This is a genomic window from Agrobacterium sp. GW821-FHT02D03 (assembly GCF_059421725.1).
Window position 1 is genome coordinate 2,159,110 of the sequence record NZ_JBWKVN010000001.1, and the last position, 57,671, is coordinate 2,216,780.

Below are 57,671 nucleotides of genomic sequence, written 5' to 3' on the forward strand. Positions count from 1 at the left end.
GCTGGTTGTTGATTTTGCAAGCGACGGCTACGGCATCGGGCCGAAAATGGGTATCCCCTTTCGGGTAAGCGCGATACGTATATTCAAAGAGTTACAGCGCGCTTTTGCGTGCTAAAGGACGGTCTAGAGCCCGGATCAGACGTTGGCAAAGTCCTTGGCGACGATGACCTTCAGTTCACCGGCGTGAATTTTGAGCTCGACATCGCGCTTCATCGGCAAGAGTTCGCCGTCGATGACGCAGCGCACGTCATGCCGCCTCTTGGGAAAATGCAGCTCGGCACGTTCGACCGCCATGGCCGTGACCGCCGCGTTTTCCTTCAGCCTGCCGCGCATGATATCGATCGCAAGACGCGCGACGCCAGAGGGGCTCAAGGCATCAGCGACATAGAACCCGAGGCGGCCACGGGTAATGTCATCCGCTACCAGCAGAGGGTTGGGGCCGAATTCATTATTGGAGGCCGAGATGGCGCAAACCTTCCGGTGCTGGGTTTCACCGGCAACAGTGAATTCCACGTCGAAGGCCGGCGGATTTAATACGACGCTCACGGCTGCGCGGATATTGGCCCGGATTTTTCCAAGCCTTGAGGCATATTGCATGCGGTCGCGGTAGCGCACCATGCGCGCGTGCAGTCCCGCGGAGAACTGATGGACGAAGGGATGGCCATTGGCGCTTGCGATATCGACGTTCTGCACATGGCCTTGGGCCAGGGTATCCACCGCTTGCCATATATCGAGCGGTAATTTCAGTGATCTCGCAAAAAGGTTCATGGTCCCCGCCGGCACCACACCGAGGGCAATGCCGTGTTTCCAGGCGATACCTGCCGCAGCAGATATGGTGCCATCGCCGCCACCGGCAATCAGGCCGTCGAGCCCTGCATCATCAGCAGTCCGCTCCATCTCCTGAACGATGTCCTTGCCGGAAACCAGACGGCATTCGATCTGGTGACCCGCCTCTGAAAATACCTTCCGCGCATGGTCGCAATAAGCGTCCAGATCGGTGGTCTTGAACGTTCCGCCATCGCGGTTGAAGATCGCAACCAGCCTCATCTATCCATCCAGTTCTTGTGCACGAAGCGCGACCTAAATCGCCGAGCGTCAAAAGGGTTCCATCGGCAGTCGGTCAATCCGGAATTCGTAGAATCAAACACTACCGCGACGCACAAAAACATGATAGAAGCAACATAAGGTCATTTTGGTGACCAGCATCTCCAGTCAGGGCAGATCGGCAATGTCGATCTTGCCCTTTTTTCTTCGTGAACGTCTCTTTGTATGGGCAGCGTTCCGTCGCAGCCAGGAAACCCATGAGCCAAAGCAGTCCACGCGAAAACCGTTCCGAAGCGGCAGACGATGCTGTTGCGCTGTCGGCGCAGACCAGTCTCTCACCCCTTTCCATCGCGCTCATCGAACTGGCGCTTGCCGCCGGCGGCTTTGGCATCGGTACGGGTGAATTTGCGATCATGGGCCTCTTGCCGGAGGTGGCAACGACCTACGGGGTCAGCGTCCCCGTCGCCGGCCACGTCATTACGGCCTATGCGCTCGGCGTCGTCATCGGCGCGCCGATCATCGCGGTTCTTGCCGCGCGCCTGACACGCCGCGTGCTTCTGCTTTCGCTGATGGGCCTCTTTGCTGCCGGCAATATCCTAAGCGCCCTTGCGCCGGACTTCTGGACATTCACTGCTCTGCGCTTCGTCTCCGGATTGCCGCACGGCGCCTATTTTGGCGTTGCTGCGCTTGTGGCCGCATCGATGGCGCCGATTCACAAGCGTGCTCGTGCCGTCGGTCGGGTCATGCTGGGGCTCACCATCGCCACGCTTCTCGGCACGCCGCTTGCGACCTTCTTCGGTCAGCTGTTTTCCTGGCGGGCAGCCTTCTTGATGGTGGGCGGCATTGCGCTGTTGACGGTAGCGCTTCTCTTCCTGTTCCAGCCCCGCGACAAGGTGCAGGACGGTGCCAGTGTGTGGCGCGAACTCGGCGCCTTCCGCCGTGTCCAGGTGTGGTTGTCGCTGGCCATCGCCGCCGTCGGTTTCGGCGGCATGTTCGCCGTGTTCAGCTACATTGCCAAGACCACCACGGATGTCGCCATGATGCCGGTTTCCGCTGTGCCCATCGTGCTGGCACTCTTCGGCATCGGCATGAATGTCGGCAATGTCGTCGGCTCGCGTCTTGCAGACCTCTCCTTGAACGGCACGATCGGCGGCATGCTGGCCTTCAACGTCGTCCTGATGACAATCTTCGGGCTGACGGCGCATAATCCCTATATGCTGTGCCTCTGCGTCTTCCTGATCGGCTGCGGTTTTGCCGCCTGCCCCGCCGTCCAGACCCGATTGATGGATGTGGCAGCCGATGCGCAGACGCTTGCCGCCGCCTCCAACCACTCGGCCTTCAACATCGCCAACGCCCTGGGTGCCTGGCTCGGCGGCTTGGTCATCGCGCTTGGATATGGCTACGCGTCTACCGGCTATGTCGGCGCTATTCTGTCCTTTGCCGGACTGCTGGTTTTCATCGTTGCTGTTGCTCTGGAGCGGCAGGAAAAACTCCGCAGCGTCTGAAGCGTGTCGCGACCCTTCAGATTCGCTCCTTACGCTTTCGCTCTGTGTTTTGTCGGATGTCGTGATTGCAGAACCGGGGACCACTTTTGCGCGAGATGCTGTGGGAATCGAATTTGCTAGAAATTGACCGTGAGGTTGGCAAGGGCAGCGTTCGAGCTGTATCCTTTGGCAAAGTCGCCGCTGTAGCTCAACATCAAACGCGCCGATTTTGACAGATGGACGGTAACACCGGCCTTTACCACCATCGTATCCTCCGGCACACCGATCCCTTCCAGCATGAAGGGACTGCCACCATCGAAGCGCGCCACCGCGAAGGATGCCGCCTGGCCGAAATTGTGGCGCCAGCCGACCATGCCTGACAGGAGAACCGGCACCTCGCCCATCTCCAGATCGGTTGAGAAGCGCAGACCCAAGGTGGAGGTGGTCGTATCGAAAGACCTGTCCTCGATGGCGAGTGCTGCCGCTCCTCCGTCCTCGCGGATCTCTCCTCCGTCGATTGCCGTGTAAGCAAGACCCGCGAAGGGCTGCAAAAGAAGTTTATCTGCCTCGAAGGTCCAGCCCACGTCAGCAAATAGCTGCGACGTAGTGCGGGAGTAATAGGCCCTCAGCACATCGGAAAACGTACCGAAGGCGACGTTCCTGCGTGTCGCGATCTCGTTTCGCGTATAGATGGCGCCGCCGGTAAAACTGAACGGCTCCATCTCGACATGGGTGTAGAGTCCAAGGTGGTAGGACTGGGCCTCTGCTCCGGCGGCGGCGTCAAGCGTGCTGTAGCCCAGGACACCGCCGAGGCGCCAATCGTCTGAAATCGGAGCGTCGCCGCCGATCACCATTCCGGCTCTGTTGATATCGAGAGCGCCCGCTGTGTCATTGCCCGCGAAAGCCTCTCTTGAGGCAAGGCCTGTCGCCCATATGCTGGCGTCCGCAACGTCGCCTTCGCTCGTAAGGCGGTTGGTCTTGTCAAGGATCGCTTCGCGCAGCAACAGGTTGTCCGAGATGAGAGCGGATTTGAGCGAGGCGTGGATCTCGCCGTTGAGTTGGGCAAAGGCATTCTGCGCAGTCTGGATATCCAGGGGCAGGATCGCCTGAAACAGTGTGTTCGAAATCCCCGCCTCTTCAATGGCGCCGGCTGCCGCGCGGTCGTTGGAGGTGCGCGCAACATCCGCAAAGCGAACCGCGTTGCGGTCAAGATGCAGATCAACAGATGTTAACCCGTAGGTGAGCGTCGGCGACAGAAAGGCAAAGTCGCTGGTCACTTGATCGAAAGCGCCGACGACCAGGCCAGCCGTAAGGATCTGATAGTTTGTCGAAAGGCCATAAGTGCCGCTTGCTGCACGCAATTCGACCACACCGCCCTGCAGACGCGCCGTGCCGGAGACATTGAGACGATCGGAGCGACCGGTGGAATCGATATCGACATCATAGATGGCCCCCGCCTGAAAGGTTGCATCGCCGCTGACAGTCATCGTCGCGATGCCGGGTCCCGGCGCGAGCACCCCGCCAGCGCGAACCAGCAGACCGCCCGACACACCGGTACCGCTCAACAGACCGCCATCGAAGATGTCCACGGTGCCGGAAATCGTGCCGTCGTTTGTGATTTCGCCTCCTGTGATGGCGGCCTGACCGGCGATGGTCCCTGTGTTGGTGAAGCGCCCGGCGGCGTTGGTGAGAGATGCGACCGTGCCGTCATTCGTCGCCGCTCCTGCATTCACGACGGCATCCACTGTCGCACCGAGGTTGTTGATGAAGCTGCCACCTGCTCGGTTCTGAACATTCCCGAGCCTGTCGTTATTGACCACGGTACCGCCACTGATCGTCGTCGCCCCAGTCACCGTTCCACCCGTATTGTTGGTGAAGAGCCCGGCCTGATTGTCGAGTGAGGCGACCGTCCCGGCGTTGGTGGTCGCGCCCCGGTTGGAAACGGCCCCGGCGGAGGCTCCGGTATTGTTGACGAAGGCGGCGGCGGCCGCAACATCGACATCCGTGACGACGAAATTGTTGGTAACCGTGCCTCCCGCAACCGTGGTCGTGCCGGTGATCCTGCCGCCTGCATTGTTGGTGGTCGTCCCAGCGTCGTTCCGTAGCGAGGAGATCGTTCCGGCATTGGTGACGGAACCGGAATTGCGAACATTACCAGCCGTCGCGCCGGCATTGTTGGCAAAGGCCGCCGCCGCTGCAACATCGACATCCGTCACCACGAAGTTGTTGGTGACCGTCCCGCCAGCAATCGTCGTCTGGCCGTTGATCCTGCCGTCCACATTGTTGGTAAAGCTTCCGCCATCATTTTGAAGCGAGGCCACAGTGCCGGCGTTGGCGACAGTGCCTGAGTTGCGGACATTGCCAGCCGTTGCGCCAACATTGTTGGTAAAGGCCGCGGCGGCTGCGACATCCACATCCGTCACCACGAAATTGTTGGTAACGCTGCCGCCCGATACCGTCGTCTTGCCAAGGACTTCGCCGCCGGCATTGTTGGTGAAATTGCCGTCGGTGTTTTGCAGCGTTCCGACACGACCCGCATTCGATGCCGTACCGGCGTTGTTCAGGGTAGAGAGTGTCGCGCCGCCATTGTTGGTGAAGGTGCCGCCTGAGGCGACGGAAGCGCCTGTCATCGTGCCGTTGTTGGAAAGCGAGGTTCCGTTTCCGACGACGGCATCCCGGAGCGTACCATTCACAGTCACGCTGCCATTTTGTAGCGAGAGCTTGCCGTCCAGAGTACCATCGACAGCAAGGCTGCCGCCGACAAGGTCGACGTCCGATGTCAAAAGGCCACCAGAGTTAATGGTGACGCTGCCCGACGTCATCGTGGTACCGCTGGTAACGGATAGTGCGCCGGTGTTGGTGACGGTGACGTTGCCACCGCCAACGTTCAGCCGATCGATTGTCTCACCTGTCGATACTTGCGGCGAGCCGGTGCTGACCGTGGCGCTATCGCTTGCGGCGGGCGCGCCCGGCGTCCAGTTCGCGTCATTCTCGAAGGCATTGTCCGCCGTGCCCGTCCATACCGATTGTGCAGCCGCATAGGTTGCCATAAGGGCGACGGGCGCAGTTGCGGCAAGCAAGGCTAAAAATCTGGGTGCTACGAAGAGCTGGTGGCGAACCATAAGCATACCGACAGTCGTCACGTCGCATCATGCCGACGTTGTCGCCCACCCTATCGAGGTTATGGTTAATCAACGATTAAACCCGATCGGAGAGAGGCACATATCCCCTATCAAAACCATGTATATTAGCCGCTTCTCAGGGTGATGCAGGCGGGGCGAAACAGGAAAAGCTTTCGATCGCCAAGCAGATTCTACATTTGGGAAAGGCATGGCCGGACGTCGTCCGGTCGCAACGCAGGCTCCTGATTTCAGAGGGAAATCCGCTCTGCTTGCCGGAGAGATCAACCTTGCCAAAATTTCATCTTTGGACCGCTTGACTATGACGCGGTTCAGGCGCACCACACACATCACGTGCAGGGGTTCGACAACCTTCTGGCACGGATATCCACGGAGCATCGTTTGATGTCTAGCGACAGTAGTAGTCGATTGCCTTTGCCGAGACCGGCGAGACGTGCTCTGATCTGACTCCTGTCGGCTCACCACGGCCCGCCGAGATCGGCGGATCGACTCGAAGGTGAGCAATCATGAACTTTCACACCCTCTCCCAGAGAGCCAGCAAGGCCGCACGTCTTTTTCGCAGCGGTGATGCAGGTCTTTCCACCATTGCAGAACGTGTCGAGCAACTGAACGCACTCGACGTCAACGACGCCGTCGACGCCCTGCTGAAAATGCCGCAGCCCAAAGCCGTTGCCATTCTGGACCGTCCGGAACTGCACCACGCTGCCGATATCATTGCCGCCATTCCACTGGAACAGGCCACCCGCTTCGTCAACCTTATGTCGGACGACCGCGTGGCGGACGTGATGGCCGAGATGGATGAGGCGCACCGCACCAAGCTCTTCTCGCGTCTGGACCGGGCAACGGCTGCTGCCATTCAGCATCTGATGACCTATCCGCCACGCACGGCCGGCTCCATCATGACGACGGAGTTCGTCAGCGTACCGGACAGCTGGACGGTGGAACAGACCCTTTCGCACATTCGCGTCGTCGAGCGTTCGCGTGAAACGGTCTATGCCATCTATGTGCTGGCCGAAGACGGCACCTTGAGCAAGGTGGTGACGCTGCGCCGCCTCGTGACCGCCGATCCCCAGGCATCGATCCTGTCCGCCGCATCGCGCGAAAGCGTCGTCTATGCCGATCCTCAGATGTCGCAGGAGGATGTCGCCCGCCTCATCCGCAAGCACGATCTTCTCGCCATCCCGGTGGTGGATGAGCATGCCCGCATTCTCGGCATCGTCACCGTCGATGACGTGATCGACACTATGATTGCCGACACGACGGAAGATGCCCACAAGTTCGGCGGCATGGAAGCGCTCGGCAAGCCTTACATGGCCATGGGCTTCATGGACATGATCCGCAAACGTGCCGGCTGGCTATCTGCCCTCTTCCTGGGTGAAATGCTGACGGCAAGCGCCATGCAGCATTTCGAAGGGGAACTGGAAAAGGCCGTTGTGCTGACGCTCTTCATTCCGCTGATCATGTCGTCTGGCGGTAACTCGGGCTCTCAGGCTACGTCGCTCATCATCCGTGCTCTGGCGCTCGGGGAGCTGAAGCTTTCCGACTGGTGGCGCGTGCTCCTCCGCGAGCTCCCAAGCGGTCTCGCTCTCGGCGCGATCCTCGGCGCCATCGGCTTCCTGCGGCTCACCATCTGGCAGCAGGCAGGCTTTTATGACTACGGCGAACACTGGCTGCTGGTTGGCTTCACCGTCTTTGCAGCGTTGATCGGTATCGTCACCTTCGGCTCGGTCTGTGGCTCGATGCTGCCCTTCATTCTCCAGCGCCTGCGTCTGGACCCGGCAAGCGCATCGGCCCCGTTCGTCGCGACGCTGGTGGATGTGAGTGGTCTCGTCATCTATTTCTCGGTGGCGCTGGTCATCCTCAGCGGCACGTTGCTCTAAACTTGACACCAGTCCGGCCGCCTCCGGCGGCTGGACTCCACCATCGCGCGACATCATTGCGCAGGCTTTTCAATTGCTTGTAGACTTGCCCTCGTTTTCTGATTCAGGATGATGAGGCTTCACATGCAGATATCCAACCTTCGCCACCAGCCATCCTTCGCCGGTACGATCGCACATCGCGGCTGGAATGCCTGGTGGACGGAAAGCGGCGTACCGCTTGAAGATTATCGAGCCCATCTCGATCCGATGCTGGGAACGGATGCCATCCCATTCGCGCTCGTAGCGCATGACGGTGAGACCTATGTCGGCTCTGTACTCGTCATCGACAACGATCTTGACGCGCGACCAGACTATGCGCCCTGGATTGCCGCGCTCTGGGTCGATCCCGATTATCGAAAGCGGGGTGTTGCCGCTGCTTTGATGATAGAGGCCCGCCAGCATATTGCGAGGCTTGGCCATGGCACATGCTATCTCTGTGCCACAGCCGAAAAGCGACCTTACTATCTGAAGCAGGGGTTCACCCTGCTGGAAGAGAACGTTACCGGTGTCGATGTATTTTCAATCGAGACGCGGTAGGTGTAACGAGGCTGTAGATCAAAGAAGATAGAGCTTCTTCTGTGCGTCCGATAGGACGCATGGCGGTCTAAAGCGCGTCGCGATCTTCCAGATTCGCTCCATACGCTTTAAGTCCTTGTTTTGTCGCATGTCGTTATCGCAAAACCGGTGACCACTTTTGCGCGACATGCTTTAAAGAGCGCGTAACGCTCCGGCGACCTTGTGGATGTGGGCAGCACCGATGCCGCAGCATCCGCCAATCATCGTCGCACCGGCGTCAGCCCATGTGCAGGCAAATCGGGAATAGATATCGTCGGTCAGATCGGCGCGGGTGCTGTGGAGCCCCTCGTTGGCGGCGGTCTCTCCCTGTTCTCCTTCAAAGGCATTGGCATAGACGCCAATCTCGAGCGAGGCGTCCTTTTCCTTGAAGGTGGTGGCGGCGGTCTCGACGGCAGCCTTCATCACCTCGGGCTTGCTGCAGTTGAACAGCAGAGCGGCAGCGCCTGAACCGGCGGCCCATTCGGCAGCAGCACGCACGGTCTCACCGGAGCGCAGCTTCGGCTCGGCGCCGTTTACCTGCGCGGTGTCGTCATCCAAGGTAAAGGAAATCCAGAACGGCTTGCCGCTCTTTGCCACCGCCTGGCGCACTGCTTCGCCTTCGGCGATCAGGCTCAGCGTTTCACCAAGCCAGACGTCGACGAAGGGATCGAGATTTTCGACGAGAACGCCAAGATAATCCTGAACACGGGACGCGTCGAAATTCTGCGGCTCATAAGAGCCGAAAATCGGCGGCAGCGATCCGGCCACCGTGACCTCGCGGCCGGACGCATCTGCTGCTTCACGCGCCAGGCGTCCGGAAAGTGCGATGAGCGACGCGCCGTCTTTGCTGAACCGCTCTTCGCCGATATGGAAGGGCACCAGCGCGTAAGAGTTGGTGGTGACGACATCGGCACCGGCCTTGATGAATTCGGCGTGAACCTGACGGACAATCTCCGGCGCGTTGATCAGCGCAAGGGCGGACCATTCCGGCTGCTTCAATTCCGCGCCCAACCGCTGCAATTCGCGGCTCATGCCGCCGTCGAGAATGCGAATATCGCCCATGAAGAAACTCCTTGAATTGGCGAAGCTGAACGAGCGTCTCCCGTTTAGCGTCGTACTGGCACCTGCGCTTCGATGATGCCGAAGCAGCGGGCAATGATGGCTGTGAGAATGAGATAGAAGACGGTGACGACCAGAAGCGGCTCGTAGACCAGAAGCGTGTCCTGACGGACCTTGTAAGCGACGGCATAGAGATCCATGACCGTGACGGTGAAGGCCAGCGGCGTGGCTTTCAGCTGCATGACCACCTCACCTGCGATGGTGGGAAGCGCATTGCGAATGGCGCGCGGCAACCAGATGCGGCGGGCAAGCTTGAACGGGCTCATGCCGAAGGCTCGCGCGGCCTCCAACTCACCCTTCGGGACGCCGAGCAGCGCGCCACGCAGCACTTCCGCCTCATAGGCCGCGTAGTTCAACGTGAAGCTGACCGCAGCGAAGAAAAAGCCTTCCCTGAGGATTGGCCAGAGAAAACTCTGCCGCAGACCGGGGATCATCGGCAGAAACGAACCGACGCCGTAATAGAGAAGCCAAAGCTGGATCAGCAGCGGCGTACCGCGAAAGAAAGTGCAATAGCCCCGCGCCAAAAGCCGCGTCACTCTGCCGCCACTGACCTGAGCAAAGGCAAGGCCGATTGCCAGAATGAAGCCGAGACTGACGGAGATGACGAGCAAGGCAACGGTCTGCCATGCTCCAGTGAGGAGAAGCGGCCAGTATTTTTCAATCCAGGAAAACGTCATCGCCCCTCACGCAAGTGCCGGCTGGCCGCGGCGCACGCGCCGTTCGAGCAACCGGAACAGAAAGTTGGAGACAAGGGTGATCGCCAGATAGATCAGCGCGGCGGCCATGAAGAACAGGAAATAATGCTTGGTGCTGGCGCCAGCGAGACGCGTGGCAAGCGCCAGTTCCTGATAGCCAACGACCGCCACCAGGGCGCTATCCTTGGTGACGGACAGCCAGAGATTCGAGAGCCCCGGCAGCGCATTCGGCAGGAGAGCGGGAAGGACGACGCGGCGAAAGCGCAAGAATGGCGACATGCCGAAGGCCTTGGCGGCCTCGATCTGGCCATTTGGGATCGCAAGGATCGCGCCACGCAGTACTTCCGTCATATAGGCGCCCTGCACGAAACCAAGCACGGCGACTGCGGCAACGAAGCCGTTGACTTCGAGCGGCGGCAGGCCCGCCATCTGTAACAGACGGTTGAGGCCGTCCGTTCCGGCATAATAGAGGCCGACGATCAGGATGAGTTCAGGAACCGAGCGGATCAGCGTCGTGTAAAGATTAAGGACGACGCCGAGGGCCCGATTGTCGGAAAGCTTGCCGAGGGCACCGGCCATGCCAATGACGATACCAATCAGATAGGCACCGGCAGAAATGGCAAGCGTTGCGGCAGCACCGGACAGCAGCGTGCCGCCCCATCCCGGAGGATAGGGAGACAAAAGCTCCAGGATGCTGTCAGGCGTTGCCATCTGCGATAAGAGCCCGGCTTACTTCGCGCCGTAGATATCGAAGGTGAAGTATTTCTTGGTGATCTCGTCATACTTGCCGTTGGCGCGAACGGCAGCGATCGCAGCATTCAACTTCTGCTTCAGTTCCTGATCGTCCTTGCGCACGCCACCAGAAACACCAAGGCCCATGATCTCAGGGTCGTCGGCAACATTGCCGGCATCGGCGCAGCAATCTTTGCCGGTGTCGGTCTTCAGGAAATCGTCGAGCACCAGCGAGTCGCCGAAGACATAATCGATGCGGCCGGCGGCCAGATCCTGAAAGGCTTCGTCAAGCGTCTGGTAGGTCTTCTCGTCGGCCACATCCTTGAAGTACTTGGCGTAGTAGTTCGACTGGATGGTAGCAACCTGGATACCGATCGTCTTGCCCTTCACGTCTTCCGGTGTCGCACCCGGCTTACCGTCTTTCGCGCCGATCAGCTTGCTTGGCGTGTTGTAATATTTGTTGGTGAAGTCGATGACCTTCTGGCGTTCTGCCGTATTGGACATGGACGACCAGATCACGTCGAATTTCTTACTCTCAAGTGCCGGAATCAGGCCATCCCAGGAGAGTGCGACGATGGAGCATTTCTCCTTCATTTCCGCGCAAACGGCATCCATGAGATCAATTTCCCAGCCGTGCCATTTGCCGCTGGCATCCTGTGCGAAAAAGGGCGGGTAGCTTTCATTCATCACACCGAAGCGAACTTCGGCGCTGGCGGTGAAGGCCGACAATGCGAAAGCCGTACCGGCGAGCAGAGATGCAACAAATTTCATATCGAACTCCTGTGAGATTATCAGTTGGCGAGCGCGCCGGTAAATTCTCGGGTCCGCGCGCTCACGGGATTGTTGAAGACCTGCAGTGGAGACCCCTCCTCCTCCACCCGGCCCTGATGCAGAAACATGACGTGGCTCGAGACGTCGCGGGCAAAGCGCATTTCGTGGGTCACGAGGAGCATGGTGCGGCCCTCTTCGGCCAGATCGCGGATCACCTTCAGCACCTCGCCGACCAGCTCCGGGTCGAGCGCCGATGTCGGCTCGTCGAACAACATCACGGCAGGTTCGACGCAAAGCGCGCGAGCAATGGCGGCACGCTGCTGCTGTCCACCCGACAGGAACGCCGGATAGGCATCCTTCTTCTCATAGAGGCCGACTTTGTGCAGCAATGCCTCTGCCTTTTCGACCGCTTCCGCGCGCTTGACGCCCATGACATGCACGGGCGCTTCGATGACATTTTCCAGAACCGTAAGGTGAGCCCAGAGATTGAAACTCTGAAAGACCATGCCGAGGCCGGTGCGCAGGCGTTCCACCTGACGCCAGCTTTGCGGGACGGACTTGCCATCGCGCCTGCGTGTCACCGCCACCTCTTCGCCATTGACAGTGACGCGGCCGCTGTCTGGCGTTTCCAGGAAGTTGATGCATCTGAGAAAGGTGCTCTTTCCGGAACCGGAAGAACCGATGATGGAGATGACGTCGCCCTTCCTTGCCGTCAGCGAAATGCCCTTCAGAACCTCGTGATTGCCGAAGCTCTTGTGGATGTCCTCCACAGCAAGGGCGCAAGGAACGTCGGCGGTCATTCATTCTTCCTGACAGGATCGAGGGGTCACAACAGCCGGAGCGGAGGTGATGTTGCAGCGGAAATAACCGCTCTGTCACATTATCGAAAGGAAAATCATTCTACGCGGGACGAAAGACATAAAAATAATCCGGCACGGAGGACCGTGCCGGATAAAACCGCTCGCCGATCTCACGCTAGACGCGTCAGATCGGATTGATGACACCGGTAAAGAGCAGGCCCAGCAACGCGAGGCCAATGACGATTCGATACCAGACGAAGGGCATGTAGCTCTTCGTCGAAACCAGCTTGAGGAAGACGACGATGACGGCATATCCGACGACAAAGGATATCAGCGTCGCCAAGGCCGTCTGGCCCCAACCGACCGGGTTTTGCTGCCCGATGCTCTTGAAGAGCTGGTAGAAGCCCGAGCCGAAAACGGCTGGAACCGCCAGGAGGAAGGAGTAACGGGCAGCGGCTTCGCGGGTGTAGCCAAGCAGCAAGCCTGCGGTGATCGTTCCGCCGGATCGCGACACGCCGGGGATCAGCGCCATCGCCTGGGCGAAACCGAAGATGATGGCATCACGCCAGATCAGCTTCTTGATCGGATACTTCTTTTTGCCGATGCGATCGGCAAAGCCCAGAATGATACCGAAGACGATGAGCATGACGGCGGTGATGTAGAGATTGCGCAGCGAATGTTCGATGGCGTCCTTGAAAAGGAGCCCGAGCAGCACGATCGGTACCGAACCGACGATGATCATCCAGCCGAGGCGGACGTCCGCTGGATCATATTGTCCGCCGAGCCGCAAATGATGACGAAGCCAGGCAAGGGCGATCCGCATGATGTCGGACCAGAAATAGACCAGGACGGCCAATTCCGTGCCGATCTGAATAATTGCAGTGAAGGCGGCGCCGGGATCTTCCCCTGTCCCTAAAAACTCGCCGGCGATTCTCAAATGTGCGCTGGAGGAAATTGGCAAAAATTCCGTAAGCCCTTGAATAAAGCCGAGGATCGCGGCTTCTATCCAACCAATACCCATGCTGGTCCGTCCCTGAACTGACAATCACTGCGCGCGAAATTATGAACCAATCCGGGCAGTTCGATGTTGCGGTGCAAAAAAATGTGAATGATGAAGAGCCGGCGAATGCCGCGGCAAAATCCTTCCTCCTAAATTGTGCGGAAATCAAGGGTGCATCCGCAAATGGAACGGGCATAAGATTAAGCAGAAAATTCAGCTTAGCGGTTAATCTGCAATTCCTAAAGTAAGACCTTAATAATATTGACACCTTTGCTATAAGCATCTTCAAAGTAGTGCGGATTAATCAAGCATTTTATGCATTAGACATTTAAAGGTAGGATGCCTATATCTTCCAGATATCGCCGTTGTCGCAGACACATGGCCTTCTTTTTCGGGATGGACTGGGCCGTTGATAAACACGCTGTCGGTAACGTCGGATCTTCTCACGGCAGAGCGGGATATTCTGTCACGCGTCGCACTTGGCGGCCCGCTGAAAGATGTGTTGCGTGATATCGTGCTTCTCGTGGAAAAGCCTGCGGGCGGCGAGTTGCTGGCGTCCGTCCTGCTCACGACGGAGGATGGCAAGCATCTGACCCAAGGGGCGGCACCGAGCCTGCCCTGCGATTACAACGACGCGATCGAGGGCATCGCGGTCGGTCTCGGTATCGGATCCTGCGGCACCTCGGCCCATACGGGCAGCCCCGTCATCGTCAGCGATATTTCAACGGACCCACTTTGGGCAGATTTTCGCAAACTCGCCCTCTCCCACAATCTCCATTCTTGTTGGTCGATGCCGATCCGGGCAGCGGATGGCCGTGTTCTTGGGACCTTCGCCAATTATTACCGGGAGCCGCGCAAGCCCTCCGAACGCGATCTCGAGGTCATCGGCATGGTCTCACGGACAGCGGCCATCGCGATCGAGCGTTCGCAGAACGAGAAGGCGCGCGATCGGGCCGAAGAGCAGCGTATGCTTCTTTTGCGAGAATTGAACCACCGGGTGAAAAACGTCTTCGCGCTGGCCGATTCGATGCTGGCCATGACCGCGCGAACCGCAACGAGCGCCGAACAGCTTTCCTCCACCGTCCGAGGCCGTCTGCGCGCCCTCGGGCGTGCGCATGATCTCGTTCAGCCGACGTTTTCGGCCGAACATGTGGCCTATGCGCCTGACGTTCCCTTGCGCCAGATCATCGGCGACATTCTGGCACCCTATACGGATGCGGCGACCGACCGGGTCGCCTTCGTCGGCACCGATGACGTGCGCATCCGGGCCGATCACATTACCAGCGTCGCCCTCGTCTTGCATGAGCTTGCCACCAACGCAGCCAAGTACGGATCGCTCAGCAGCGAAGAAGGCCGGCTTGTGGTCGCCTGCACGACGGGTGAAACGATGCAGATCATGTGGAGCGAGCGCGGCGGACCCGTTGTCCGCGCTCCGACCAGCAAAGGCTTCGGCTCGACCCTCATCCAGCGCACGATCACCGGCATGCGCGGAGAGATTTGCTACACTTGGTCGCCGGATGGGCTGGACATCACCATCTGCCTGCCCATCAACACGATCTCCGCCTCGCCTGATCGCACCTCCTTATCGTAGCAGGTGATCAAGCCCGGCTTTGACCATCCGCCCGAAAGGCGGGCGTAGAAGGCTTGGCACGCTGAAACGTCCTCGCGAAAACACGCCCTTGGCATGGCTCATGCGGCGAAAGCCTTCTATGCCGTGATAGGCACCCGTCCCGCTCGGCCCCACCCCGCCGAAAGGCAGGTCATCCTGCGCAACATGCAACACCGTGTTGTTGATGCCGACATTGCCCGACGTCGTGCGGGACAGGATCGCTTTGCAGTCGTCGCCATCCGCCTCTCCGAAGACATAGAGCGCCAGTGGCCTTGGTCTTTCGTTGATATAGCCAATCACCTGCGAAACATCGCGGTAGCTCAACACCGGCAGGATCGGCCCAAAAATCTCCTCCCGCATCACGGCCATGTCTTCGGTTGGGTTGATGACGAGCGTCGGCGGAAAAACGCGGGTTCTCGTTGCCGCGTCCGCCTCTATTCCCACCCGCCGCAACGTCGCTCCTTTGCTGACCGCATCATCGAGCAGCCCATTGAGGCGAGAGAAATGCTTGTCGCTGATGATCGAAGCGTAATCGCGGCTTGCTACCCCATCTGGATAGAATTGCGCGACTGCCTTGTCGAAGGCATCGACAAAGGCATCGACCTCCGTTTCGTGGACAAAGACGTAGTCCGGGGCAACGCAGGTTTGGCCGGCATTGGCGAGCTTGCCGAACACGATGGAGGTCACGTTCCTGGGAATGACGTGACCGGGCAAGATAATCGTCGGGCTCTTGCCGCCAAGTTCCAACGTGACAGGAACGAGGTTTTCACTCGCAGCCTTCATGACCTTGCGCCCCACGTCAGTGCTGCCGGTGAAAAACAGATGATCGAAGGGTGAGCCGCTGAACTCGGTGCCAATGCTGGCATCGCCGAGAACCACCGCAACCTTTTCCTCCGGGAAAGCCTCGGCCAGCATCGTCTTCATCAATGCGCTGGTTTCCGGGGTGAGTTCGGAGGGCTTCAGCATGGCCCGGTTGCCTGCTGCGAGTGCTGTGGCAAGTGGCACCATGGCCAGCAGAAACGGATAGTTCCAAGGCGACAGAATGCCGATGACGCCGAGCGGCTGATACTCCACCCAGGCCCTTCCGCTTTGTGACAGCGTTTCAACTTTTCGTCGCTCCCGTTTCATGAAGCGTTTCAGGTTCCGGTCGAGGTAATCAATGGCGTTGACGACGCCGACCAAGTCGAGAAGCGCAGTCTCATTCGGCGAACGTCCACCGAAATCCGCATCGACCGCCTGTTCGATCCTGCTTCGACGAGATGTGACAGCTTTGCGCAAGGCCTTGAGATCGGCTCTTCGCTGGTCCAGCGACGGCGGTCCATCCTGGAGAAAGGCATGACGCTGCCTTCCCAAAAGATCAGCGATGGTGCTCATTCGGCGGCGGCGAGCGTTGTGACGCGATCCGCAGGCACAGCGAGCGTCTTCACCCCGTCCCTGCAAACCACATGGGCTTCGCCCCAGGATTTGAGCGCCGATATGACCGGCGCCATGCTCTGGCCCAGTGCCGTCAGGCTGTAATCAACCCTTGGCGGCACGACGGGAAAGACGGTACGGGAAATCAGGCCGGCATCTTCCAGCTCGCGCAGTTGCTTTGTCAGCATGCGCTGCGTGACGCTTGGGATGTGGCGACGCAGTGCATTGAAGCGCAGAGTTCCCTCGTTCAGCAGATGATAGAGGATCACGCCTTTCCACTTGCCATCGAGATAACAGAGTGTCGATTCCACCGGGCAGCCGGGAAAATTATCCTTCAATTTGGCGCGAGGACGGGACATGAAAAGCTCCGTTTTTCAGGATCTGCAGGCGGCCACAGTATCCTTTTTGTCAGTATAGACACAAAATGTGCATTCTTGCAGCCTTAGCTCATAGCTATCAAATAGACGCCGAAGCAACAAGCGAAGGAGAATGAACATGCGCGCTGTCGGTTACAAGAGCTGCAAGCCCGTGACGGAAGCAGACGCTTTGGTGGATTTTGAACTTCCTGCACCAGAGGCAAAAGGCCTCGATCTTTTGGTGGACGTGAAGGCGGTCTCGGTCAATCCGGTCGATACCAAGGTCCGTCGCAATCAGGCACCTGAGGCAGGTCAAACTCGGGTTCTTGGCTTTGACGCCGCGGGTATCGTCAAGGCCGTGGGTGAGAAGGTCAGCCTGTTCAAGCCCGGCGATGAAGTCTTTTATGCCGGCGCCATCAACCGCCCCGGCACCAATAGCGAGTTTCATCTCGTGGATGAGCGCATCGTCGGAAAGAAGCCGAAAAGCTTGAGCTTCGAGGAAGCTGCCGCCCTGCCATTAACCGCCATCACTGCCTATGAAGCGCTGTTCGATCGCCTCAAGGTAAAGGACCCGGTTGCGGGCGGCGCCGATGCCGTCGTCATCATCGGTGGGGCTGGCGGCGTCGGTTCGATCGCGATCCAACTTGCGCGGCACCTGACGGATCTTACCGTCATCGCCACAGCATCGCGGCCGGAAACAAAGGAATGGGTCGAGCAGTTCGGCGCGCATCATGTGCTCGACCACAGCAAGCCGCTTGCGCCACAGGTCGAAGCGCTCGGTCTTGGCGCGCCAAGCTTCGTCTTTTCCACCACCCATAGCGACGTTCACCGCGCCGACAGCATAGAACTGATTGCGCCGCGGGGGCGCTACTGCCTGATAGACGATCCAGAGGGTGGTTTCGATATTCTACCTTTCAAGCGCAAGGCCATTTCCGTTCACTGGGAGATGATGTTTGCCCGTCCGGTCTTCGAGACCGCCGATATTCTGGAGCAGCACAAGCTGCTGAACCACGTGTCGGAACTGATTGACCAGGGCAAGATCAGAACGACGCTGACGGAGACGTTCGGCACGATCAATGCCACAAACCTTATCAAGGCACATGCGCTGATCGAAAGCGGCAAAGCCAAGGGCAAGATCGTGTTGTCAGGCTTTTAAGCCAAGAGCTTATACGGCCCTGTGACAGGCCAGTCGGACCGTCGTCCGGCTGGCCTTCTTGGTCAATCATCTTCCGGATCGGCGGGACACGGCCATGTGGCTGGCTTGGTCAAACCTTGTGGCAGCTTTGTCTTGTCGTCGCCGCAGGCAATATCGATCTGTTTTTGATCGAGCCCGGTGGCGGCGGATAGGTCCAGCCCCTCGATACGGGCAAGCAGCAGGAACGAGTCGGAGAAATCGATCGGCCCGGTGAACTTGGCGCCGGTGAAGCTGGCGCGAGAGAGGTTGGCCTTGGTGAATTTGGTGCCCGTCAACACCGCGCCATTGAAATCCGCTCGCCCGAGTTCCGCCTTGGAGAAATCGGCATTGACGAGCTTGGCGTTCTCGAAGTTGGCGCGCTGCATTTCAGCGCTGTTGAACTTGGCGTTTTCGGCATTGGCATCGCTGAAATCGCTGCGATAGGCCTCGATCTTGATCAGATTGGCGCCCTCAAGCTGGGAGGACGCAAGCGAAGTGCGGATCAGCTTGGCCTTCTCCAAATTGGCCTTATTGAAGGAGGAGCCGCGCAGATCGGTATAGGTAAAGTCCGTCCCGTGCAGATCAGCACCATCCAAGACGCTGCCGCCCAGCATCAGGAGACGCTTGTTGCATTCGCTCCAGTCGATGCCAGCCGATGCATCGGCGCGGCAGCTTGCCGCCATCGCGGGTTGGCCGCTCGTCGATATCGTGCCGATCACTGCTGCAACCGCGGCCAGCAGATGATGGCTGCGCAAAGCCGAGACCATTCCGGCAAGTTTCCTCATTGGCTCACTCCCAACCCCTTCAGGGGTACATTGATCCTCTTGATCTAAGAGGGACCCTCTTAACATATAGGGGTTCCGTTACTTTTAAATGATCCAGCCTGCGACTGTAAACGCCTCCCTGATGACCATCATTGGCAGCCTAACCCCACAGGTTGCAGGTTGTTCACTCGCAATATCTCCCTGGACAGTCAGATGACCTCATATGCTCTTCAACATCGCCACGCGACGCTCTGGATCAAGACCAGAATCGATCTGAGCCTTCAGCCTTCTGCGGAGAAAGGCCGGGGTCTCCGCAGCCTCCAGGATGCGAAAGCCGAGCCGTGTGTAAAAGGGTGCGTTGAAAGGCACGTATCGATCCGTGGTGAGAGCGACCTTAGCAAAGCCTCTTTCACGTCCGCGATCCAGCATAGCCAAGATCAGCGAAGTGCCGACGCCCCTACCCTGTGCCGCACGCTCCACATCGACCTCGACAATATAGAGGGTATCTCCCTCACTCAGCCCAAGCGTGAAGCCGACGACACGTCCCACTTCCTCAGCCACCAGAAGCAGCTCCTCGTGCAGGCTCTGTTCAAGGAGGAATACCGGCGCGGAGACAGGCTCGTCCGTCACCCCGCAGGCTTCTGCCCAGACAACAAACGCATCCAGCTCGATTTCCGCAAGACGCGGAAAGTCTTCCCTCTGTCCGGCGCGGATCGTGACCAAGTGGGCATTCCCTCTGTCTGCTTTGCCGTCTCATTCTCCATGAGACAGCGGGCCTCGCCAATATTACATATTGGCGTAGACGGGCCCTTCACCGAGCATCCTTGCTGACGGCGGTCCGTGCGGGCCGCGCCAATATTACATATTGGCGTAAACCGGCCCTTCGCCGCCTTGTGGCGGTACCCAGTTGATGTTCTGGTTCGGGTCCTTGATATCGCAGGTCTTGCAGTGGACGCAGTTCTGCGCGTTGATGACGAAGGTCGGTTCGCCTTCCTTCTCCACCCACTCATAGACCCCGGCGGGACAGTAACGCTGCGATGGGCCGGCATAGACATCATGCTCGGAGCGCTTCTGCAGCTCCATGTCCTTCACCTGAAGATGGACCGGCTGGTCCTCTTCGTGATTGGTGGAGGAAAGGTAGACGGACGACAGACGGTCAAAGGTCAGCACGCCATCCGGCTTTGGATAGGCAATCGGCTTGTGGTTTGCTGCTGGCTCCAGGCTTTCCGCATCCGTCTTGCCATGCTTCAGCGTACCGAAGATGGAGAAGCCGAAGAGCTGATTGGTCCACATGTCGAGACCGCCAAGGCCGACGCCAATCGCCGTGCCGAACTTCGACCAAAGCGGCTTGACGTTGCGGACCCGCTTCAGGTCCTTGCCGATATCGGTGCCACGCCATTCGTTCTCGATCTCGATCACTTCATCGTTTGCGCGACCAGATTCGAGAGCTGCTGCAATCTTGTCTGCCGCCAGCATGCCGGAGAGAACCGCGTTGTGGCTGCCCTTGATGCGCGGAACGTTGACGAGACCGGCCGAACAGCCGATCAGCGCGCCACCCGGGAAGGTGAGCTTCGGCACAGACTGGTAGCCGCCCTCGGTGATGGCTCGCGCACCGTAAGAGACGCGCTTTCCGCCTTCGAAAGTTGGAGCGATCGTCGGGTGCGTCTTGAAACGCTGGAACTCTTCGAAAGGATAGAGATAGGGGTTCTTGTAGTTCAGGTGAACTACGAAGCCGACGGCAACGAGATTGTCTTCCAGATGATAGAGGAACGAGCCACCGCCCGTTTTCATGCCGAGCGGCCAGCCGAAGGAATGCTGCACGAGGCCTTGGCGGTGGTTCTCAGGCTTGACCTGCCACAGTTCCTTGATGCCGATACCGAACTTCTGAACGTCTCTGTTCTTCGACAGATCGAATTTCTTGATGAGCTGCTTGGCAAGCGAGCCGCGCACGCCTTCGCCGATCAGCACATATTTGCCATGCAGTTCCATGCCGCGGGTGAAGGCAGGGCCGGGCTCGCCATTCTTCTCGATGCCCATGTCACCGGTGGCAACACCGATGACGGCGCCTTCGTCATTATAGAGGACTTCGGTTGCGGCAAAACCCGGGTAAATTTCAACGCCAAGCGCCTCCGCCTTCTCCGCCAGCCAGCGACAGACGAGACCGAGCGAGACGATATAGTTGCCGTGATTGTTCATCAGCGGCGGCATCAGGAAGTTCGGCAGGCGAATCGAGCCGGCAGGTCCCAGGAACAGAAACTGGTCGTCCTTGACTTCGGTCTTGAAGGGATGCGCCTCTTCTTCGCGCCAGCCGGGCAACAGACGGTCAATACCGATGGGATCGACAACTGCGCCGGAGAGGATATGCGCACCCACTTCCGAGCCCTTTTCCAGCACCACAACGGACAGATCCGGATTGACCTGTTTTAGCCGAATAGCTGCAGAGAGGCCAGCAGGTCCCGCGCCGACGATAACGACGTCGAACTCCATCGATTCACGTTCCGGCAATTCCATTTCTTCCGTCATAAGATCCTCGTCAGTACGCCGGTCCCGTCCGGCTTTTCGTTATCCTGCCCTACACCATCACGCAGCCACAGACGTGTGAAAAAACGTCGTCGCAACAAGCAGTTCGCGTCATCTGTCTTGGCAAAGGAGAAGCGCTTTGTCGAGACCAATAGCAAGCAAGCGCGGTCGCAGCCATCGAATTGTCTGACAACCTGATGACAAACGCTTACTTTTACGTGCACGTAACAAGAAGAATAGGATTGGTTGATGAGATGGTCAAGAGAAGAAGGTGGGCTGAGGAGTTGCTTTAGGCATCGCGTCTACAGGTAGCGAATCGCGCTGATTGCGAAGCTGCTTTGGAGGCATCCAACAATCGAAGACAATTTGCTGACCGGAACGCTTGGCAGTTCCAGGAGAGACTATTAAACCTGTTCCCGTGAATGGCATGACAAAACGGCAGTGGAGATAATGGACGTACCGACGCTTACGACGCAGCGCTTTACTATGCGGGGCTTGATTGAAAGCGATGCAAAAGCTTTGTTCCCAACTTTTTCAAGTGCCGACCAGTGCCGATTTATGTCTCAGCCTCACTTTGAAGATATCGCGACATTTTCCGATTGGCTGAACGATAAAGAGTGGCCCGGACAAACCTGGATCGCCATTGACCGCGTGACCGAGGAGGTTGCAGGTCGCTACGTCGCTTTTCCTGGTCGCGACGACGCCGTTCTCGAGCTTGGATATATCACAGCCACTGAGCGGCAGAGACAAGGAGTGGCGCGCGAATGTATGACCGCGCTCATCGCCCATATCTTTACCATGGGCCGATATCGCAAACTTTACATGGAGATAGACGCCGAAAACCGCTCCTCCATTGCTCTGGCGGAAAGTTTGGGCTTCCTGCGCGAGGCGTACCTTCGCCAGCATGAAACAACCCATAACGGCGTCTGCGATCTGCTTGTCTATGGTCTACTCATCCGCGAGTGGCGCCAGCGGCAGGGAGAAGCAAGCTAGAGCGTTCCCCGCTCAAATTTCCAGAAGCGTCGATGGGCTTAGCCCGGTTAAAGCCTGTCGAACACGGAACCTGCCCCTGGTGAAAAGAGGCGCTCATAGGTCCTGATGAGATAGCCATCCGTCATTCCGGCAACGAAATCGCAGATGACACGCAAATCCCCGCCTGATTTTTCATAAAGGGGGAAGACATCGTCTGGCAGCAGCCGTTCGGGATCGGACTGGAGCGCTTCAAAGACGGCAACGACCATCCCCTGCCCTTTGAACTCCATGTGCTGGACGCGCGGGCTTTTGATAACATGTTTGCGCACGACATCCTGAAACGCCTTCAGCAATCGCACTCTGTCGTCCCCAAGTTTCACCCGGTGACGCAAGAGCGGCGTTTCAAAACGATCGTCGTCCACGTAGCGAGCATCCGTGATGAAATAACCGACCAGCATGCTGATGAACATTTTGCGATCACCGCTAGGGCCGAAGAGCCCATCCACGATTTCGCGATGGACATCATTGCCGCGTTTGTCCTTGTGATTCTTGTTGAGCATCGCGATGAAGCTCTCGCAATCCTCCGCCGTCACCTCCTTCTCGAAGGCATCTCTGGTGATGAGTTGCATGGCGATTGCGTCCTCAAGATCGTGGACCCCGTAGGAGATATCGTCTGCAACATCCATGATGGTGCAATCGAGCGATTTGTAGAGCGACTTGGCGTGCTTGCCGTCTTCACGCGTCACCGTCTGGAAAAGATCGCGGTCGGACTGCGGCAGAGGATCAAGCACCCAGTCCACCACATCCGTCTCGCAATCCATGTAACATTTTGGCGGCTTGGAAGCCTGCGTATCGATAACGCGCAGCGTGGAAGGTCCGTCGTGCAATTTTGGCACGCGCGCGGGATGGGCGGCTTTCGAATAGGCTACGGGGTATTTCAGGATACCAAGCAGGGTGCGCCGCGTGAGATTGGCGCCATGGGCTTTTGAAAATGCCTCAAGGCGACTGAGAATGCGTAAGGTCTGGCCGTTTCCTTCGAAGCCCGCCTTGGCGATGTCGGTAATAACGCCATTGCCGTTTCGCCCTGCTTCATTCGGATTTGCCGCCACGCGCATGCAGTAATTCAGCGCGACTTCGCCACCGTGACCGAAGGGCGGATGGCCGAGATCGTGGGCGCTGCCGATCGCCTGGATGAGGCTATGCTCTGGCAGTTCAGCCGTCACCGGATGATTGGGAAAGGACTTGCGCAAGTGCTTGACCAGACCCGCGGCGATCTGCGCCACTTCGAGAGAATGCGTGAGGCGGGTGCGGTAGAAATCGCTGTCGCCGAGATTGAGGATTTGCGTCTTGCTCTGCAGGCGCCGAAAAGAGGTGGAGTGAATGATCCGCCCATAATCGATGTCGCTTTCGCTGCGGGCGTCGTCACTTTTGCGGTTTTCGACTTTTTGACGCTCGTTCCACACGTTCAAGCCCGTCCTTTCCAAACACAAATTCACGCGGCTGTCTTACCGAGGCGCAACAGGCCGCGCAAGCAAACGGGTCAATGCCCAGCCGATGAACACTTTTCAGGGCCGGACGCAGACGCTACAAGCGTGGGCAATCGTCATGAGCATGAAAGGACACCGTCATGGATTTGGGTATTTCCGGCAAGCGAGCATTGGTTCTGGCCTCATCTCGCGGCTTGGGTCTCGGCATCGCAACGGCGCTTGCGAAGGAAGGCGTCAACGTGCTGATGGTGGGCCGTAGCGGCGAAAAGCTGGACGCCAACGCCAAGACGATCAACGGGCTCGGCAAGGGCAAGGCGGAATGGGTCTGGGGCGATCTTGGCGAAGAGACCTTCGTGCCGTCCATGATCGAGGCGGTGAAGACGAAGCTCGGCGGCATCGATATTCTCGTCAACAACACGGGCGGACCAACACCAGGGCTGGCGCAGGACATCACCACTGACAAGCTTGATACGTTCTTTCAATCCATGGTGCTGCGCGTCATCACCCTGACCAATGCGCTTGTCCCGCAGATGAAGGAGCAAGGCTGGGGCCGCATTCTGACTGTTGCTTCCTCCGGCGTGTTCGAGCCCATTCCAAATCTCGCGCTCTCCAACACGCTGCGCGGCGCACTTGTTGGCTTCAACAAGACGCTGTCCAGTGAAGTCGCAGGCTTCGGTATCACCGCCAATATGCTGCTGCCCGGTCGCATCCACACCGATCGCATCGATGAGCTGGATGGCGCAAACGCCAAGCGCCTTGGCAAGAGCATGGAAGAGGTTCGTGAAACCTCCGTCAAGAGCATCCCCGCCGGCAGGCTTGGTACGGTGGAAGAATTCGCCGCAGCAGGCGCATTCCTGTGCTCGCAGCCAGCGAGCTACATCACCGGCACCATGCTGCACGTGGATGGTGGAGCGGCAAAGTCGATCTGATCATCCCGATCGGCAATAGGTAACGCTTTGAACTGGAAGCCTTTCCGGATAGCATTCGGAAAGGCTTTGCTTTTGGGAGACGATCATGCAGGCACTTCGCACGATTTTAAGCATATTGGGTGTTCTGATCGTGCTGATGGGTCTGGTCTGGGTCGGACAGGGCAGCGGCTATTTCCCCTACCCCGCCTCCAGTTTCATGATCAATCAAAGCCCATGGATGTTGCGCGGCGCGCTGGCAGCTATTGCCGGCGTTATCCTGATCGTCGTGGCACGCAGGGCGCTTCGCTAATCGTCATTTGACGCGTTTGGGTAGATCGGCAATCAAAGCGTCGCGGGTTGCAAAACTGATCGGCTCATCGCCTCTCCAATCATCGATATTCAGGCTGGCAAACACGACCTTGCGTTCGCCCTTCTGCGCCCAACCGACAAACCAGCCGAGCCACCAGTCGCCATCATAGGTGTTGGCCTTGGTGCGCATGCGCCCCGATCCGGTCTTGCCATAAATCTGCCATCCGTCTGCGGCTGAAAACTGCGGAATGATCGCCTCCGTCTTCGCGATCGCCTCCTTCGATACGGGCAGCTTTCCGGTGACGAAGCGACGCACGAAATCGACCTGCTGATCGGCGGAGATTTTCAACGAGGACATCAACCAGGATTCCGTCAGGCCATTCGTCTGTCCTGGCACTCCACGGACATCACTATTGCCGTAACCGAAGCGCTGCACATAGTCAGCAAACTTGGCCTTGCCCAATCGCCGGGTGATTTCCTGCGAATACCAGACGATCGAATCCCGCTCCCATATTGTCGGATCGACAGATTTCTGTTCGCGCTTGGGTCGTTTCCATTCAAGCTTGTAGTTCCAGCGCGGGTTGGTCGCGTCCCTCAAGATCCCGGCGTCGTATCCCATGACGGCAAGCGGAAGCTTGAAGCTGGATTGTGGGGCGAAAGCTTTATCGCAAGTCCCATCGCGGTAGAGAGCTGTGCCACTTTCGGCGTCCAGAACGACCGTACAATGCAGCTTTTCGGCTGCTTTGGTTTCCATCGAAGCAAGGCTCGCAATGGCCAGCGTCAAGGCGAAAGCCGCTGTTCTTCGCTTCTTCATTACCATCGGACGATGCATGACTATCTCCTCTATGCGTCAACGCTAAAGTTTCGATAAAAGAGACTTACGGTGGTTTGCGCGGGTGGGACAAATGATGATATCTGGCTTCAGCCATGAATTAAACTTGGCCTTCATCCCTCTGGAGCTGATCTTTCATGGTTCGCCCTCACCTTCCGCTGAATGCACTGCGCGCCTTTGAGGCCGCCGCCCGACACCTGAGCTTCACCCGTGCGGCCATCGAGCTTTGCGTGACGCAGACTGCGATCAGCCACCAGGTCAAACTGCTCGAAGAGCGTGTTGGCGCGACGCTGTTCAAGCGCCTGCCACGCGGCCTGATGATCACTGATGAGGGCCTGGCGCTCCTGCCGACGCTTCGTGATTCCTTCGACCGCATGGCCGATATTCTCCAGCGTTTCGAGGACGGGCATCTGCAGGAGGTGTTGAGCGTCGGCGCTGTCGGAACCTTTGCCGTGGGCTGGCTCCTGCCCCGGCTCACCGGGTTCCAAGACCTCTATCCCTTCATAGATATTCGCCTCTCCACCAACAACAACCGCGTCGATATCGCTGCCGAAGGCCTCGACTTTGCTATCCGCTTCGGCAATGGCGCCTGGCATGACACAGAGGCTGAGGAATTGTTTTCCGCACCGCTCTCGGCGCTCTGCGTTCCGATCATGGCCACGCAACTCAATAGCCCCCATGACGTGGCGCAACAGACGTTGCTGCGCTCCTATCGCGCCGATGAATGGCCGGACTGGTTTTTCGAGGCTGGCGTTGCCTCGCCAAGGATCAAGGGCATCGTCTTCGACTCCTCGGTTCCCATGGTGGAGGCGGCCCTGCAGGGATCTGGCGTCGCGCTTGCCCCTCCCTTGATGTTCCAGCGCCACCTCTCCGCAGGCGATCTCGTCCAGCCCTTTCCGGTCTACGTGTCGAAGGGCTGCTACTGGCTAACACGGCTCAAGTCGCGACCTGTCACCAGTGCTATGGCAACATTTGCCGCATGGCTGAAAGAGAAGGCTGCCGCGATGCCACAGCACGCCTGAAAAATCTGCACCCGCGCGCTTGCCATTCACAATTCGCTGTGCCATCACGCGCCCTCTTCAAAACAGGCGGGCGCGGTTGCGCGCCTTTTATTGCCCGGATGCCTGCATTCCGGGAATGCTCTCTCGTTGACTGACAAGGATCCTCTCCATGGCACGGACACTCGGGCTCGATTTTGGCACGACCAACACAGTTATGGCGCTTTCGGACACCGGCAGCAGCAGCCACTCCATGCGCTTCACCTCCAGTGCCGGAACGACAGACAGCATGCGCACCGCGCTGTCTTTCATGAAGGACAAAGGACTTGGTGCAGCAGCGCTGCATGTCGAGGCCGGCCAGGCAGCGATCCAGCAATTCATCGAGAACGCCGGCGAATGCCGCTTCCTGCAATCGATCAAGACGTTCGCTGCCTCGCCTTTGTTTCAAGGCACGCTGATCTACGCCAAGCGTCAGAGCTTCGAAGATCTGATGGAGGTGTTTTTGCGCAAGCTGAAGACCTATGCAGGCGACGAATGGAAAAACGATGTGTCGACCGTGATTGCCGGTCGCCCCGTGCGTTTTGCCGGCTCCAACCCGGATGAAGCACTGGCACTTGCCCGCTATAATGAAGCCCTGACGCGTGCCGGCTTTCCCGAAATCCATTATGTTTACGAGCCGGTGGCAGCCGCCTATTACTTCGCCCAGAGTCTGAAGAAGGATGCCAATGTTCTGGTGGCGGATTTCGGCGGCGGCACCACCGACTACTCGCTGATCCGCTTCGAGACGCATGCCGGCAAGCTCTCCGCCACCCCGATTGGCCATTCGGGCGTCGGTGTTGCGGGCGATCACTTCGATTTCCGCATGATCGACAATCTGGTGTCGCCGGAAATCGGCAAGGGCAGCAAGTTCAAGAGCTTCGACAAGGTTCTGGATGTGCCATCCGGTTACTATGTCAATTTCGGCCGTTGGAACCAGTTGTCCATCTTCAAGACCTCCAGAGAGTTCTCCGATCTGAAGTCGCTGCTGCGCTCGGCACTCGAACCGGAAAAGCTTGAGCTCTTCGTCGAACTGGTCGAGCATGATGAGGGCTACCCGCTGTATCAGGCAATCTCCGCCACCAAGATGGCGCTATCCTCGCAGGAAGAGGCGGAGTTCAACTTCTCGCCGCTTGGCGCCGCGGGCAAGAAGATGGTGAAACGGTCGGACTTCGACCGATGGATTACCGACGATCTCGCCAAGATCGAAGAGGCTCTGGATGAGGTTCTGACCAAGACGAACACCGCTCCGCAGGCCATCGACAAGGTCTTCCTCACCGGCGGCACCTCCTTCGTTCCTGCTGTGCGCCAGCTCTTTACCCGCCGGTTCGACGCCGACAAGATTGAAAGCGGCGGCGAACTTCTTTCGATCGCCCACGGTCTGGCGATGATTGGCGAAAGCGGCGACATTGCGCGCTGGACGGCATAAGAAGCGTTTTGCAATAGCGGGTTTCGACAGATCGAAAGGCGTTTGGCGGGTGGCCTATCCAAAGCTACGGTCGAGCATATCGGCTTCAAGCCCGGCAGAAACATGCCTGGCGGAACTGCTTCCATTTCATAAGGAAACGCTCTAGTTTGCGGGTCATGATCTCGGCACAAGACCTCTCCCCGGCAGAACTGGCGGCACTTCTGCATTTCCATGCGGATGCTGGCGTCGACTGGCTGCTGGAAGACGAGCCGCTGGATCGATTTGCCGAATTTGCGGCAGGGCGTCAGACGCGTGCTCCACAGAGAAGCAGCGAGCCGCAACAGCCTGAGATACGAAGCGCTCCGCATCAGGCCGCCCCCTCTTCCCGGCAAGCTGCCCGTGCGCCTGCGGCTGCGCCCCCCGCGCCGGTCAACGTTGCACTGCCGGACGATCAGGCGATCGCGTCTGCACGCTTCGCGGCCGAGAGCGCGCGATCGCTTCTTGAACTGAAAACCGCGCTCGAAAGCTTCAACGGCTGCAATCTCAAAAACAGTGCCCGCAACACGGTGTTTGCGCAAGGTGATCCCTCGTCCGGGATCATGATTATCGGCCCCATGCCGGATGCGGACGACGATCGGGAAGGCGCTCCCTTTACCGGCAAGACCGGGTTGCTTCTCGACCGCATGCTTGCGGCGATCGGGCTTGATCGCAGCAAGCTAATGCTCACCAATGTCGTTCCCTGGCGTCCGCCGGGCAACCGTTCGCCGTCGGGTCCGGAGATGGAAATCTGCCGTCCGTTCATCGAGCGACAAATCGCTTTGGCCGAGCCGAAAGTACTGTTGCTTCTCGGCAACTTCACAGCGCGTTTTTTCTTTGGCGGCTCCGGCACGATCCATACGATGCGCGGACAGTGGCGTGATGTCGCAGTTGGCCCCAGCACAGCACCTGCCATTGCAACCCTGCATCCACAGGAGCTTTTGAATGCTCCGGCGAGTAAGTCATTGGCCTGGAACGATTTATTGGCATTCCAGGCGCGCTTGCGCGATTTATGAATGCTTCCTTTTTGATCATTGTAAATAGATTATGAAAAAAGCCATGCAAATGGCGCATAACAGCGACGCATTCGGTTGGATTGCCGAATCTATGCCGCACTGCAATAAGAACCATGTCTTGGGAGGAAAAGGTTTAAGGAACCAAGGCAATGACCACGCGCTACCGTCCGGTTCATTCCGGCTTTGAAACGCTTCGACTGGCGGGCCTCGGCCCACGCTCCAGTCAGGGCTACCACCGTTTCGGTGTTACAAACGAACAGCTGACCGCTCGTGCTTCGACGCAGCAGGTCCGCACAACCCGTCCTTCGGCGGTTTTTGCAGACTTTCGCGAACGCTGAGACGATCTTTGTGCGGTCACGTCTGCATGCGTTGCCATGCTGATGAGGCGCCTTTCATGTGGAAGGCGCTTTTGCATTTTCAGACGGTGAGTTTACGCAGCAGCCCTGCCCAATGGAGCAATAGACCCGATTATTCGTGGGCGCTAACCCGTTTCTCGGGCGGAGAATGCTTCTCGAGCCGTCGCGCTTCACCGCGCCACGTTCACTTGGTCCCGTAGCAGTGATTTCGCTTCGAAGAACGCGTCTTCCACGTGCGTCAACTTCCTCGCTTGCCAGCCGCAATATTCGCCAAGAAAATCGCGCGACAGCCACATGGCGCTGCGTGGCGTCTCGTCTATCCAGCCGACGCTGCCCTGCTCCGCTGCCTTGTTGAGAAGCCGTTGCAAATGCGTGCGCGACATCATGAAGGTCGCGGCGAGTGCTCGGACGTCGACATAGCCGATATCGATGCGCTCATTTTCCGTATCCCGCACACGGGTGACGATCTCATCCATGACGAGACCGCCCGCTTCCACCCATTGAAAAAGCCCGACGCGCGCTGGTGGCTCTACCCAATGTTTATCGGCAAGGCAGGCGCGCGCTGCGGTAGGTTGAGCATGCACAACGATCTCGGGATATGCCATCAGCGTGGCAGCGCGGTTTCCATGGTCCATGCCATCAATGGCTGAGAGGTTTGCAAGGTACCAGTTGAATATTCCCTGCTCGCTGATCTGCGTGGCGCGGTACCGCTTGGGTCTCGTCGCCGCAGAGCGGTTCGCCTTCTCGAGGTAGCGATAGATCTCAAGCTGATCGAGATAGTTCTGAACGGTATTGCGGCTGGCAACGCCGGTTGAGGTTACGACCTCGCGCAGTTGCGCAACGGTGAAACCATGGGCCCGCTGTTCGGCGCTGAGGCCCATCGCCATCTGTGTCAGCAGCCATTTCTGATGGGCCGAGAGCAGGCGCGCAAGACGGGGATTTTCATCGAAGCGTCCGCGCAACGTGCGCGCCAGGTGTTGAATCGCGCCTAGAAGACCTGGATGAGCAACGAAATTATCATAGGAAAAGCTCATTAGCGCATCTCCACGCTCAATGATTGAGTGTGCCGTCCCCCTAAAAGAAAAAGAGGGCGGCTGACATTTCTTCCTCGCTGATCACTTTCTTCTGGCTTGAAATCCCAACGCAAGATGCATCACCCAATACCCACAACCTATAATGTACATAGCACATTTCTGCGTCAGACCATGAACTTTTCTTAAAATTCACAGGTGTTTATTCACAGGTGGACGAAATTAGCCGGATGGTGTCGAGGCCTTGCGTGCGGCTTTACGCTGAAGCCCCAGCTGGTGCTCGCGGAAGATGATGAAGATACCTGCGCAGACGACAATGCTGGTTCCGATCAGCATGGTGAGGGTCGGCACATCGCCGAAGAGCACGTAGGAAACGCCGATACCGAGAAGGATCGAGCTATATTCGAACGGCGCGATGGTCGACACTTCCGCGTGACGATAGCTTTCTGTCAGCAGAATTTGGGCTATCCCGCCGGCAATGCCGGCAGAAATCAGCAGACTAGCCTGCTTCATATCCAGCCATTCCCAGCCGAAAGGCATGCTGAAGGCGGAAATGAGCGTGCCGGTCAGCGAGAAGTAAAGAACGATCGTGGGGGTACGTTCGGTCACAACCAGTTGGCGCACCTGCACCATCGCCAGTCCACCGAGGACGGCACCAAACAGAACCGCGAGAGCCCCAATGCTTTCGCTCGCCTCAAGGCCGCCATTTTGCAACAGCGTCATCTTTGGCCACAGGATGATGACGACGCCCATCATGCCGACGACAACCGCTGACCAGCGGTAGATGCGCACCGTTTCGCCCAGCATCACGGCGGCGAAGACGACAGACATCAGCGGCGAGGCATAACCGATTGCAATGAACTCCGGAAGCGGCAGCAAGGTCAGGCCGTAAAATCCGCACATCATCGACAGAATGCCAAGAAAACCCCGCTTGAAATGGCCAAACAAATTGCTTGTGTGAAAGGCCCGCGTGAGGCTGCGGAGCCATGCCAGATAAAGGATGATGGGAAGGATGGCGAAAGCCGAGCGGAAGAAGGTGATCTGTCCCGCAGGAACATCCGGCCCGGCTGCCTTGATGCAGGTCTGCATGACAAGAAAGAAAGCGACGGAGGTGAGTTTGAGGACAATACCCCGGACGGGATTGTACGTATCTGCACTCATGGGAATTTGCGATCGGGATTTGCAGACGAGATGCCCGCAGATTGGAGTTTGACCCGAGCGCACAGCACAGCAGATCGACTTTCATGTTCATTAGATCATGCTGGCCAACGGAGGTAAACCGATTCGGCGGACCCTGCCGGCCGGTCCCATCGTCTACAGCATCGGCCCGAAAATCAGAATCGATTTTCGCAAAGCACGATGCGTAGATCAAAGACGATAGAGCGTTCCTTGTGCGTTCAATAGGACGAACGGCGCTCCAGGGTGGCTGTGGCTGCTCGGAGCGAGCCTCTTTTTCAAGATATTCTCTTTCTACGTGTCCGCAGCTTCAGTAATCGTTCAACATTTCATGAAATCATGCACCGATCAGAAATGCTCAGACGCGGGTTAAAACTTCTGTCTGGTAGTATTTTAGGGACGCATGTCCCCCGCCTCTCCATGATGGTGACGCGTGTCGACAAGTTTACTTTCACCCATCATGCCCGCATGATGGTCAGGCAGCGGCAGAAGCAAGGTTCATTCGGGAATAGTTATGCGAACAGATACGGGTCAGATTGTTCAGTTGGCGGATTATCGTCCAACGGATTTCGTGCTTGAACGGGTTGACCTCACATTTGAACTGGACCCACAAAACACAAAGGTGGAAGCGCGACTGATCTTCCATCGCCGCGAGGGCGCCGACAAGGCCTCGCCGCTTATTCTTGACGGCGACGAACTGACGCTTTCGAGCCTGCTTCTCGACCAGATCGAGATGCCGACGGCGCAATATGACGTGACGCCAGAGCAACTGACGATCCGCGATCTTCCTGAAGAGATCCCCTTCGAAATCTGCGTCACCAATTACATCAATCCGGAAAGCAATACCCAGTTGATGGGTCTCTATCGCACCAATGGCGTCTATTGCACGCAGTGCGAGGCAGAAGGCTTCCGCCGCATCACCTATTTCCCGGACCGGCCGGATGTGCTGGCGCCCTACACGATCACCATCATCGCGGCCAAGGAAGGCAATCCCCTCCTCCTGTCGAACGGTAATTTCCTCGGCGGCGGCAATTATGATGAAGGCCGCCATTTCGCTGCCTGGTTCGATCCTCATCCGAAGCCGAGCTACCTTTTCGCACTGGTCGCTGGCGATCTTGGCGTTGTCGAAGACAGCTTCACGACCATGTCGGGCCGCGAAGTCGCGCTGAAGATCTATGTCGAGCATGGCAAGGAGCCGCGCGCGACCTACGCCATGGATGCGCTGAAACGCTCCATGAAATGGGATGAAGAGCGCTTCGGCCGCGAATACGACCTCGACATCTTCATGATCGTCGCCGTATCCGACTTCAACATGGGCGCGATGGAGAATAAGGGCCTCAACGTCTTCAACGACAAATATGTTCTGGCCGATCCGGAAACCGCGACCGATGCCGACTACGCCAATATCGAGCGCATCATCGCGCATGAGTATTTTCATAACTGGACCGGCAACCGCATCACCTGCCGCGACTGGTTCCAGCTTTGCCTGAAGGAAGGTCTGACCGTCTATCGCGATCAGGAGTTTTCTTCAGACATGCGCTCGCGCGCGGTCAAGCGCATCGCAGACGTTCGCCACTTGAAGTCGGAACAGTTTCCCGAAGATGGCGGCCCGCTGGCGCACCCACCACGCCCGGATAAATATCGCGAAATCAACAACTTCTATACGACGACCGTCTATGAGAAGGGTGCCGAAATCACCGGTATGATCGCAACGATCCTGGGAGAAGACGGCTTTCGCAAAGGAACCGACCTCTATTTCGAGCGTCACGATGGTGATGCGGCGACGGTTGAGGATTTCGTCAAGTGCTTCGAGGATGCGACCGGACGCGATCTGACGCAGTTCTTCCGCTGGTATATTCAGGCCGGAACGCCGCTTGTCAGCGCCTCCACCGCTTATGATCCGGCGTCCGCGACCTTCACCCTGTCGCTGGAGCAGACGGTTGCACCGACGCCCGGCCAGAGCCGCAAGGAGCCGCTGCATATTCCGCTCTCGACCGCTCTCATTCTGGATAATGGTCAGATCGCCACGCCAATCAAGGTTGAAGGTGGTGAGTTCAAGGACGGTGTCCTGCATCTGACAGAACGCAGTCAGCGCTTTACCTTCACCGGCATTTCGTCGCGACCCGTTCTGTCGATCAACCGCAGTTTCTCTGCCCCGATCAACCTGCATATGGAGCAATCGTCGGACGACCTCATCCAGATCGCCCGTCACGAGACAGACCTCTTCTCGCGCTGGCAGGCACTGACGGCCCTTGCCCTGCCGAACCTGATTGCGGCAACACAGGCCGTGCGGTCGGGCAACGAGGTGAGCGTCGATCCAGCCTTCATCTCCACCCTGATCGAGATCGCCGGCAATGATGAGTTCGAACCGGCCTTCCGCGCCCAAGCGCTGACTCTGCCGAGCGAGGCGGATGTCGCGCGCGAGATGGGCAAGGACAATGATCCAGACGCCATCCACAAAGCGCGCAATGCCGTCATGCGTGCGGTCGCCAAAGCTGGTGTCGAAACCTTCAAGAGCCTTTTCTCAAGCTTCGAAGAGAAAGACGACTATTCGCCGGATGCGGCAAGTGCCGGACGCCGTTCGCTGCGAAATATTGCCATGAGCTATCTGTCCTATGCGGAAGAGACACCCGAGCGCGCTGCACAGGCCTTCGCCAACGCCTCCAACATGACCGACATGGCCTATTCGCTGAGTGTCCTAACACAGCGTTTCCCCGACTCTGCCGAGGCGTCCGAAGCGCTGGCGACATTCGAAACGCGCTTTGCCGATAATGCGCTGGTGATGGACAAGTGGTTTACGCTTCAGGCTGCCATCCCAGGTGACGGCGCATTGGCACGCATCACGTCTTTGATGGCGTCCAAGCACTTTATCGCCACCAACCCGAACCGTGTGCGTTCGCTGATCGGCACCTTTGCCTTCGGCAATCCCACCGGCTTCAATCGTGCAGATGGCAAGGCCTACGACTTCCTGGCCGAGCAAATCATCGCCATCGACAAGCGCAATCCGCAGCTGGCAGCGCGCATTTTGACCTCCATGCGCTCCTGGAGGTCGCTCGAGGCAGTGCGCGCCGATCATGCGCGTGAGGCCCTCACCACGATCGAGCGCAGCGCTGGGCTCTCGACCGATGTTCGCGACATTGTCGAGCGTATGCTGAAGGGCTGAAAGCCTCCCATTCTCTATGAGAAATGGCCGGACGTCCGGCCTTTTCTTGTTTTAGATCAAGAACAGCATCGCCCTCCTCTCGTAGATTTGCCTGATCGATCGGCATAGAGGAGACGCGACATGACCATCAGCCCAGCATTTCAGAGTTTCGCCAAGCAAGCGCCCGCCCACCACGCAGCCTGGCTACAGGCCGTGGCCGGGCTTGGCACCGCGTCAGCGCTTGACGGCAAAACCCAGAGTCTCGTCTATATTGGCATTCTCGCAGCCGCGCGGTTGGAGAGCGGCCTTGCCTTTCACGTTCAGGAAGCCAAGGTGCATGGCGCCTCGCGAGACGAGATTATCAGTGCCGTTCTTGCCGGCCTCCCGGCCGTCGGAAACTGCGTCGTGCAAGCCCTGCCAATCGCGCTTGACGCCTTCGACCGCAACTGACGTAAGGGCAGTCAAAACCGTCTCTCAGGACGTTCGAAAAAAAGCGCGAGTCGGTTCAAAGGGTTAAAAATCTTTTAACTTTCAGCTCTGGACAAGGCGAATCAGCTTTGATTCATTAGGCGCAGATTCGAGCAGCGGCGTTTCGAATTTACACGAGGGACATCAAGGCGGGACAATGACGAACGTGCGGCGGGCGACTGCGGGCGATGAGCGACCGTATGCCAGATTTGCTGAAATGGCGGCGTTGGTTCACAGAACGGCGGAGAGCTTCTCTTCAGCCGGAAATCTGCTCGCAAGGTTGTGGCAGGTCCGCAGGCTTGAGACACTGCTCAAGCGTCTCATCCCCATTCTCATTCTGGCATTTCTGGTCGTCATCGCAGCATCGCGCATGTTCGGGATTACCGCGGAATATGGCCGCATGGAGACTGCCGCCCGGCAGACGACGGCGCTTTCCGCGCTGACCGCCCGTGCAGCCCTTTCCGGCGTTGAGACCCTGGCAGCCACGCAGGACCGGGCAGCCGTAGAGCGCCGCCTCAATCAATCCTTCCCCGCCGGCAGCATGGATGACGACACCGTCGTATTGGTGGCCGGGATAAACGGCCGCGTCTTCGGTGGCGTCGGTCTGCATGCCGCATCCTACGTCGGCACGTCGCTGACTGCCCTGCTTCCCGAAATCGCGATCGTTCGCAGATTCCCCGGTGCGCCAGGAACGATCGAAACGAATATCGACAACACCCCACATTACGCCACGATGCTGCCGCTTGGTTCCGATGGCGGCATGATCATTACGGCCCGGTCTTTGGAGCCGATGCGCGCGTTCTGGCGCAGCGAAGTGGCGATGAATGTCACACTCTTCGCCGGCATCTCCTCCATCCTGCTCGTCATTCTCTATGCCTATTACATGCAGGTGAAGCGGGCGCGCACCGCCGACGAAGTTTTTGTTGAATCCAACCTTCGCGTCGAGACGGCCCTGTCTCGCGGTCGTTGCGGCCTGTGGGACTTCGATCTTTCCACGCGCCGCATGTTCTGGTCCACCTCGCTTTACGAAATCCTTGGCCTTCCGCCGCGCACCGAACCGCTTTCCTTCAGCGATGCGGCGCGCATGATGCATTCCGAAGACGGAAACCTCTATGAGCTGGCACGCTCAGTCGGCTGCGGTGATCTGCGCCAGATCGATCAGATTTTCCGCATGCGCCACACCCATGGTCATTATGTCTGGCTGCGCGCCCGTGCGCAGGTGATCCACACGGCAAACGGCCCGCGCGTCATCGGCATCGCCATGGACGTGACCGAACAGCACCGTTTGGCACAGCGTTATGCCGAGGCCGATCAGCGCCTTGCCGACGCCATCGAATGCACGTCCGAAGCCTTTGTCCTATGGGACAAGAACGACCGCCTCGTGATGTGCAACACGCACTTCCAGCAGGCCTATGGTCTTCCCGACAGCGCACTTGTGCCTGGCACGGAACGCTCCGTCGTCTATAGTGCGGCAGCCCGCCCGATCGTCGAGCGCCGCGTGGCGGACTCCGATCAATCGGGACTGTCGCGCACCACGGAAGTGCAGCTTGCCGATGAGCGCTGGCTGCAGATCACCGAACGCCGCACCCGCGACGGCGGTCTCGTATCCGTCGGTACGGACATTACGCTTCTGAAGCGCCACCAGGATCGCCTGCGCGAATCCGAGCGCCGCCTGATGGCAACGATCGGCGATCTCTCCGCCTCCCGCCACAAGCTCGAGCGGCAGAAGACCGAGCTTTCGGATGCGAACGCGCTCTATCAGGCGGAAAAGGAACGCGCGGAAGCCGCCAACAAGGCGAAGTCCGAATTCCTTGCCAATATGAGCCATGAGCTGCGCACCCCCCTCAACGCCATTCTTGGCTTTTCCGAAATTCTCGTCGCCGAAATGTTCGGCCCTGTCGGCTCGCCGAAATACAGCGAATATGCCCGCGACATCCATGATAGCGGCCAACATCTACTGAACGTCATCAATGACATTCTCGACATGTCGAAGATCGAAGCAGGCCATATGCGCATCAACCGCGAGAAGGTCGATCTTGCGCCCTTGGTGGAAGAGACACTGCGCCTGACTGCCATTCAAGCAGCGCAGAAGAACATCACCATCCAGCAGCGGCTATGCAGGAATATGTATATGAGCGGCGACCGCCGTGCCATGAAGCAAATCATGCTCAACCTGCTGTCCAACGCCGTCAAGTTCACCGACGAGGGTGGCCGCGTCGAGCTTCGCACCCATGTGCACGAGAACGGCTTGATGATGACGATTGCCGATACCGGCATCGGTATTCCGACAGCAGCCATCAACAAGATCGGTCAGCCATTCGAGCAGGTGCAGAGCCAGTATGCCAAGAGCAAAGGCGGCTCGGGCCTTGGTCTTGCCATTTCCCGCTCGCTGGTCAGGCTCCACGGCGGCAAGATGAAGATCCGCTCCTGCGAGGGGAAGGGAACGGTGGTCACCATCCTCATCCCGCATGTGCATGTTGCCAAGGATATGCCCTATCTCGCCTATCAGGCGAGAAACAAGCTGGAGCTCCTGCGCTCGCACAAGCTGAACTGACGGCTTTCGCTTAACCCAGTTGGGATCGCAAAGCCGCCGAACGGCTTAGCGCGACCGCAAGGTGATCCTGGTCAGTTCGGAGGGAATGCCGAGCCGCAGCGCAAAGCCTGGCCAGAGTGCCGTTCCGTTGTTGACGTAAAGCTTCATGCGCCCGACATCGTAGAAACCGGAGACGAAGCCATTATTGGGGCGCGCCACCACGCGATCGAGCCCAATGACCATGCCGCCATGCGTATGGCCGGAAAGCTGAACCGCAACCCCCAGTGCTGCATTGGCTGCCGCCTGACCGGGTTGGTGATCGAGTAGCATGACAGGTGCACCGGCAGGCGCGCCTCTGAGTGCTGCCGCAGTGTCATGCGCGGGAAACGCCGTTCTCGTGGATGAAAGATCGGTGACGCCAGCGATTACAAGCTTGGCGCCACCGCGCTCGACAACAGCGTTGCTGTTGGCAAGTGTCGTCATGTTGAGGCCCTGATAATAGGCCATCCACTCTTCATAGCCGAAGAAGTATTCGTGGTTTCCGGGAATGGTGTAAACGCCGTCGCGAGCCTTCAGCTCTGCCAAGGGCGCAATGTCGCTGCTTCTCGCTTCAACCTTGCCGTCGATGAGGTCACCAGTGATGACGATCAGGTCGGCATTCAGCGCATTGGTCTTTTCGACTACAGCCCGGGTCCAGGAGGCTGGAAAGAGGCGACTGATATGCAGGTCCGTCAGCTGGACGATCTGATAGCCGTCGAAAGCCGGATCAAGACCCGGAACTGTAATCTCGATGTCCTTCAGCGGCGGCACACGGATTGCCTGGCTCACGGCGAAGGCGGAGAGAGCCAGAGCAACAGCGGCCATTCCATAGCGGACACCGGCATGCACCAGCGGGAAGTGCCCCTTGAACAGCATCAAGACCAAAGACACCACATCCAGCGCAATCTGGAAGACGGCAAGCAGCAGCATGAAGCCGAAAAGCAGGTTGAAGCAGATGATCAGCGGTCTTGGAAACTCAGGCGAGAACACCGAACCGGACGAGAGGCGACTGAAGAGGTGATATTGCGAAGCGGCGAGAAGCAGCAGCGCTAGGGCGAGCTTCAACGGCCAAACCCAGGGCAGTGGCTGAATGAAGCGGACAGCGACCACCAGCCATGGAATTCCGAAAATAAGATGAAACATCAAGACGCTTTCGTTTTAGCTTTCGCCATAGGTGGGGATGCCACCTTCATCAATCCAGCCCGTCCGTTCCACTGCCGTGAGCGCTCCCGCATTCTTTTGAAGCACAAAGAATGGACTATATCCTTGCGCCCAATGATCGTGCACTGGCTTCACAAATCCCCTTTTGAGGACACCAATGCCAAGAAAGCCTTCCGGACGGCTTTCGACAGACGCTTTACCTCGCCCTCCAGCGTCGCAATATCGGGGCAGTCCCCTGCTCTGCAGACAAGATCGATCAAACCCGCAGGCGCCTGTTTCGGATCGAAATCCGTATCGATGCACAGCCTGATGATCTGCGACAGTTCGGTGAAGAGCCGCATTGCTTCGATGCAATCGTCATGTGTCTGGGGCTCCATCGCTTCTGAGGCCATGCGTTTGAGCGCATCGGACGTGCTCTCTCCCGGCTCATGCAGAGGCAGACCCTTTGCCGGCGCGACCAGTGTCAGATATTGGGCAATGAATTCCAGATCGACCAGTCCGCCGGGGATGAGCTTGAAATCCCAGAGGCTTTCGGCAGGCTTTTCCTTGTCGATCAGTTGGCGCATCTCCCGAACGTCGGCGGCGACCTTGGCGACGTCTCGCTTTTGCGACAGGACCGAGGCAATGATCCGATCGGCATCGGCAATCAAGGTTGCGTCACCGCAGATCAGTCGGGCTCTGGAGAGTGCGAGATGCTCCCACGTCCAGGCTTCTTCGCGCTGGTATTTTTCGAAGGTCGAGATGCGGGTCGCCACCGGTCCTTTGTTGCCGGATGGTCTGAGGCGCATGTCGACCTCATAGAGCACGCCTTCGGCCGTTGGGGCGGAAAGAGCCGCGATCAATCGCTGGGTGACCCGGGTGAAGTAGCGCACCGCATCGAGCGGCTTCGCGCCGTCGGATTCGGCAGCGCCGTCGTCGTAATCATATAGCAGAATGAGATCGACGTCGGAGCCGGCGGTCAGCTCGAAGGAGCCGAGCTTGCCCATGCCGATGACGGCGACGCGCCCGCCCAGATAGGCGCCATGCGTCGTCGCCATTTCGACCAGGACGGCATGTAAAGCCGCTTCGATCACGAGATCGGCAAGGTGAGTGAAGGCGCGGCCCGCCACCTCGCCGGTGATCGCACCGGTCAAGAGCCGAACGCCGATCAGGAAGCGCTGCTCGGCAGCAAAAATGCGCAGCCGGTCGAGAATGTCCTCGTAATGCCGCGCAGGCGAGAGGAAGCCCTTCATGCGCTGGGAAAGATAATCACGCGTCGGAATCTCGGTCATCAGCGCCGGGTCGAGCATGCCGTCGAAGACATGCGGTCGTGCCGCGATGATTTCGGCCAGTCTCGGGGCGGACGACATGATCGTGACCAGCAGCGACAGGAGCGCCGGATTGTTACCGAGGAGGGAGAAGAGCTGGATGCCCGCCGGCAGCCCGGAAAGGAAGTTGTCGAAGCGGAGCAGCGCCTCGTCGGCGCGTTTGCTCTCGCCGAAGGCCTTCAGCAGGTCCGGCGTCAACTCGGTCAGTCTTTCGCGCGCCTCGACCGATTGTGTGGCGCGGTAGCGGCCATTGTGCCAGGTGCGGATCACCCGTGACATGTCTCCTGGGCGCTCGAAACCAAGTCTTTCCAGCGTCTTCAATGTGTCGGGGTCATCCTTCTGACCGGTGAAGACAAGGTTGCCGCTCTCGCCGGACAGCTTCGTTTCCTGCTCGAAGAGAGCGGAATACTGGCGCTCTACCAGACGCAGCACGTCCTCCAGTTTCTCGGAAAATGCTTTGGTGTCGGCAAAGCCGAGCATGAAGGCGATGCGCTTCAATTCGGTTTCCGTATCCGGCAGGATATGCGTCTGCTCGTCGCGAACCATCTGGATGCGATGCTCGACCTCGCGCAGGAACCAATAGGCTTCGGTCAGACTGTCCCGCGTCTCCGCGTCGATCCATTTGGCATCCGTCAGCGCCGCAAGCGCTTCTTCGGTTGAGCGGACACGCAAGGGAGCCATGCGCCCGCCTGCGATCAATTGCTGCGTCTGGGCAAAGAATTCGATCTCACGAATGCCGCCGCGTCCAAGCTTGACGTTATGCCCCTTCACCGCGATCGCCCCGTGGCCCTTATGCGCATGAATTTGTCGCTTGATGGAATGGATATCGGCAATTGCAGCGTAATCGAGATATTTGCGGAAGACGAAGGGCGTCAGTTCGCGCAGGAAGCCCGCGCCCGCCTTGATATCGCCTGCCACAGGTCGCGCCTTGATATAGGCCGCCCGCTCCCAGTTCTGCCCCCTGCCCTCATAGTAAAGCAGCGCCGCATCGACCGGTATGGCAAGCGGCGTTGAGCCGGGGTCGGGGCGAAGACGAAGGTCGGTTCGGAACACATAGCCGTCGGCGGTACGCTCCTGCATGATGCGGATCAGCCGCCGCATCATTCGCCCAAAGATTTCCAGCGCATCCAGCGGATCGGGCACTATGCCAGCCATGGGCTCGAAGAACACGACAGCGTCGATGTCGGAGGAGTAATTGAGCTCGCGCGCGCCGAGCTTGCCCATGCCGAGCACAATGAGACCCGAGCCTTCGCTCGGTGCTTGCGGATCTTTGAGCGTAAGCTTGCCGCTATTATGGTTGGCGAGAAGCAGATGATCGATTGCGGCCGACAGCGCTGCGTCGGCCATGTCGCTCAGCCATCGCGTCGTGTCGCGGGCGGTAAAGATGCGGCCGAGATCGGCCGAGGCTGCAATGAAGGACAGGCGGCGTTTGGCGACGCGCAGCGTCGTCATCACCTCCGCCTCCGTCGGAATGGCGCCATCCTCACCCGGTTGCCAGCAATTGCGAGCTTCCTCGACCAGTCTGCCGAGCGATGCCTCGACCGGTTCCGAAACGGCAAGCGTCAGCAGCCCCTCGTCGGCGCTCGCCGCATCCCGCAGGTAGGGAGACAAGGTGAAGGCGTTGGCGACGAAATCTTTCAGCGGGCTGTCGCCCGCCATCATTTCGGCAATTGCGGGTTCGCGCTTGGCAATGTCTTTCAGGCACGAGAGAACGGATTTCAGTTCGGTTTGGGTGAGTGCACGGATCGTTCCTGGTTGCACTTCATCAAGCCGTGTTGCCGCGAATGCCGCACCTGTCATGGTCTCTCCTCCTGCATGTCACCCTGTTGGACGGGCTTTTTCTCTCCCTGCACCACTGTGCACGCCACAGGCTTCAGGGAAAGAGACATAACCTTACGGCTTGGACGCTGGAAAGACCATGGACACGGTGAGACCAGGCGACGCTGGATTGCCCGGATCGGTATCCGAGAGACGCAGTTCACCGCTGTGAAGCTCCATCACCGCCTCCACCAGCGAGAGACCGAGGCCCGTTCCGGGCTTGGAACGGCTTTCATCCAGTCGCACGAAGCGTTTGATCACCTCGGCGCGCTTTTCAGCTGGAACGCCCGGGCCGGTATCGGCAACTGAAAGGATGATGCCTTCCTCGCTTCGACCAAGCTTTACGACGAGCCGCTTTTCACCGTCATGCCCTGCTGAATATTTGATGGCATTGTCGATGAGATTGGTCAGTGCCTGACCGATCAGCTCGCGATTGCCCTGTACGACCAGTCCAGGCTCGATGGCCGCAGTCAGCGTCAACCCTTCCTCATCGGCCACAGGTTCGTAAAGTTCGGCGCTGTCTTCGGCAATGGCAGAGATATCCACGTCGGTCATCTCCGCGGCAATCGAGCCAGCCTCGACGCGCGAGATCATCAAAAGCGCATTGAAAGTGCGGATCAACTGGTCGGATTCGGCGATGATGCCTTCGAGCGCCGCGCGCCGCTTGTTGTCGTCCGGATCATCAAGTGCATCGGCCGCCCTGTTGCGCAGTCGCGTCAGCGGGGTCTTCAGGTCATGGGCGATATTGTCGGAGACCTGACGTAAACCCTCATTCAGCTTTTCGATGCGGCCGAGCATCGCATTCAGCGAACCGGAAAGCCGATCGAATTCGTCGCCGGACCTGCCCTCTGGAAGCCGTTGCGAGAGATCGCCCGCCATGATTTTCTTCGTTGCGGCCGACATGCGATCGAGTCGCTTCAGGGCATTTTGCCCGATGGCAAACCAGATAATGAGCGCACCGCCGCCCATGATCGCCAGCGCCACCATCAGCGCGCTGCGCACCAGCAGGCGGAACTTCGTCGGCTCGCCCAAATCGCGGCCGACGAGAATGCGCAGGCCATTATCAAGGACGAAGATATTGGCAGTGGCGAGGTGTTTTACGCTGTCGCCACTTTCAGAGTAGCGCTCATAGGTGAAGGGAAATTCGGTCCAGCCTTCATTGTCAAACACGCCGGGCTGTACCGAGGCAACGTTGCCGCCCAGGATTTCACCATTGGGTCCGGCGATGACATAAAGACTTGCACCCGGCTGGCGGGCGCGTCGTTCCATCATCCGCAAAAGTGGATTGATCCCGCCGCGCTCATAGACGCGCTGAACATCGTTGACCTCCTGCAGCACGGCATCGCGCGTTTGCTGGTTTAGCAGACGCTCCGAAAGTGCGGTGACGTAGAAGACGAGAAAAGCCGCGCAAAGCGCAAACAACAGAATGTAGAGCGCGGAAAGACGGACAGCAGTGGAGCTGAAAAGAAGGCGCAAGCGCGAAGGCATCGTTTAGCCTTCGTCCTTCATCATATAGCCAGCACCACGGATCGTCTTCAGCAAGGGCTTGTCGAAATCCTTTTCGATCTTGGAGCGCAGACGCGAGACGTGAACGTCGATGACATTGGTCTGGGGATCGAAGTGATAATCCCAGACATTTTCCAAGAGCATGGTGCGGGTCACCACCTGGCCGGCATTCTTCATCAGATATTCCAGCAGGCGGAACTCACGCGGCTGCAGCAGGATTTCCTTGCCATTACGGCGCACGTCGTGTGAAAGCCGGTCGAGTTCGAGATCGCCGACGCGATAGATCATGTCCTGCTCGGGCTTGCCCTTGCGGCGACCAAGCACCTCGATCCGGGCAAGAAGCTCGTTGAAGGCATAGGGCTTGGGAAGATAATCATCGCCACCGGCGCGAAGGCCGGTTACGCGGTCATCCACCTGACCAAGTGCCGAGAGAATGAGCACCGGAGTCTCGACACCCTTCCTGCGCAATTCTGAAATAACGGAGAGGCCGTCACGACGCGGCAACATGCGGTCGACGACCATCACGTCATAAACATTTTCGCAGCCCATAAACAGGCCGCTTTCGCCATCACTGGCGTGGTCGACAACAATACCAGCTTCACGGAATGCCTTCGTCATATAGGCGGCGGCTTCCAAATCATCTTCAATAACAAGTATTTTCATGTGGGGAACATTAACGTCGATATCATCCAGCGCACAACTGGAAAGAGGTTCGCCCGCAGCATTATGCAGATGACTTTCCAAGGATCGGCTGATGTGTTCTGCCATGATGATGTCTCCTGTCTGCCTGGCCTGCCACCTTTGCAATAAGCGGCGCGCCGCTCCAGGTGACTTCGGCCTTGGATGGCCGAGAGCCGGCCATCGAATTGTCGATCGTGAAATACGAAGCCGCCGCAGATATCCGCGGCTTCCTTGCTGTTCTACGGCTAAAAAAAAGAGAGGGGCAAAGCGCCCCTCTCGTATCTCTTCCCTATCAACCCTGATCGATGTCGAGGGCGATGAAGCGGCTGCCTTGCTCGGTTTCGATCTGGAACAAAGCCTTGGTGCGGCCGTCCTTCTTGGCCTGATTGATCACCTTCTCGACATCGGCGGCGGATGCGACCTGCTGGTTGTTGACCGAAGTGATCTTTTCGCCCGCCTTGAGCCCGCGGGTTGCGGCGTCGGAGTCCGGATCGACATCAGTGATGGCTAGACCCTTGCCATCTTCAGCAGGAGCAACCGTCAGGCCGAGGCTCGAAAGAGCCTTCTCGCTGGAAGACTGACCGCCGCGATCATTGTCGTTTTGACCCTGGGCACCTGCAGACGCGTCATCATTTGCCAAATCACCCAAGGTGACGCTGACCGACTGCGACTTGCCATCGCGCCAGAGCGACAGTTCGACCTTGGTGTTGGGTGCCAGCGCGCCAATGCGACGGGACAGTTCGCGTGCATCCTTGATCGGATCGCCATTGACCGCGGTGATAATATCACCCTGCTTGATGCCGGCCTTGTCACCGGGAGAACCCGGCTGCGGAGCCACGACGAGCGCACCCTTGGCTTCGGAGAGGCCGAGCGATTCGGCGATATCCTTGCTGACGGGCTGGATCTGCACGCCAAGCCAGCCGCGCTCGACCTTGCCGTCCTTCATCAGATCCTGAACGACATCCTTGGCAACGGATGCGGGAATCGCGAACGCGATACCGACGTTGCCGCCGGAAGGTGAGAAGATCGCGGTGTTGATGCCGACGACTTCCCCATTGAGGTTGAAGGCGGGGCCACCGGAGTTACCACGGTTCACGGCCGCATCGATCTGCAGGTAGTCGTCATAAGGACCGGAGCCGATATCACGGCCGCGGGCCGAGACGATACCGGAGGTGACCGTACCGCCAAGACCGAAGGGGTTACCGACAGCCACGACCCAGTCACCCACGCGGATTTTGCTGTCATCGGCAAATTGCACATAGGTGAACTTGCGATTCACATCGACCTTCAGCACAGCCAGGTCGGTGCGCCGATCGCGGCCAATAAGCTTGGCGTCGTATTCGGTGCCATCGTTGAGCACCACCGTGTAGGCGGAGCCGTCATCGACGACGTGATTGTTGGTGACGATGTAGCCGTCTTCCGAGATGAAGAAGCCGGAGCCCTGAGCGACGGGGCGCAGCGGGCCTTTACCTTCGCGGTGGCGATTGGGGCCACGCTTGTCTTCGTTCGCACCAGGACCACCGAATTCCTTGAAGAAGCGCTTCAGCGGATGGTCGTCAGGAAGCTGATCCAGACCGCGACCGCCGAAGGAAAAACTGCTGCTGTCGTCAGAAACCGGCTCGACATTGGATTTGACGCGAACTGAAACGACCGCGGGAGAAACGGCGTCAACGACACTGGCAAAGCTCGGTACCTGGGGTGCATTCACCTCGACAGGTGCTGCAAAGGAACGGGCGATTGGGCCAGCGACGCCGGTGGTCAGCATCAGCGCGGCAAGACCGCCGACGGCCGAAGACTTCAGAACTGTCTTCAACGAAGAGCGTCCGTTTTGCATTTGAGACATTTGATTTCCTTCTTTCTTCATCTGACTGGAGCCTCCGAGGAGGATCGGAGCAGCGGTGGATGACAAAAGATATAGGAGCTCCCACCTTACAGCGAAGTGGCTGCCTTATGAAAAATTAGTAATATTGCCGCATTGAGCGATATGGCGGTGCAAACCTCAGCGTTCCAGCAAGTCGCGGATCCTGGCTTCTTCATCCGCCGTCAATTTCTGGCCTTCCGAGAGCGCGGCGCGGCGACGGGAAAAGACGAAGACCGCCACTCCGCCGATCAGAAGAAGACCTATCGGCGCCCCCCATAGAGCCAGAGTCCTTGCGCTGAAGCGCGGTTTCAACAGCACGAACTCGCCATAGCGCGAGACGACATAGTTGATTACCGCATCATCGCTGTCGCCCTTGACCAAACGATCGCGCACGAGAAGACGCAGATCGCGGGCAAGCTCCGCATTGCTGTCATCGATCGACTGGTTCTGGCAGACCATGCAGCGCAATTGGGCCGTGAGGTTGCGCGCCCGTGCTTCGAGCGCAGGATCGGCAAGGACCTCGTCCGGGTTGAAAGCGAAGGCGGGAGAGGCGCTGAGCGCCAGAATGATGAGCAACGACAATCTTGCGAGCATCGCTCTCATTCCGCCGGCTCCAGGCTTGCCGCTTTCGCAGGCTTTGCCTTGCGGCTTGGCGCGCCCACACGCAGGCGACGGTCGGAGAGCGAGATAAAGCCTCCCAGCATCATGAACAGCGTACCGCCCCAGATGCAAAGGATGAAGGGCTTCCACCAGATGCGCACGACGATACCACCATCCTGCATCGGATCGCCGAGGGATACATAGAGTTGTGAGAGACCGAAGGTCATGATGCCGGCTTCTGTCGTCGGCATGCGGCGCGCGGTATAGAGGCGCTTTGAGGACCAGACATCGCCCACCTCCTCACCCGCCTTGCGGGCGGTGAAGTGGCCGCGATCTTCGGTGTAATTCGGGCCGACGTGATGACGGATGCCGTCAAAGGTCAGGCTATAGCCGCCCGCCTCCACCACCATGCCCTGCTCCATCTCGACCACGGTTTCCGTCTCGAATGTGGTGACGGTGACGATGCCAAGCACCGTGATGCCGAGGCCGATATGTGCAAGCGCCGTGCCGAACGCCGAGCGAGGCAGACCTTTCAGGCGGCGGAACGCAACGCCAAGCGTCAACTTACCAAAATTGGCACGGTACCAGAGATCGGCAAGCGCGCCGAAGATCAGCCAGAAGCCTGCGGCTATGCCAAGCGCTGCCAATACCGGCCCGCCATTTTGGATGTACCAGAGCGCCAGTCCTGCGAGAGCCGCAAGGGCCGCGGCCACATAGAGCCGCTGGAAGGCCCCAAGAAGATCGCCACGCTTCCAGGCGAGCATCGGTCCGAAGGGTGTGACGACCAGGATCGGGATCATCAACAGGCCGAAGGTAATGTTGAAGAAGGGCGCACCAACGGAAATCTTCTCGCCTGTCAGGGTTTCAAGAACCAGCGGATAGAGCGTGCCGATCAACACCGTGGCGGTGGACACCGTCAGGATCAGATTGTTGAGAACCAGTGCGCCCTCACGCGAAATCGGCGCAAACAGACCGCCTGCCTTCAGCGTCGGGGCGCGCCATGCAAAGAGCGAAAAAGCGCCGCCGATGAAGATCATCAGGATGCAGAGAATGAAGATACCGCGGCTCGGATCGGTGGCGAAGGCGTGGACCGAGGTCAGCACGCCGGAGCGGACGAGGAAGGTGCCGAGCAGCGACAGCGAGAACGTCATGATCGCCAAAAGCACCGTCCAGATTTTCAGCGCCTCGCGCTTCTCCATGACGAGCGCCGAATGCAGAAGCGCCGTTCCCGCAAGCCAGGGCATGAAGGAGGCGTTTTCGACCGGGTCCCAGAACCACCAGCCTCCCCAGCCGAGTTCGTAATAGGCCCAGTAAGAGCCCATGGAGATGCCCGCCGTCAGGAAGGTCCAGGCAGCCAGCGTCCATGGACGCACCCAGCGCGCCCAGGCGGCATCAATGCGGCCTTCCATGAGGGCGGCAACGGCGAAGGAAAAACAGACGGAAAAGCCCACATAGCCGAGGTAAAGCAGGGGCGGATGAATGGCGAGACCGAAATCCTGAAGGATAGGGTTCAGATCCTGTCCCTCAGCTGGAACAGGGTCGAGCCGCAGAAACGGATTGGAGGTCAACAGAATGAACAGCAGGAAGGCCGTGCTGATCCAGGCCTGGACCGAGAGCACATTGGCTTTCAACGTATCGGGCAGATTGCGGCCATAGACTGAGACAAGCGCACTGAAGAACACCAGGATCAGCAGCCACAGAAGCATGGAGCCTTCATGGTTGCCCCAGACGCCGGTCAATTTGTAGATCATCGGCATCAAAGAATGCGAGTTCTCGAAGACGTTCTTCAACGAGAAGTCTGAAACCGCATAGGCGTGCGTCAGCGCACCGAAGCTCAGACCAACCAGAAGAAACATCAGAAGCGAACCGGTGGACGCGACATCCATCAGCCCGCGATCGTGACGACGAACGCCGATAACCGGCAGGATGGAGACGACGACGGAAACCGCGAGCGCAAGGATGAGACAGTAGTGACCGATTTCACTGATCATTTGGTCGCCCCGGTCTTGTTGCCATCCTGCGTCTGCTGCCAAAGACCCTTGTCTTTCAACCGGTCGGCCACTTCCTTCGGCATGTAGTTCTCGTCATGCTTGGCAAGCACGCTGTCTGCCATGAAGGCGTGGGTTGCGGCATCGAAAACACCCTCCGTCACCACGCCTTGGCCCTCGCGAAACAGATCCGGCAGGATGCCGGTGTAGCTGACTGGAACGCTTCCAGAGCCGTCCGTCACGGTGAAGCTGACGGTGCGGCCTTCGCCACGCTTGACCGATCCTTCGGCCACCAGGCCGCCGAGGCGGATACGCGTGCCTGGCGCAACGGAGGTCTTTTCGAGATCAACCGGCATATAGAAGTAAGCGATGGACTGGCCGAAAGCGAACATCACCAGAAAGACAGCCAGCATGATGAAACTCAGGCCACCGCCGATGATCGCCAATCGCTTCTGTTTGCGCGTCATTGCGTCACTCCGTCGGCGGGAATTCCAAGTTGCTGTGCTAGGGCCAGCAATTTCTTGCCCTGCTCGCCGTCCGGCGGAAAGGCCTTCAGCCCGTTTTGCAGTGCTTCCTTCGCCTTACCGTCATTGTTCAGCATGGCATAGGAGCGCACAAGCCGCATCCAGCCCTCAAAATTGTCGGGTTGCTCACGAAGCTTGCCGTCCAGACTTTCGACCATACCGGCAATCATCGCCTTGCGATCCTCTGGTGCCATGGCGTTGGCAGCCTCTATATCTTCAGCCGTCGGATTGCCCGGCGCTTCGGGCTTCGGCACGGCAGCAACTGCCGCATCGCCGCCGGTTGCCTCAAGATGTGCCTGAACGAGCGGTATCCAGGGCGCGCCGGCTGGAGAAGCCTTCAAGATGGCCGCGAATGCGTCGCGCGCCTCATCCTTCTTACCAGCCTGTTCCAGCGCAAGCGCCAGATAGAAGCGCGCTCGCGGATTGCCGGGCCGCAATTTCTCCGCATCGGCGAAAGCGGATTGAGCTTCCTGCGTGACGATGCCCTGATTGGCTGTGACAAGTGTTTCAGCCAATCCGGTCAAGCGCTCGGGGTTATCGCCCAGCAAGCGGATGGCGTTTCGGTAAGCCATTTCAGCATCGCCAAAGCGCATCGTCTTGAAGTAGATCGGCGCCAGCACATCCCATCCCGCGCCGTCCGCAGGGTTTTGCGCCAGATGGCGTTCCGCCTTGGCAATCAAAAGGTTCATGTCGCTGCCGGGATTTTCTAGACGTGCTTCCAGCGGCATGTCCGGATGATTGGGGCTTCCCATGAACAAGTAAAGACAGAGCCCCGTGATCGGTAAAGCCGCCGTCACAAGGCTTGCGATCACACTATGTCGGCGAGCAGTCAAGGCAGTGTCCTGCTCACTCTTTCCTGACGCCGCAGCCAGAAGGCGTCGCCCGATCTCGGCGCGCGCATATTCCGCTTCCGTTTCTCCGATCAGCCCGGATGCGCGTTCGCGCTCAAGCTCTGCCAGCTGATCGCGATAGACGGCAACCTCTCCTTCTCCATCGACAATGGCAGATTGCTTGCTGCGCATCAGAGGATGGGTGAGAATAATGGCGACAGCCGCCGTCAATATGGCAACGAGAATCCAGAACATTCCCACTCAACTACTCGAATGCGCGCTGCTTTGAAACAAGCCGCAACGGGATGACACGAATTTGAGGCCATCGGCCGCGCGACGTTCTCTCACAGGAAGACGTACGACTTCCTTGACACAAGTCAAATGGAAGAATTCCCTTCCGCCAGGACTATGACCCCGGACCCCGTCGCGAGCGCCGACAGAAAGGCAAGAACCCGAGAGCGCTCGCTATCAGAATGATCCCGCGGGGCAGACGTCAGGTAAGCGGCGTCCAGGTTCCATCCGCGTTGCGGCAGGCCGCCCCGCGCACCTTCGCCTCGCGACCATTGTCGTTGATGGTATGAGAATATTGACGGCAATTCTGGTTGCCGACTTGGTAGGGCGCGTTGGCGATCACCTCACCATTTGCACTGCCGCTCCAGGTCACCGCCTGTCCGCCGGGCGCGGTCTCGAGCGCGCGATACTCCGCTTCCAGTGCCTTGTTGTAATCGCCGCGGCTCAACTGAATGCCACTGCGCGACACGATGCCGCCCTGGAGGTTGGCGATATAGGATACGGAAGACGATCCGCGACCGCTAAAAAGGCCTCCACCGCTTGCAGGTCCGCGCGTGTTGGATGTTGTGCAGGAGCTTAAAACGGAAACGACAATCAGGGACAGAACGGCAGGTCGCGCCAAGCGAGACCCTGTTGCTCTCACACCTGCACTGCACATCGCTTCCATCAAAATACTACTCCTTGCAAACGCTCAACTGCTAAACCCTGCTGAGTGACGGCAGCGCGCCACGCATCATCAGGCACATCGTCATCACTCTTCCGGCTTGAATTAATTGCCTTTTCGCTTGTCTTAAGCAAGCTCTTTCGACAGGCCCGGCAAAAGCAGTGTGGCCTTCAATCCACCGAGTTCGCTGCGCGACAGGGTGAATTTCCCGTGATACTCGGAAACCACTTCGCTGACGATCGACAGTCCAAGACCGGTGCCGGGCCGGCTTTCATCCAGCCGTCGCCCGCGCTTCAGCGCTTCGGTGATCTGGTCGGGCTCTAGACCAGGCCCATCATCCTCCACCGTCAATTCGATCCACGCGCGGCGGGTGATATCGGGATCGGAGGACGGATGGCTGCCGGTTGTCATGCGAACGACGATACGCTTGTCCGCAAAGCGGGCGGCATTTTCGAGAAGGTTGCCGACGACCTCCTCCAGATCCTGCTGCTCCATCGCCAGCAGCGTGCCTGGCTGGTGAAGATCGAGTTCGAAGGCCTTGTCGGGGTTGAGGCGACGCATCACCCGGATCAGGCGTTCCAGAGCCGGTTCGGCTTCGGCACGCGCCAGGATCGAGCCGCGCTGGGCAGCGATACGGGCCCGCGACAGATAGGACTGTACCTGCGCCTGCATGGCATCCACCTGGGATCGCACCAGATCGCCGTGCTGATTGTCCAGCGTTCGCGCCTCGTTCAACAGTACTGCGATCGGTGTCTTCAGCGAGTGAGCCAAGTTGCCAACCTGCATGCGCGCGCGTTCGACGATGCGGCGGTTGCTTTCAATCAGCGCATTGATCTCATGCGCCAACGGCTGGATTTCGCGCGGGAATTCACCCTCCAGCCGCTCGGCCTCACCGCCGCGAATCTTGCCGAGCGCCACGCGTGCATGGTCGAGCGGACGAAGACTGTAGAGGATGGCGAGACCGTTGACCACGAGACTACCGACGCCGAAGACCGCGAGCGCCAGATAGAGGCTGTTGGAAAAGTCGCGCACATCGTCCTCGACAACGTTCAGGTTGCCGGTCACACGAAACCGTGCCGCCCTGCCCTCACCATCCAGCACGACTTCGGTCTCGGCCACCTGAATGCGGTTTCCGGCCTGATCGGTCAGCGTGTAATAACGTTCATAGCGGTTGTCGAAGGGCACATCGAGAATGCTGGGAACGGCAAGCTTGGAGGCGCCAAGTGATGAGGAGACCAGCGGTGCAGTCTGGAAGTTGCCGAGCGGCTCCACGAGCCAGTACCATCCCGTATCCGGTTGGGAGAAACGCAAATCTCCGAGCTGTGGACTGCCGGCCAGCGTGTTCTCATTGGAAATCGTCACGGAATTGATGACGTTGTAGAGCTGGGCACGCAACAGATCGGTAAAGCTGCGCTCGACACCCTGGCGGTAGAGCGTCGAAATCACCACCGCGATCACCACCAGCGCCAGCACAGACCATGCCGAGGCTAGTAGCAGAACGCGGGCGGTGAGTGAATTACTTCGCATCTTGCGGCGCTTGCATCCGGTAGCCAAGACCACGAATGGTCTCGATGAGGTCAACACCCAGCTTCTTGCGCAAGCGTCCAACGAAAACTTCGATCGTGTTGGAATCGCGGTCGAAATCCTGATCGTACATGTGCTCGACCAGCTCGGTGCGCGAAACGACCTCACCCATGTGATGCATGAGATAGGAAAGCAGCCGGAACTCGTGCGAGGTCAGCTTCAAGGTCCCGCCATTGACGGTTGCCTTGGACGACTTGGTGTCGAGCCTGACAGGACCACAGACGATTTCGGAGGACGCGTGGCCTGCGGCGCGACGGATGAGCGCGCGCACACGCGCAAGCACTTCCTCCACATGGAAGGGCTTTGTCACGTAATCGTCGGCGCCAGCGTCGATACCGGCCACCTTGTCGCTCCAGCGGTCACGTGCCGTAAGAATCAAGACGGGCATGGACTTGCCGGCAGAGCGCCATTTTTCGACAACGGTAATGCCATCCATCTGCGGCAGGCCAATATCGAGCACGATCGCGTCATAAGGCTCGGTATCGCCGAGGTAGTGGCCTTCCTCGCCGTCGAACGCCTGATCGACCACATAACCCGCTTCTTTCAGCGCGTCGGTCAGTTGTCGGTTGAGGTTGGTATCGTCCTCGACCACGAGAATGCGCATCGTCTGCCCCTTTTCAGTCCAACCGGCAGCAGAGCCGGCATTCGAAATGTGTTTATAGCAGATGTATGGAGATTTCGGCTACGATTCAACTACATAGGTACGCGCATCGTGACCTTGCGGGGGCGCTCGCCATTGCCCTGCACCAGAACTGTTACCACGCAGGATTGACCGTCGCCGGACGGATAGACGGAAAGGAGCTGTCCACCGGTTTCGCGAACGACGCGGGAGACGGCGCCGGTGCAGTCGCTCGCAATGCGAACAATCGGCGCCTCGACGGCACCGGCCCGCAAATCAGCCTGCGGCGCGGGGAAGCCGGACATTCCGGCTGCAAGCGTCGCGATGATTAGAGGTGATGCCATTTGCAAAAACTTCCACAAAAAGTCGGATGCACGTCGAAATAGTTTGTTGAGGCAATATTTAGCCCAAAGCGTCTGAATGGCAAATGAATGTGGGCTTTTGTGTCCGTTCAAGCTGGGGATAGCAACCCGACCGAAGCAGCAGCACCATCATCTTTTCAGAGATATGTAACCATTGCTGCGTAGAATGAAGAGAGTTCTTATCGCGGCAGCTATGAGCCCGCGGCGGCTTTCCTTTGCCATTTCGTTGAGGCTTCTGAATCACTTGCGACCAAGACTTAACATACTGAGTCTCCTCGTTAAGAAACCGGTTGAGCAAAACCCCAAGCGACTGCGTGCTTTCTAAAAAATTCAATTACTTTCAGCTACTTAAGGCCTTGGTATTTAGCATTGCCTGTGCTGAGCTCGCAGAGACAAGGCTTAGCTGATCGGAGAGGTCACCGCTTTATCGGCATCGAAGTCCGCTGCAATTCGCGTATCTCGGAGAGGCTTTACGGTTCTAGTGGATAGATCATAGGCTGGGTCGGCCTTATAGGCGGCGAGCGCCTCTTGGCTCTCGAACTCGCCGTAGACGATGAAGTCGACCGAGTTGCCCCACTGGTCCTTCTTGACGTTCTCGCCGATCTCGAGCTTGGAAGCGTGGGGAATGGCCGTCAGGCCTGAAAGCCCCTTGCGCACGGCGTCTCGATTGGCTTCAGGAACGGTGAAGAAAACGATGTGGCGGATCATGGGCATGCACCTGTCAATTGAACGTCGTGGCAGAACACTGGAGCAATCGCCTATCATCCTGTCGCAACGGGTTCAATCCAGCTTACCGGGTGGATGTCACGCGACGCCCTTTCTGACCCGGCCTGTTCGACACGAAGCCAGCGACTGCCCCCCTTTTGCGGAGCGGGTTTGAGTGCTGGCGAAACGGCTCGCGACGACCGAGAATCATGGTCAACGGATGATCGGATCGGGTTTTGGAAAGGCGACCTTCGGCAAGTTGCGGATTTTCCACATGCTGGCAGCGACAGTTAAATCGATTTGAAAATTTCTTAATCGATTTTAATATCTGCGAACCGATTTAAGAGAAAATTATTGCTTGAATCTGGGAACCTCTCGCCCTCTTACTTGGTTTCAGAGCCCGCTAATGGAGCTGCATCAACCCAGTCAGGAGGAATGCCATGACAGCGACAATTCCCCAGAACATTTACGACCGCCTCGAGAGCGAATGGCGGCAGATGCGCGAAGGTGGCAGCCAGCCAAAGCCTTCGCAGTCTCCAAAGAAGTGATCGCCGCTTGCATGCCCTAGGGTGTGCTCCGGCAGATGGAAATAGCCCGCGACATGACGATCGTCTGTCGCGGGCTTTTTGTTGCGTCCGATTCTTTCCACCGTCGCAAAGCTCGTATTAGACTGGTGCCTAGACTGCAAATCACGCGGTCGGCTGGGGCCGGTCTCCCGTGGTGCCCGAGATCCTTGGAGGAACATACTATTGCGGTGGATCAGGCGCTTTATCGGACCTTTGTCCAGCACTGGCATCGTCTTGGGGACATTGCTGTTTTGTGCTTCGCTGACGCCCTCGCTTCTCCCGCGCACCTTCGTCATGCAAGGCGTTCTCTGTGGCTTTTCCTTTGCCATCGGGTACCTCATCGGCGTGGTGGTGAAGGAGGTTTACCTCTATTTGGAGCTGCCGCAGCTTTCCCGGCATGATCGGCGCGGCGTCCGCTTCGTCCTGTCGCTTGCCGCCGCCATCGCCGCGGTCGGCTTTCTCTGGCAGGCGGCCACCTGGCAGAACTCCATCCGAATCTTGATGGAGATGAGCCCACTCGATAGCAGCCACCCGTTCAGGACAGGCGCGATTGCAATCGCCGTTGCAGCAATCCTGATTGGTTTCGGGCGCCTTTTCCAACTCGTTCGTCGCCTGTTGGCCTTGCGCAGTCGTCGCTTCCTGCCGCGTCGGCTGGCGAACGTCGTCAGTGCCGTTGCGGCCATCGCGCTTGCGTGGATGGCACTGAACGGGCTGATCTTCGACATCGGCCTGCGATTTGCTGACAGTTCGCTGAAACAGGTTGATAGCCTGATCGAGCCGGACGTTCCGCAACCGACGGACCAATTGAAAACCGGCAGCGACACTTCCCTGATGACGTGGCAATCGCTCGGCCGGCGCGGACGGGAATTTGTGGCGACGGGGCCCACGGCGCAGCAGATTTCGAGCTTCACCGGCAAAGCCGCGCTTGAGCCGATCCGTGTCTATGCCGGGCTCAATTCCGCGGATACGCCGGCTGCGCGGGCGAAACTTGCGCTCGAAGAGTTGAAACGCACAGGCGGCTTCGAGCGCCACGCCCTGCTCGTCGTCGTGCCGACCGGCACAGGCTGGATCGATCCCGAGGCCATGGATACCGTCGAGTATCTGCACAATGGCGATATCGCCAGCGTTTCGGTGCAGTATTCCTATCTCTCCAGTTGGATCGCTCTTCTGACCGAACCGGATTACGGGGTCGAAACGGCGCGCGCGCTTTTCGAGGAAATCTACGGCTATTGGACGACGTTGCCGAAAGAGACGAGGCCGAAGCTCTATCTTCACGGGCTTAGCCTTGGCGCGCTGAACAGCCAGAAGTCGTCCGACCTCTTCGACGTCTTGGCCGATCCGTTTCAAGGCGCGTTGTGGAGCGGGCCGCCCTTCGCAAGCCCCACATGGCGGATGGCGACCAATGGTCGGGTGCCCGGCACGCCGGAATGGCTGCCAAAGTTTCGCGATTCGTCCGTCATCCGATTTGCAGATCAGTATCAAACAGCGACGATGCCGAACGTTGCCTGGGGGCCGATGCGGATCGTCTATCTGCAATATGCAAGCGACCCGATCACCTTCTTCCAGACCTCATCGGTTTATCGGCGACCCGAATGGATGAACCAGCCCCGTGGCCGCGATGTCTCCTCCTCGTTCCGCTGGTTCCCACTCGTCACCTTTCTGCAATTGACCCTGGACGTGGCTGCCGCAACCACCGCGTCCATGGGCTACGGCCATGTCTACGCTCCCGAACACTACATCGACGCATGGATGGAGGTGACAGCACCGGAAGGCTGGAGCGCAGACGATCTTCAGCGACTGAAGGTGTTCTTCAAGGCGCGCCGTGGAAGCCTCGACGAGGCATAAGACCTCGGAGAATAACGGACTGAGCCGGGCTGGATAGCACCTCAGCGAGAGATGCGCGTCGACAGGATAATCGATGAGAGCGTGCGCTCCACTCCATCCAGCGCGCCGATCTTGTCGATCAGCCCGTCTAGGTCGGAGATAGAGGGAGCGGCAAGGATCGCAATCAGGTCGAAACTGCCGCTGACGGAATGAAGTGTCGTGACTTCCTTGATTGCGGACAGTGCGACAGTGACGGTTGCCAATGCCTTGGGGCCGATTGTGATCAGCACATGGGCGCGCACCAGCCCGGACAAGTAGTTCTCCGACAGCCTCAGGCCATAGCCGGCGATGACGCCTTCCTCCTCCAGCCGCTCGATGCGGGCCTGGACCGTTGTTCGCGACAGGCCAAGCTTACGCGCCAGTTCGGCAACGGGCATGCGGGCATCGCTTCCAAGCAGCGACAGCAAGGCGCGGTCTTTATCAGTGATTGTCATTATGCGCATTCCCTTTGGCGGTATGCACAAATTTATACGGCTATGTGAACAAAGTGAAGCTACGAATCGTCTTGTGAAAGCGGCATTCTGTTACCTCAACACATGTCTTGAGGGGACGTATCATGAAACATATCGTTGTCATCGGTGCTGGTAATATCGGCTCGGCTATTTCCTGGATGCTTGCGGTTACCGGCGACTACCGCATTACCGTTGCCGACCGCGCGGTCGATCAACTGGCCAATGTCCCATCCCATGAGCGGATTGACACCGAGGTGGTGGATATCACCGACCGACCGAGCCTTCAGGCCTTGTTGAAAGACAAGTTCGCGGTTCTCTCAGCCGCTCCGTATCATCTCACTGCGGGCATTGCCGAGGCAGCCGTTGTGGTCGGTACCCACTATCTCGACCTCACCGAAGACGTGGAATCCACCCGCAAGGTCAAGA

General features: G+C 58.6%; 49 protein-coding genes (1 of these 49 running past the window's edge). 17 read left to right on the forward strand and 32 right to left on the reverse strand.

The window, feature by feature from the left end:
• Positions 1 to 135: 135 nt before the first annotated feature.
• Entirely contained in the window at positions 136 to 1,047 is a 912-nt protein-coding gene (locus AC07U5_RS10295; RefSeq protein WP_111847756.1) for a diacylglycerol/lipid kinase family protein, read from the reverse strand.
• A gap of 254 nt (positions 1,048 to 1,301) precedes the next feature.
• Between AC07U5_RS10295 and AC07U5_RS10300 the strand changes: the two genes are divergently transcribed.
• A complete protein-coding gene (locus AC07U5_RS10300) occupies positions 1,302 to 2,549 on the forward strand; it encodes an MFS transporter (protein ID WP_494722931.1) in 1,248 nt (415 codons plus the stop codon).
• A gap of 116 nt (positions 2,550 to 2,665) precedes the next feature.
• Here AC07U5_RS10300 and AC07U5_RS10305 read toward each other — a convergent pair whose 3' ends face one another.
• Positions 2,666 to 5,671, reverse strand: coding sequence for an autotransporter outer membrane beta-barrel domain-containing protein (locus tag AC07U5_RS10305; RefSeq protein ID WP_494722932.1), 3,006 nt, complete (start codon positions 5,669 to 5,671; stop codon positions 2,666 to 2,668).
• A 503-nt stretch (positions 5,672 to 6,174) separates the two neighbouring features.
• Between AC07U5_RS10305 and mgtE the strand changes: the two genes are divergently transcribed.
• Together mgtE and AC07U5_RS10315 are read left to right on the forward strand one after the other, a co-directional pair.
• Positions 6,175 to 7,548, forward strand: a complete 1,374-nt coding sequence (mgtE, locus tag AC07U5_RS10310; RefSeq protein ID WP_062425706.1) for a magnesium transporter — start codon at positions 6,175 to 6,177, stop codon at positions 7,546 to 7,548.
• A gap of 123 nt (positions 7,549 to 7,671) precedes the next feature.
• Positions 7,672 to 8,124, forward strand: coding sequence for a GNAT family N-acetyltransferase (locus tag AC07U5_RS10315; RefSeq protein ID WP_494722933.1), 453 nt, complete (start codon positions 7,672 to 7,674; stop codon positions 8,122 to 8,124).
• A 171-nt stretch (positions 8,125 to 8,295) separates the two neighbouring features.
• On the opposite strand, the gene AC07U5_RS10320 is transcribed toward AC07U5_RS10315, so the two are convergent.
• The 6 genes from AC07U5_RS10320 to AC07U5_RS10345 form a co-directional block, all read right to left on the reverse strand.
• Positions 8,296 to 9,204 carry a homocysteine S-methyltransferase family protein gene (locus AC07U5_RS10320; protein WP_443265348.1) on the reverse strand — a complete coding sequence of 303 codons (909 nt, stop codon included), beginning with the start codon at positions 9,202 to 9,204 and terminating at the stop codon, positions 8,296 to 8,298.
• 44 nt (positions 9,205 to 9,248) lie between these two features.
• Positions 9,249 to 9,938: an ABC transporter permease gene (locus AC07U5_RS10325; protein ID WP_062425709.1), complete on the reverse strand. Its 690-nt coding sequence runs from the start codon at positions 9,936 to 9,938 to the stop codon at positions 9,249 to 9,251.
• A 6-nt stretch (positions 9,939 to 9,944) separates the two neighbouring features.
• A complete protein-coding gene (locus AC07U5_RS10330) occupies positions 9,945 to 10,667 on the reverse strand; it encodes an ABC transporter permease (protein WP_112952297.1) in 723 nt (240 codons plus the stop codon).
• Positions 10,668 to 10,685: 18 nt separating this feature from the next.
• Positions 10,686 to 11,459, reverse strand: coding sequence for a transporter substrate-binding domain-containing protein (locus AC07U5_RS10335; RefSeq protein WP_443265345.1), 774 nt, complete (start codon positions 11,457 to 11,459; stop codon positions 10,686 to 10,688).
• Between the two features lie 20 nt (positions 11,460 to 11,479).
• Positions 11,480 to 12,259, reverse strand: a complete 780-nt coding sequence (locus tag AC07U5_RS10340) for an ABC transporter ATP-binding protein (RefSeq protein ID WP_443265343.1) — start codon at positions 12,257 to 12,259, stop codon at positions 11,480 to 11,482.
• A gap of 184 nt (positions 12,260 to 12,443) precedes the next feature.
• Entirely contained in the window at positions 12,444 to 13,280 is an 837-nt protein-coding gene (locus tag AC07U5_RS10345) for an undecaprenyl-diphosphate phosphatase (RefSeq protein ID WP_113225292.1), read from the reverse strand.
• A 388-nt stretch (positions 13,281 to 13,668) separates the two neighbouring features.
• Here AC07U5_RS10345 and AC07U5_RS10350 point away from each other — a divergent pair, with 388 nt between their 5' ends.
• Positions 13,669 to 14,850 (forward strand): sensor histidine kinase, encoded by a 1,182-nt coding sequence (locus AC07U5_RS10350; protein ID WP_130978593.1) that lies wholly within the window; start codon positions 13,669 to 13,671, stop codon positions 14,848 to 14,850.
• Here AC07U5_RS10350 and AC07U5_RS10355 read toward each other — a convergent pair.
• Together AC07U5_RS10355 and AC07U5_RS10360 are read right to left on the reverse strand one after the other, a co-directional pair.
• Entirely contained in the window at positions 14,842 to 16,242 is a 1,401-nt protein-coding gene (locus AC07U5_RS10355; RefSeq protein ID WP_443265340.1) for a coniferyl aldehyde dehydrogenase, read from the reverse strand. The genes AC07U5_RS10350 and AC07U5_RS10355 overlap by 9 nt on opposite strands.
• A complete protein-coding gene (locus AC07U5_RS10360; protein WP_112518910.1) occupies positions 16,239 to 16,640 on the reverse strand; it encodes a winged helix-turn-helix transcriptional regulator in 402 nt (133 codons plus the stop codon). Before AC07U5_RS10360 ends, AC07U5_RS10355 begins: the two co-directional genes overlap by 4 nt.
• 136 nt (positions 16,641 to 16,776) lie before the next feature.
• On the opposite strand from AC07U5_RS10360, the gene AC07U5_RS10365 reads away from it, so the two are divergent.
• A complete protein-coding gene (locus AC07U5_RS10365; protein ID WP_494722934.1) occupies positions 16,777 to 17,793 on the forward strand; it encodes a zinc-binding alcohol dehydrogenase family protein in 1,017 nt (338 codons plus the stop codon).
• A 62-nt stretch (positions 17,794 to 17,855) separates the two neighbouring features.
• Here the strand turns inward: AC07U5_RS10365 and AC07U5_RS10370 are convergent, their stop codons facing one another.
• The 3 genes from AC07U5_RS10370 to AC07U5_RS10380 form a co-directional block, all read right to left on the reverse strand.
• Positions 17,856 to 18,596 carry a pentapeptide repeat-containing protein gene (locus tag AC07U5_RS10370; protein WP_062598299.1) on the reverse strand — a complete coding sequence of 247 codons (741 nt, stop codon included), beginning with the start codon at positions 18,594 to 18,596 and terminating at the stop codon, positions 17,856 to 17,858.
• Between the two features lie 198 nt (positions 18,597 to 18,794).
• Positions 18,795 to 19,298 (reverse strand): GNAT family N-acetyltransferase, encoded by a 504-nt coding sequence (locus AC07U5_RS10375; RefSeq protein WP_494722935.1) that lies wholly within the window; start codon positions 19,296 to 19,298, stop codon positions 18,795 to 18,797.
• 135 nt (positions 19,299 to 19,433) lie between these two features.
• Positions 19,434 to 21,098, reverse strand: a complete 1,665-nt coding sequence (locus AC07U5_RS10380) for an electron transfer flavoprotein-ubiquinone oxidoreductase (protein WP_494722936.1) — start codon at positions 21,096 to 21,098, stop codon at positions 19,434 to 19,436.
• 447 nt (positions 21,099 to 21,545) lie between these two features.
• Here AC07U5_RS10380 and AC07U5_RS10385 point away from each other — a divergent pair, with 447 nt between their 5' ends.
• The gene (locus AC07U5_RS10385; protein ID WP_153311178.1) at positions 21,546 to 22,088 is read left to right on the forward strand and encodes a GNAT family N-acetyltransferase; all 543 of its coding nucleotides are present in this window, start codon (positions 21,546 to 21,548) and stop codon (positions 22,086 to 22,088) included.
• Between the two features lie 47 nt (positions 22,089 to 22,135).
• Here AC07U5_RS10385 and AC07U5_RS10390 read toward each other — a convergent pair whose 3' ends face one another.
• Complete coding sequence (locus AC07U5_RS10390) at positions 22,136 to 23,530, reverse strand: anti-phage deoxyguanosine triphosphatase (protein WP_494723285.1); 1,395 nt, start codon at positions 23,528 to 23,530, stop codon at positions 22,136 to 22,138.
• A 164-nt stretch (positions 23,531 to 23,694) separates the two neighbouring features.
• Here AC07U5_RS10390 and AC07U5_RS10395 point away from each other — a divergent pair, with 164 nt between their 5' ends.
• Both AC07U5_RS10395 and AC07U5_RS10400 read left to right on the forward strand, forming a co-directional pair.
• Entirely contained in the window at positions 23,695 to 24,483 is a 789-nt protein-coding gene (locus AC07U5_RS10395; RefSeq protein WP_494722937.1) for an SDR family oxidoreductase, read from the forward strand.
• Between the two features lie 85 nt (positions 24,484 to 24,568).
• Positions 24,569 to 24,772 (forward strand): hypothetical protein, encoded by a 204-nt coding sequence (locus tag AC07U5_RS10400; protein WP_494722938.1) that lies wholly within the window; start codon positions 24,569 to 24,571, stop codon positions 24,770 to 24,772.
• Between the two features lie 3 nt (positions 24,773 to 24,775).
• Here AC07U5_RS10400 and blaOXA read toward each other — a convergent pair whose 3' ends face one another.
• Complete coding sequence (blaOXA, locus tag AC07U5_RS10405; RefSeq protein ID WP_494723286.1) at positions 24,776 to 25,525, reverse strand: class D beta-lactamase; 750 nt, start codon at positions 25,523 to 25,525, stop codon at positions 24,776 to 24,778.
• Between the two features lie 215 nt (positions 25,526 to 25,740).
• Between blaOXA and AC07U5_RS10410 the strand changes: the two genes are divergently transcribed.
• The 4 genes from AC07U5_RS10410 to AC07U5_RS10425 all read left to right on the forward strand — a co-directional run bounded on the left by AC07U5_RS10410 (position 25,741) and on the right by AC07U5_RS10425 (position 29,435).
• Positions 25,741 to 26,625 (forward strand): LysR family transcriptional regulator, encoded by an 885-nt coding sequence (locus AC07U5_RS10410; RefSeq protein ID WP_494722939.1) that lies wholly within the window; start codon positions 25,741 to 25,743, stop codon positions 26,623 to 26,625.
• Between the two features lie 148 nt (positions 26,626 to 26,773).
• A complete protein-coding gene (locus AC07U5_RS10415; RefSeq protein ID WP_494722940.1) occupies positions 26,774 to 28,066 on the forward strand; it encodes an Hsp70 family protein in 1,293 nt (430 codons plus the stop codon).
• Positions 28,067 to 28,221: 155 nt separating this feature from the next.
• Positions 28,222 to 29,097, forward strand: coding sequence for a uracil-DNA glycosylase (locus AC07U5_RS10420; RefSeq protein ID WP_494723287.1), 876 nt, complete (start codon positions 28,222 to 28,224; stop codon positions 29,095 to 29,097).
• Positions 29,098 to 29,246: 149 nt separating this feature from the next.
• Positions 29,247 to 29,435: a hypothetical protein gene (locus tag AC07U5_RS10425; protein WP_062425727.1), complete on the forward strand. Its 189-nt coding sequence runs from the start codon at positions 29,247 to 29,249 to the stop codon at positions 29,433 to 29,435.
• Between the two features lie 188 nt (positions 29,436 to 29,623).
• On the opposite strand, the gene AC07U5_RS10430 is transcribed toward AC07U5_RS10425, so the two are convergent.
• Complete coding sequence (locus AC07U5_RS10430) at positions 29,624 to 30,487, reverse strand: hypothetical protein (protein ID WP_111847730.1); 864 nt, start codon at positions 30,485 to 30,487, stop codon at positions 29,624 to 29,626.
• A gap of 219 nt (positions 30,488 to 30,706) precedes the next feature.
• Positions 30,707 to 31,645: a DMT family transporter gene (locus tag AC07U5_RS10435; RefSeq protein ID WP_494722941.1), complete on the reverse strand. Its 939-nt coding sequence runs from the start codon at positions 31,643 to 31,645 to the stop codon at positions 30,707 to 30,709.
• A gap of 529 nt (positions 31,646 to 32,174) precedes the next feature.
• Here AC07U5_RS10435 and pepN point away from each other — a divergent pair.
• The 3 genes from pepN to AC07U5_RS10450 all read left to right on the forward strand — a co-directional run bounded on the left by pepN (position 32,175) and on the right by AC07U5_RS10450 (position 37,824).
• Positions 32,175 to 34,823, forward strand: coding sequence for an aminopeptidase N (gene pepN, locus AC07U5_RS10440; RefSeq protein WP_494722942.1), 2,649 nt, complete (start codon positions 32,175 to 32,177; stop codon positions 34,821 to 34,823).
• 120 nt (positions 34,824 to 34,943) lie between these two features.
• Positions 34,944 to 35,252, forward strand: coding sequence for a carboxymuconolactone decarboxylase family protein (locus AC07U5_RS10445; RefSeq protein ID WP_494722943.1), 309 nt, complete (start codon positions 34,944 to 34,946; stop codon positions 35,250 to 35,252).
• 175 nt (positions 35,253 to 35,427) lie between these two features.
• The gene (locus AC07U5_RS10450) at positions 35,428 to 37,824 is read left to right on the forward strand and encodes a PAS domain-containing sensor histidine kinase (RefSeq protein ID WP_112952279.1); all 2,397 of its coding nucleotides are present in this window, start codon (positions 35,428 to 35,430) and stop codon (positions 37,822 to 37,824) included.
• Positions 37,825 to 37,869: 45 nt separating this feature from the next.
• Here AC07U5_RS10450 and AC07U5_RS10455 read toward each other — a convergent pair whose 3' ends face one another.
• The 14 genes from AC07U5_RS10455 to AC07U5_RS10520 form a co-directional block, all read right to left on the reverse strand.
• Positions 37,870 to 38,985, reverse strand: coding sequence for a metallophosphoesterase (locus tag AC07U5_RS10455; RefSeq protein WP_494722944.1), 1,116 nt, complete (start codon positions 38,983 to 38,985; stop codon positions 37,870 to 37,872).
• A 149-nt stretch (positions 38,986 to 39,134) separates the two neighbouring features.
• Entirely contained in the window at positions 39,135 to 42,110 is a 2,976-nt protein-coding gene (locus tag AC07U5_RS10460; RefSeq protein ID WP_494722945.1) for a bifunctional [glutamine synthetase] adenylyltransferase/[glutamine synthetase]-adenylyl-L-tyrosine phosphorylase, read from the reverse strand.
• Between the two features lie 93 nt (positions 42,111 to 42,203).
• Positions 42,204 to 43,616: a sensor histidine kinase gene (locus AC07U5_RS10465; protein ID WP_113225312.1), complete on the reverse strand. Its 1,413-nt coding sequence runs from the start codon at positions 43,614 to 43,616 to the stop codon at positions 42,204 to 42,206.
• 3 nt (positions 43,617 to 43,619) lie between these two features.
• A complete protein-coding gene (locus AC07U5_RS10470) occupies positions 43,620 to 44,297 on the reverse strand; it encodes a response regulator transcription factor (protein WP_200924739.1) in 678 nt (225 codons plus the stop codon).
• Between the two features lie 310 nt (positions 44,298 to 44,607).
• Complete coding sequence (locus AC07U5_RS10475; RefSeq protein ID WP_494722946.1) at positions 44,608 to 46,158, reverse strand: Do family serine endopeptidase; 1,551 nt, start codon at positions 46,156 to 46,158, stop codon at positions 44,608 to 44,610.
• Positions 46,159 to 46,314: 156 nt separating this feature from the next.
• A complete protein-coding gene (locus AC07U5_RS10480; protein WP_113226990.1) occupies positions 46,315 to 46,779 on the reverse strand; it encodes a cytochrome c-type biogenesis protein in 465 nt (154 codons plus the stop codon).
• Positions 46,776 to 48,767 (reverse strand): heme lyase CcmF/NrfE family subunit, encoded by a 1,992-nt coding sequence (locus AC07U5_RS10485; protein WP_494722947.1) that lies wholly within the window; start codon positions 48,765 to 48,767, stop codon positions 46,776 to 46,778. The genes AC07U5_RS10480 and AC07U5_RS10485 overlap by 4 nt, the downstream gene beginning before the upstream one ends.
• The gene (gene ccmE / locus AC07U5_RS10490; protein ID WP_494722948.1) at positions 48,764 to 49,231 is read right to left on the reverse strand and encodes a cytochrome c maturation protein CcmE; all 468 of its coding nucleotides are present in this window, start codon (positions 49,229 to 49,231) and stop codon (positions 48,764 to 48,766) included. Before ccmE ends, AC07U5_RS10485 begins: the two co-directional genes overlap by 4 nt.
• Positions 49,228 to 50,373, reverse strand: a complete 1,146-nt coding sequence (gene ccmI / locus AC07U5_RS10495; RefSeq protein ID WP_494722949.1) for a c-type cytochrome biogenesis protein CcmI — start codon at positions 50,371 to 50,373, stop codon at positions 49,228 to 49,230. The genes ccmE and ccmI overlap by 4 nt, the downstream gene beginning before the upstream one ends.
• A 238-nt stretch (positions 50,374 to 50,611) precedes the next feature.
• A complete protein-coding gene (locus tag AC07U5_RS10500) occupies positions 50,612 to 51,067 on the reverse strand; it encodes an RT0821/Lpp0805 family surface protein (RefSeq protein ID WP_111847992.1) in 456 nt (151 codons plus the stop codon).
• Positions 51,068 to 51,199: 132 nt separating this feature from the next.
• On the reverse strand, positions 51,200 to 52,600 hold the full coding sequence (locus tag AC07U5_RS10505) for an ATP-binding protein (RefSeq protein WP_062598319.1): 1,401 nt from the start codon (positions 52,598 to 52,600) through the stop codon (positions 51,200 to 51,202).
• The gene (locus AC07U5_RS10510; RefSeq protein WP_494722950.1) at positions 52,590 to 53,261 is read right to left on the reverse strand and encodes a response regulator transcription factor; all 672 of its coding nucleotides are present in this window, start codon (positions 53,259 to 53,261) and stop codon (positions 52,590 to 52,592) included. Before AC07U5_RS10510 ends, AC07U5_RS10505 begins: the two co-directional genes overlap by 11 nt.
• Positions 53,262 to 53,350: 89 nt before the next feature.
• Positions 53,351 to 53,620 carry a hypothetical protein gene (locus AC07U5_RS10515; protein WP_062438111.1) on the reverse strand — a complete coding sequence of 90 codons (270 nt, stop codon included), beginning with the start codon at positions 53,618 to 53,620 and terminating at the stop codon, positions 53,351 to 53,353.
• A gap of 417 nt (positions 53,621 to 54,037) precedes the next feature.
• A complete protein-coding gene (locus AC07U5_RS10520; protein WP_062426159.1) occupies positions 54,038 to 54,346 on the reverse strand; it encodes a Dabb family protein in 309 nt (102 codons plus the stop codon).
• Positions 54,347 to 55,092: 746 nt separating this feature from the next.
• Here AC07U5_RS10520 and AC07U5_RS10525 point away from each other — a divergent pair.
• A complete protein-coding gene (locus AC07U5_RS10525) occupies positions 55,093 to 56,754 on the forward strand; it encodes an alpha/beta hydrolase (protein WP_494722951.1) in 1,662 nt (553 codons plus the stop codon).
• A 41-nt stretch (positions 56,755 to 56,795) separates the two neighbouring features.
• Here AC07U5_RS10525 and AC07U5_RS10530 read toward each other — a convergent pair whose 3' ends face one another.
• A complete protein-coding gene (locus tag AC07U5_RS10530; protein WP_494722952.1) occupies positions 56,796 to 57,227 on the reverse strand; it encodes an Lrp/AsnC family transcriptional regulator in 432 nt (143 codons plus the stop codon).
• Between the two features lie 122 nt (positions 57,228 to 57,349).
• Between AC07U5_RS10530 and AC07U5_RS10535 the strand changes: the two genes are divergently transcribed.
• Positions 57,350 to 57,671 carry the beginning of a saccharopine dehydrogenase family protein gene (locus AC07U5_RS10535; RefSeq protein WP_494722953.1) on the forward strand. The gene runs 779 nt beyond the window's last position, so 322 of the gene's 1,101 nt are visible here — the first part of the coding sequence; the start codon lies at positions 57,350 to 57,352; the stop codon falls past the right edge of the window.

Coding starts and splice junctions, on each gene's coding strand:
- AC07U5_RS10295 (WP_111847756.1), bottom strand. CDS start 1,047: ATGAGGCTGGTTGCGATCTTCAACCGCGATGGCGGAACGTTCAAGACC.
- AC07U5_RS10300 (WP_494722931.1), top strand. CDS start 1,302: ATGAGCCAAAGCAGTCCACGCGAAAACCGTTCCGAAGCGGCAGACGAT.
- mgtE (WP_062425706.1), top strand. CDS start 6,175: ATGAACTTTCACACCCTCTCCCAGAGAGCCAGCAAGGCCGCACGTCTT.
- AC07U5_RS10315 (WP_494722933.1), top strand. CDS start 7,672: ATGCAGATATCCAACCTTCGCCACCAGCCATCCTTCGCCGGTACGATC.
- AC07U5_RS10320 (WP_443265348.1), bottom strand. CDS start 9,204: ATGGGCGATATTCGCATTCTCGACGGCGGCATGAGCCGCGAATTGCAG.
- AC07U5_RS10325 (WP_062425709.1), bottom strand. CDS start 9,938: ATGACGTTTTCCTGGATTGAAAAATACTGGCCGCTTCTCCTCACTGGA.
- AC07U5_RS10330 (WP_112952297.1), bottom strand. CDS start 10,667: ATGGCAACGCCTGACAGCATCCTGGAGCTTTTGTCTCCCTATCCTCCG.
- AC07U5_RS10335 (WP_443265345.1), bottom strand. CDS start 11,459: ATGAAATTTGTTGCATCTCTGCTCGCCGGTACGGCTTTCGCATTGTCG.
- AC07U5_RS10340 (WP_443265343.1), bottom strand. CDS start 12,259: ATGACCGCCGACGTTCCTTGCGCCCTTGCTGTGGAGGACATCCACAAG.
- AC07U5_RS10345 (WP_113225292.1), bottom strand. CDS start 13,280: ATGGGTATTGGTTGGATAGAAGCCGCGATCCTCGGCTTTATTCAAGGG.
- AC07U5_RS10355 (WP_443265340.1), bottom strand. CDS start 16,242: ATGAGCACCATCGCTGATCTTTTGGGAAGGCAGCGTCATGCCTTTCTC.
- AC07U5_RS10360 (WP_112518910.1), bottom strand. CDS start 16,640: ATGTCCCGTCCTCGCGCCAAATTGAAGGATAATTTTCCCGGCTGCCCG.
- AC07U5_RS10365 (WP_494722934.1), top strand. CDS start 16,777: ATGCGCGCTGTCGGTTACAAGAGCTGCAAGCCCGTGACGGAAGCAGAC.
- AC07U5_RS10370 (WP_062598299.1), bottom strand. CDS start 18,596: ATGAGGAAACTTGCCGGAATGGTCTCGGCTTTGCGCAGCCATCATCTG.
- AC07U5_RS10380 (WP_494722936.1), bottom strand. CDS start 21,098: ATGACGGAAGAAATGGAATTGCCGGAACGTGAATCGATGGAGTTCGAC.
- AC07U5_RS10385 (WP_153311178.1), top strand. CDS start 21,546: ATGGACGTACCGACGCTTACGACGCAGCGCTTTACTATGCGGGGCTTG.
- AC07U5_RS10395 (WP_494722937.1), top strand. CDS start 23,695: ATGGATTTGGGTATTTCCGGCAAGCGAGCATTGGTTCTGGCCTCATCT.
- AC07U5_RS10400 (WP_494722938.1), top strand. CDS start 24,569: ATGCAGGCACTTCGCACGATTTTAAGCATATTGGGTGTTCTGATCGTG.
- blaOXA (WP_494723286.1), bottom strand. CDS start 25,525: ATGGAAACCAAAGCAGCCGAAAAGCTGCATTGTACGGTCGTTCTGGAC.
- AC07U5_RS10410 (WP_494722939.1), top strand. CDS start 25,741: ATGGTTCGCCCTCACCTTCCGCTGAATGCACTGCGCGCCTTTGAGGCC.
- AC07U5_RS10415 (WP_494722940.1), top strand. CDS start 26,774: ATGGCACGGACACTCGGGCTCGATTTTGGCACGACCAACACAGTTATG.
- AC07U5_RS10420 (WP_494723287.1), top strand. CDS start 28,222: ATGATCTCGGCACAAGACCTCTCCCCGGCAGAACTGGCGGCACTTCTG.
- AC07U5_RS10425 (WP_062425727.1), top strand. CDS start 29,247: ATGACCACGCGCTACCGTCCGGTTCATTCCGGCTTTGAAACGCTTCGA.
- AC07U5_RS10430 (WP_111847730.1), bottom strand. CDS start 30,487: ATGAGCTTTTCCTATGATAATTTCGTTGCTCATCCAGGTCTTCTAGGC.
- AC07U5_RS10435 (WP_494722941.1), bottom strand. CDS start 31,645: ATGAGTGCAGATACGTACAATCCCGTCCGGGGTATTGTCCTCAAACTC.
- pepN (WP_494722942.1), top strand. CDS start 32,175: ATGCGAACAGATACGGGTCAGATTGTTCAGTTGGCGGATTATCGTCCA.
- AC07U5_RS10445 (WP_494722943.1), top strand. CDS start 34,944: ATGACCATCAGCCCAGCATTTCAGAGTTTCGCCAAGCAAGCGCCCGCC.
- AC07U5_RS10450 (WP_112952279.1), top strand. CDS start 35,428: ATGACGAACGTGCGGCGGGCGACTGCGGGCGATGAGCGACCGTATGCC.
- AC07U5_RS10455 (WP_494722944.1), bottom strand. CDS start 38,985: ATGTTTCATCTTATTTTCGGAATTCCATGGCTGGTGGTCGCTGTCCGC.
- AC07U5_RS10460 (WP_494722945.1), bottom strand. CDS start 42,110: ATGACAGGTGCGGCATTCGCGGCAACACGGCTTGATGAAGTGCAACCA.
- AC07U5_RS10465 (WP_113225312.1), bottom strand. CDS start 43,616: ATGCCTTCGCGCTTGCGCCTTCTTTTCAGCTCCACTGCTGTCCGTCTT.
- AC07U5_RS10470 (WP_200924739.1), bottom strand. CDS start 44,297: ATGAAAATACTTGTTATTGAAGATGATTTGGAAGCCGCCGCCTATATG.
- AC07U5_RS10475 (WP_494722946.1), bottom strand. CDS start 46,158: ATGTCTCAAATGCAAAACGGACGCTCTTCGTTGAAGACAGTTCTGAAG.
- AC07U5_RS10480 (WP_113226990.1), bottom strand. CDS start 46,779: ATGAGAGCGATGCTCGCAAGATTGTCGTTGCTCATCATTCTGGCGCTC.
- AC07U5_RS10485 (WP_494722947.1), bottom strand. CDS start 48,767: ATGATCAGTGAAATCGGTCACTACTGTCTCATCCTTGCGCTCGCGGTT.
- ccmE (WP_494722948.1), bottom strand. CDS start 49,231: ATGACGCGCAAACAGAAGCGATTGGCGATCATCGGCGGTGGCCTGAGT.
- ccmI (WP_494722949.1), bottom strand. CDS start 50,373: ATGTTCTGGATTCTCGTTGCCATATTGACGGCGGCTGTCGCCATTATT.
- AC07U5_RS10500 (WP_111847992.1), bottom strand. CDS start 51,067: ATGTGCAGTGCAGGTGTGAGAGCAACAGGGTCTCGCTTGGCGCGACCT.
- AC07U5_RS10505 (WP_062598319.1), bottom strand. CDS start 52,600: ATGCGAAGTAATTCACTCACCGCCCGCGTTCTGCTACTAGCCTCGGCA.
- AC07U5_RS10510 (WP_494722950.1), bottom strand. CDS start 53,261: ATGCGCATTCTCGTGGTCGAGGACGATACCAACCTCAACCGACAACTG.
- AC07U5_RS10515 (WP_062438111.1), bottom strand. CDS start 53,620: ATGGCATCACCTCTAATCATCGCGACGCTTGCAGCCGGAATGTCCGGC.
- AC07U5_RS10520 (WP_062426159.1), bottom strand. CDS start 54,346: ATGATCCGCCACATCGTTTTCTTCACCGTTCCTGAAGCCAATCGAGAC.
- AC07U5_RS10530 (WP_494722952.1), bottom strand. CDS start 57,227: ATGACAATCACTGATAAAGACCGCGCCTTGCTGTCGCTGCTTGGAAGC.